At 68.0% G+C, this 56895-nt stretch carries 53 protein-coding genes and 1 tRNA gene (2 of these 54 only partly in view); 30 read left to right on the top strand and 24 right to left on the bottom strand.

The window, feature by feature from the left end; translation table 11 throughout:
• Positions 1-3, bottom strand: partial view of a phosphoglucosamine mutase gene (gene glmM, locus ASG37_RS01545; protein ID WP_055755507.1) — the 5' portion only. Its footprint begins 1338 nt before the window's first position; only the first 3 of its 1341 coding nucleotides appear in the window; the start codon lies at positions 1-3; its stop codon lies off the left edge, out of view.
• 71 nt (positions 4-74) lie between these two features.
• Between glmM and ASG37_RS01540 the strand changes: the two genes are divergently transcribed.
• The gene (locus tag ASG37_RS01540) at positions 75-1340 is read left to right on the top strand and encodes a dicarboxylate/amino acid:cation symporter (RefSeq protein ID WP_055755506.1); all 1266 of its coding nucleotides are present in this window, start codon (positions 75-77) and stop codon (positions 1338-1340) included.
• Positions 1341-1497: 157 nt separating this feature from the next.
• Here ASG37_RS01540 and gorA read toward each other — a convergent pair whose 3' ends face one another.
• Together gorA and pgi are read right to left on the bottom strand one after the other, a co-directional pair.
• Positions 1498-2847 carry a glutathione-disulfide reductase gene (gene gorA, locus ASG37_RS01535; protein WP_055755505.1) on the bottom strand — a complete coding sequence of 450 codons (1350 nt, stop codon included), beginning with the start codon at positions 2845-2847 and terminating at the stop codon, positions 1498-1500.
• Positions 2844-4334 (bottom strand): glucose-6-phosphate isomerase, encoded by a 1491-nt coding sequence (gene pgi / locus ASG37_RS01530; RefSeq protein WP_055757185.1) that lies wholly within the window; start codon positions 4332-4334, stop codon positions 2844-2846. Before pgi ends, gorA begins: the two co-directional genes overlap by 4 nt.
• Before the next feature lie 126 nt (positions 4335-4460).
• Between pgi and lepB the strand changes: the two genes are divergently transcribed.
• Positions 4461-5297: a signal peptidase I gene (gene lepB, locus ASG37_RS01525; RefSeq protein WP_156349009.1), complete on the top strand. Its 837-nt coding sequence runs from the start codon at positions 4461-4463 to the stop codon at positions 5295-5297.
• Entirely contained in the window at positions 5252-5962 is a 711-nt protein-coding gene (gene rnc, locus ASG37_RS01520; RefSeq protein ID WP_200909687.1) for a ribonuclease III, read from the top strand. The genes lepB and rnc overlap by 46 nt, the downstream gene beginning before the upstream one ends.
• A 21-nt stretch (positions 5963-5983) precedes the next feature.
• Here rnc and ASG37_RS01515 read toward each other — a convergent pair whose 3' ends face one another.
• The 5 genes from ASG37_RS01515 to folK all read right to left on the bottom strand — a co-directional run bounded on the left by ASG37_RS01515 (position 5984) and on the right by folK (position 9388).
• Positions 5984-7189 (bottom strand): hypothetical protein, encoded by a 1206-nt coding sequence (locus tag ASG37_RS01515; RefSeq protein ID WP_156349008.1) that lies wholly within the window; start codon positions 7187-7189, stop codon positions 5984-5986.
• Between the two features lie 63 nt (positions 7190-7252).
• The gene (locus ASG37_RS01510) at positions 7253-7927 is read right to left on the bottom strand and encodes a phosphatase PAP2 family protein (protein ID WP_055755503.1); all 675 of its coding nucleotides are present in this window, start codon (positions 7925-7927) and stop codon (positions 7253-7255) included.
• Positions 7928-7968: 41 nt separating this feature from the next.
• Complete coding sequence (locus ASG37_RS01505; protein WP_156349007.1) at positions 7969-8775, bottom strand: helix-turn-helix domain-containing protein; 807 nt, start codon at positions 8773-8775, stop codon at positions 7969-7971.
• 41 nt (positions 8776-8816) lie between these two features.
• A tRNA-Lys gene (locus tag ASG37_RS01500) sits at positions 8817-8892 on the bottom strand.
• 19 nt (positions 8893-8911) lie between these two features.
• Entirely contained in the window at positions 8912-9388 is a 477-nt protein-coding gene (gene folK / locus ASG37_RS01495; RefSeq protein WP_055755501.1) for a 2-amino-4-hydroxy-6-hydroxymethyldihydropteridine diphosphokinase, read from the bottom strand.
• Positions 9389-9410: 22 nt separating this feature from the next.
• On the opposite strand from folK, the gene ASG37_RS01490 reads away from it, so the two are divergent.
• Positions 9411-10085 carry a uracil-DNA glycosylase gene (locus ASG37_RS01490; protein WP_082447923.1) on the top strand — a complete coding sequence of 225 codons (675 nt, stop codon included), beginning with the start codon at positions 9411-9413 and terminating at the stop codon, positions 10083-10085.
• A gap of 61 nt (positions 10086-10146) precedes the next feature.
• Complete coding sequence (locus ASG37_RS01485) at positions 10147-11916, top strand: DUF885 domain-containing protein (protein ID WP_055755500.1); 1770 nt, start codon at positions 10147-10149, stop codon at positions 11914-11916.
• A gap of 320 nt (positions 11917-12236) precedes the next feature.
• Here the strand turns inward: ASG37_RS01485 and ASG37_RS01480 are convergent, their stop codons facing one another.
• Genes ASG37_RS01480 through ASG37_RS01465 form a run of 4 tightly spaced genes read right to left on the bottom strand, consistent with a single transcriptional unit; the run spans position 12237 to position 16576 of the window.
• Complete coding sequence (locus ASG37_RS01480; RefSeq protein WP_235525119.1) at positions 12237-12953, bottom strand: DUF4163 domain-containing protein; 717 nt, start codon at positions 12951-12953, stop codon at positions 12237-12239.
• A gap of 43 nt (positions 12954-12996) precedes the next feature.
• Positions 12997-14265, bottom strand: a complete 1269-nt coding sequence (locus tag ASG37_RS01475; RefSeq protein ID WP_055755499.1) for a dihydrolipoamide acetyltransferase family protein — start codon at positions 14263-14265, stop codon at positions 12997-12999.
• 6 nt (positions 14266-14271) lie between these two features.
• The gene (locus tag ASG37_RS01470; RefSeq protein ID WP_055757176.1) at positions 14272-15276 is read right to left on the bottom strand and encodes an alpha-ketoacid dehydrogenase subunit beta; all 1005 of its coding nucleotides are present in this window, start codon (positions 15274-15276) and stop codon (positions 14272-14274) included.
• 10 nt (positions 15277-15286) lie between these two features.
• On the bottom strand, positions 15287-16576 hold the full coding sequence (locus ASG37_RS01465; RefSeq protein ID WP_055755498.1) for a thiamine pyrophosphate-dependent enzyme: 1290 nt from the start codon (positions 16574-16576) through the stop codon (positions 15287-15289).
• A gap of 176 nt (positions 16577-16752) precedes the next feature.
• Here ASG37_RS01465 and ASG37_RS01460 point away from each other — a divergent pair, with 176 nt between their 5' ends.
• Positions 16753-17322, top strand: a complete 570-nt coding sequence (locus ASG37_RS01460) for a PRC-barrel domain containing protein (protein WP_321163599.1) — start codon at positions 16753-16755, stop codon at positions 17320-17322.
• A 68-nt stretch (positions 17323-17390) separates the two neighbouring features.
• On the opposite strand, the gene ASG37_RS01455 is transcribed toward ASG37_RS01460, so the two are convergent.
• Together ASG37_RS01455 and ASG37_RS01450 are read right to left on the bottom strand one after the other, a co-directional pair.
• Entirely contained in the window at positions 17391-17864 is a 474-nt protein-coding gene (locus ASG37_RS01455) for a DUF6985 domain-containing protein (RefSeq protein WP_156349006.1), read from the bottom strand.
• Positions 17865-17962: 98 nt separating this feature from the next.
• Entirely contained in the window at positions 17963-20083 is a 2121-nt protein-coding gene (locus ASG37_RS01450; protein WP_055755497.1) for a M3 family metallopeptidase, read from the bottom strand.
• A gap of 105 nt (positions 20084-20188) precedes the next feature.
• On the opposite strand from ASG37_RS01450, the gene ASG37_RS01445 reads away from it, so the two are divergent.
• Positions 20189-20650, top strand: a complete 462-nt coding sequence (locus ASG37_RS01445) for a hypothetical protein (RefSeq protein ID WP_055757172.1) — start codon at positions 20189-20191, stop codon at positions 20648-20650.
• 177 nt (positions 20651-20827) lie between these two features.
• On the opposite strand, the gene ASG37_RS01440 is transcribed toward ASG37_RS01445, so the two are convergent.
• Positions 20828-22684: an ABC-F family ATP-binding cassette domain-containing protein gene (locus ASG37_RS01440; RefSeq protein ID WP_055755496.1), complete on the bottom strand. Its 1857-nt coding sequence runs from the start codon at positions 22682-22684 to the stop codon at positions 20828-20830.
• Between the two features lie 273 nt (positions 22685-22957).
• Positions 22958-24634 carry a class I adenylate-forming enzyme family protein gene (locus ASG37_RS01435; RefSeq protein WP_055757170.1) on the bottom strand — a complete coding sequence of 559 codons (1677 nt, stop codon included), beginning with the start codon at positions 24632-24634 and terminating at the stop codon, positions 22958-22960.
• Between the two features lie 194 nt (positions 24635-24828).
• On the opposite strand from ASG37_RS01435, the gene ASG37_RS01430 reads away from it, so the two are divergent.
• Together ASG37_RS01430 and ASG37_RS01425 are read left to right on the top strand one after the other, a co-directional pair.
• Positions 24829-26850 (top strand): 3-hydroxyacyl-CoA dehydrogenase NAD-binding domain-containing protein, encoded by a 2022-nt coding sequence (locus ASG37_RS01430; protein WP_156349005.1) that lies wholly within the window; start codon positions 24829-24831, stop codon positions 26848-26850.
• 31 nt (positions 26851-26881) lie between these two features.
• Positions 26882-27751 (top strand): acyl-CoA thioesterase, encoded by an 870-nt coding sequence (locus ASG37_RS01425; RefSeq protein ID WP_055755494.1) that lies wholly within the window; start codon positions 26882-26884, stop codon positions 27749-27751.
• Between the two features lie 128 nt (positions 27752-27879).
• Here ASG37_RS01425 and ASG37_RS01420 read toward each other — a convergent pair whose 3' ends face one another.
• On the bottom strand, positions 27880-30837 hold the full coding sequence (locus tag ASG37_RS01420) for a TonB-dependent receptor (protein WP_055755493.1): 2958 nt from the start codon (positions 30835-30837) through the stop codon (positions 27880-27882).
• A 285-nt stretch (positions 30838-31122) separates the two neighbouring features.
• Between ASG37_RS01420 and ASG37_RS01415 the strand changes: the two genes are divergently transcribed.
• The 3 genes from ASG37_RS01415 to ASG37_RS01405 are packed head-to-tail and all read left to right on the top strand — an operon-like array spanning position 31123 to position 33872.
• The gene (locus ASG37_RS01415) at positions 31123-31788 is read left to right on the top strand and encodes a hypothetical protein (RefSeq protein WP_055755492.1); all 666 of its coding nucleotides are present in this window, start codon (positions 31123-31125) and stop codon (positions 31786-31788) included.
• A gap of 29 nt (positions 31789-31817) precedes the next feature.
• Entirely contained in the window at positions 31818-32228 is a 411-nt protein-coding gene (locus ASG37_RS01410; RefSeq protein WP_162233443.1) for a TadE/TadG family type IV pilus assembly protein, read from the top strand.
• Entirely contained in the window at positions 32229-33872 is a 1644-nt protein-coding gene (locus ASG37_RS01405) for a pilus assembly protein TadG-related protein (RefSeq protein WP_055755490.1), read from the top strand.
• On the opposite strand, the gene ASG37_RS01400 is transcribed toward ASG37_RS01405, so the two are convergent.
• Entirely contained in the window at positions 33873-34787 is a 915-nt protein-coding gene (locus ASG37_RS01400; protein ID WP_156349004.1) for a PAS domain-containing protein, read from the bottom strand. It abuts the gene before it with no gap.
• A gap of 208 nt (positions 34788-34995) precedes the next feature.
• Here ASG37_RS01400 and ASG37_RS01395 point away from each other — a divergent pair, with 208 nt between their 5' ends.
• The 10 genes from ASG37_RS01395 (at position 34996) to pyrF (ending at position 44649) form a co-directional block, all read left to right on the top strand.
• Entirely contained in the window at positions 34996-36213 is a 1218-nt protein-coding gene (locus tag ASG37_RS01395; RefSeq protein ID WP_055757168.1) for an SGNH/GDSL hydrolase family protein, read from the top strand.
• Positions 36210-36875 (top strand): phytanoyl-CoA dioxygenase family protein, encoded by a 666-nt coding sequence (locus ASG37_RS01390; RefSeq protein WP_055755488.1) that lies wholly within the window; start codon positions 36210-36212, stop codon positions 36873-36875. Before ASG37_RS01395 ends, ASG37_RS01390 begins: the two co-directional genes overlap by 4 nt.
• Positions 36876-36938: 63 nt before the next feature.
• Positions 36939-37631, top strand: coding sequence for a glutathione binding-like protein (locus ASG37_RS01385; RefSeq protein ID WP_055755487.1), 693 nt, complete (start codon positions 36939-36941; stop codon positions 37629-37631).
• A 124-nt stretch (positions 37632-37755) separates the two neighbouring features.
• Positions 37756-38223, top strand: coding sequence for a hypothetical protein (locus tag ASG37_RS17225; RefSeq protein WP_162233442.1), 468 nt, complete (start codon positions 37756-37758; stop codon positions 38221-38223).
• 85 nt (positions 38224-38308) lie between these two features.
• Positions 38309-39028, top strand: coding sequence for a response regulator (locus tag ASG37_RS01375; RefSeq protein WP_055755485.1), 720 nt, complete (start codon positions 38309-38311; stop codon positions 39026-39028).
• On the top strand, positions 39025-40383 hold the full coding sequence (locus ASG37_RS01370) for a sensor histidine kinase (protein WP_082447917.1): 1359 nt from the start codon (positions 39025-39027) through the stop codon (positions 40381-40383). Before ASG37_RS01375 ends, ASG37_RS01370 begins: the two co-directional genes overlap by 4 nt.
• Positions 40384-40613: 230 nt before the next feature.
• Positions 40614-41309: an endonuclease/exonuclease/phosphatase family protein gene (locus ASG37_RS01365; protein ID WP_055755483.1), complete on the top strand. Its 696-nt coding sequence runs from the start codon at positions 40614-40616 to the stop codon at positions 41307-41309.
• Positions 41306-43600: a patatin-like protein gene (locus tag ASG37_RS01360; protein ID WP_055755482.1), complete on the top strand. Its 2295-nt coding sequence runs from the start codon at positions 41306-41308 to the stop codon at positions 43598-43600. Before ASG37_RS01365 ends, ASG37_RS01360 begins: the two co-directional genes overlap by 4 nt.
• A gap of 78 nt (positions 43601-43678) precedes the next feature.
• On the top strand, positions 43679-43975 hold the full coding sequence (locus tag ASG37_RS01355; protein ID WP_055755481.1) for a lipopolysaccharide assembly protein LapA domain-containing protein: 297 nt from the start codon (positions 43679-43681) through the stop codon (positions 43973-43975).
• Positions 43972-44649 carry an orotidine-5'-phosphate decarboxylase gene (gene pyrF, locus ASG37_RS01350; RefSeq protein ID WP_055755480.1) on the top strand — a complete coding sequence of 226 codons (678 nt, stop codon included), beginning with the start codon at positions 43972-43974 and terminating at the stop codon, positions 44647-44649. Before ASG37_RS01355 ends, pyrF begins: the two co-directional genes overlap by 4 nt.
• A gap of 293 nt (positions 44650-44942) precedes the next feature.
• Here pyrF and ASG37_RS01345 read toward each other — a convergent pair whose 3' ends face one another.
• From ASG37_RS01345 to ASG37_RS01335, 3 genes are read right to left on the bottom strand one after another with little or no spacing between them, the layout of a single operon-like run.
• Complete coding sequence (locus ASG37_RS01345; protein WP_055755479.1) at positions 44943-45221, bottom strand: hypothetical protein; 279 nt, start codon at positions 45219-45221, stop codon at positions 44943-44945.
• Positions 45218-45625, bottom strand: coding sequence for an SAM-dependent methyltransferase (locus ASG37_RS01340; protein ID WP_235525096.1), 408 nt, complete (start codon positions 45623-45625; stop codon positions 45218-45220). The genes ASG37_RS01345 and ASG37_RS01340 overlap by 4 nt, the downstream gene beginning before the upstream one ends.
• The gene (locus ASG37_RS01335; protein ID WP_055757166.1) at positions 45615-45875 is read right to left on the bottom strand and encodes a hypothetical protein; all 261 of its coding nucleotides are present in this window, start codon (positions 45873-45875) and stop codon (positions 45615-45617) included. The genes ASG37_RS01340 and ASG37_RS01335 overlap by 11 nt, the downstream gene beginning before the upstream one ends.
• Positions 45876-46193: 318 nt before the next feature.
• Between ASG37_RS01335 and ASG37_RS01330 the strand changes: the two genes are divergently transcribed.
• The 7 genes from ASG37_RS01330 to ASG37_RS01305 all read left to right on the top strand — a co-directional run bounded on the left by ASG37_RS01330 (position 46194) and on the right by ASG37_RS01305 (position 51618).
• The gene (locus tag ASG37_RS01330) at positions 46194-46829 is read left to right on the top strand and encodes a phosphoribosylanthranilate isomerase (RefSeq protein WP_055755477.1); all 636 of its coding nucleotides are present in this window, start codon (positions 46194-46196) and stop codon (positions 46827-46829) included.
• Between the two features lie 180 nt (positions 46830-47009).
• Entirely contained in the window at positions 47010-48239 is a 1230-nt protein-coding gene (gene trpB / locus ASG37_RS01325; protein ID WP_055755476.1) for a tryptophan synthase subunit beta, read from the top strand.
• Between the two features lie 40 nt (positions 48240-48279).
• Entirely contained in the window at positions 48280-48405 is a 126-nt protein-coding gene (locus tag ASG37_RS17965; protein ID WP_235525095.1) for a DUF559 domain-containing protein, read from the top strand.
• A gap of 1 nt (position 48406) precedes the next feature.
• Entirely contained in the window at positions 48407-48661 is a 255-nt protein-coding gene (locus ASG37_RS01320; protein ID WP_235525094.1) for an endonuclease domain-containing protein, read from the top strand.
• Positions 48658-49458 (top strand): tryptophan synthase subunit alpha, encoded by an 801-nt coding sequence (gene trpA / locus ASG37_RS01315; RefSeq protein ID WP_055755475.1) that lies wholly within the window; start codon positions 48658-48660, stop codon positions 49456-49458. Before ASG37_RS01320 ends, trpA begins: the two co-directional genes overlap by 4 nt.
• The gene (gene accD / locus ASG37_RS01310) at positions 49455-50306 is read left to right on the top strand and encodes an acetyl-CoA carboxylase, carboxyltransferase subunit beta (protein ID WP_055755474.1); all 852 of its coding nucleotides are present in this window, start codon (positions 49455-49457) and stop codon (positions 50304-50306) included. Before trpA ends, accD begins: the two co-directional genes overlap by 4 nt.
• A 7-nt stretch (positions 50307-50313) precedes the next feature.
• Positions 50314-51618 carry a bifunctional folylpolyglutamate synthase/dihydrofolate synthase gene (locus ASG37_RS01305; protein WP_055755473.1) on the top strand — a complete coding sequence of 435 codons (1305 nt, stop codon included), beginning with the start codon at positions 50314-50316 and terminating at the stop codon, positions 51616-51618.
• Positions 51619-51922: 304 nt separating this feature from the next.
• Here the strand turns inward: ASG37_RS01305 and ASG37_RS01300 are convergent, their stop codons facing one another.
• Positions 51923-53527: an AmpG family muropeptide MFS transporter gene (locus tag ASG37_RS01300; RefSeq protein WP_055755472.1), complete on the bottom strand. Its 1605-nt coding sequence runs from the start codon at positions 53525-53527 to the stop codon at positions 51923-51925.
• A gap of 316 nt (positions 53528-53843) precedes the next feature.
• Between ASG37_RS01300 and ASG37_RS01295 the strand changes: the two genes are divergently transcribed.
• Positions 53844-55106, top strand: coding sequence for an MFS transporter (locus ASG37_RS01295; protein ID WP_156349003.1), 1263 nt, complete (start codon positions 53844-53846; stop codon positions 55104-55106).
• On the opposite strand, the gene ASG37_RS01290 is transcribed toward ASG37_RS01295, so the two are convergent.
• The gene (locus ASG37_RS01290; protein WP_055755470.1) at positions 55090-56268 is read right to left on the bottom strand and encodes a GGDEF domain-containing protein; all 1179 of its coding nucleotides are present in this window, start codon (positions 56266-56268) and stop codon (positions 55090-55092) included. The two genes, ASG37_RS01295 and ASG37_RS01290, sit on opposite strands and share 17 nt — an antisense overlap.
• 139 nt (positions 56269-56407) lie before the next feature.
• Positions 56408-56895, bottom strand: partial view of a 16S rRNA (guanine(966)-N(2))-methyltransferase RsmD gene (gene rsmD, locus ASG37_RS01285; RefSeq protein ID WP_055755469.1) — the 3' portion only. The gene runs 52 nt beyond the window's last position; the window shows 488 of its 540 coding nt (coding positions 53-540); its start codon lies off the right edge, out of view; its stop codon occupies positions 56408-56410.

Below are 56895 nucleotides of genomic sequence, written 5' to 3'. Positions count from 1 at the left end.
CATCGTGCCATACGCCTTCAGGTTGAGCCTTTGCGTGGCGACGCTACTACCGCCACTTTGTTAAAAGGGCGAGCATGTCGCAGGCGACACGAATTTTGGGCGGACTGGGCGCGGGGCTGGCGCTGGGCATCGTGCTGGCGGCGCAGGCGCCGGACACGGCGGTATCGGGCATCGCCGTCGCCGAACCGGTCGGCACCGCATGGCTCAATGCCCTCAGGATGACGATCGTCCCGCTGGTGGTGGCGCTGCTCGTCACCGGCGTGGCACAGACGGCGGAGGCGGCGCGCGCCGGGCGGATCGCCACGCGCTCGCTGCTGCTGTTCGTCGTCATCCTGTGGACCTCGTCGGCGCTGGGCGCGCTCGTCACCCTGTCGCTGCTCGACCTGTTTCCGCTGGGCGATACCGCCGCGCAGGCGCTGCGCGCGACCTTCGGCAGCGCCGCGCCGGTCGACAAGGTGCCGCCGTTCACCGACTTCCTCGTCGCGATCGTGCCGACCAATCCGGTATCGGCGGCGGCGAACGACCAGTTCCTGCCGCTGATCCTGTTCACCCTCGTCTTCGCCTTCGCGCTCACCCGCTTGCCGCAGGACCATCGCGGCGTGCTGGTGCGGCTGTTTCAGGCGATCGCCGACACGATGCTGATCGTCATCAACTGGGTCTTGTGGCTGGGGCCGATCGGCGTGTTCGCGCTCGGCTATGTCGTCGGCGCGCGCGCCGGCACAGCAGCGTTCGGCGCGCTGATCCATTACGTCCTGATCCTGATGAGCGTGGGGCTGACGATCTGGCTGCTCGCCTATCCTCTGGCGCGATTCGGCGGCCGGATCTCGATCGCGCGCTTCCTGAAGGGCACGACCCCGGCACAGGCGGTCGCGATCTCGACCCAGTCGTCGCTCGCCTCGCTGCCGGCGATGCTCAAGGGCGCGGGCGACCTCGGCGTGCCGGTGGCAACGTCGGGCGTGGTGCTGCCGATGGCGGTGGCGCTGTTCCGCGCGACGGGTCCGGCGATGAACGTCGGCGTCGCGCTCTATGTCGCGCATGTGTTCGGCGTGCCGCTGGGCGCGGGGCAGATCGCGGCGGGGATCGCGGCGGGCGCGATCACCACGATGGGCGCGGCCAGCCTGCCAGGCCAGATCAGCTTCGTCTCCTCGATCGCGCCGATCGCCGTGGCGATGGGCGTACCGGTCGAACCGCTGGCGCTGCTCGTCGCGGTGGAAACGCTGCCCGACATCGTGCGCACGCTCGGCAACGTGACGATGAACGTCGCGGTGACGGCAACGATCGGCGAGCGCGTCGGCGGCGATCGGATGAGCGAGGCCGATGCGATTCTGGCGGAAGGGTGACGGGCGCACGCCTTCCTCCCTCCCTGACAAGGGAGGGGTCGGGGGTGGGTCGGCCCGCGAGGGAACGACAGCGTCCGCCCCAGACCTACCCACCCCCAGCCCCTCCCTTCTCAGGGAGGGGAGCAGGTTACGAAGACCGGGATGACGTTTCCCGCCCCTAGTTCATCAACACCAGTTCTTCCGCCATCGTCGGGTGCAGCGCGACCGTTTCGTCGAAGGCATCCTTGGTCAGCCCGGCCTTCACCGCGATCGCCGCCGCCTGCAATATCTCGGGCGCATCCGGCCCGATCATGTGCAGCCCGACGATCTTGCCCGACACGTCGTCGCAGATCATCTTGTACAGCGCGCGTTCGTTGCGACCCGCCAGCACGTTCTTCATCGGGCGGAAGTCGGAGAGGTACACCTTGACCGACCCGAGCTTCGACTTGGCCTCGCCCTCGGTCATGCCGACGCCTGCCATCGGCGGATGGCTGAACACCGCCGAGGGGATGTTGACGTAATCGACGGTCACGTCCTTGCCGCCATAGGTGCGGTCGGCGAACGCCTGCCCCTCGCGGATCGCGACCGGGGTGAGTTGCACCCGGTTGGTGACGTCGCCGACCGCATAGATCGACGGGCACGCCGTCTGCGCCTTGTCGTCGACCTGCACCGCGCCCTTGTCGTCCAGCACGACGCCGGCGGATTCCAGCCCCAGCCCGTCGGTATTGGGCACGCGGCCGGTGGCGAACATTACCATGTCGACGGTAACGGGTTCGTGGTTCGACATCCTGACGGTCAGGCAACCGTCGTCACCCTTCTCGATCCCCTCGAACTCGGCATGGAAGCGGAACTCGATGCCCTTGGTCATCGAAATCTGGAGCAACCGGTCGCGGATCGATTCGTCATAGCCGCGCAGGATCACGTCGCTGCGGTTGATGAGGACCACATGCGCGCCAAGCTGGTGAAACACCCCGGCGAACTCGTTGGCGATATAGCCCGCGCCGGCGATCAGGATACGCTTGGGGATCGCATCCAGATGGAACGCCTCGTTCGAGGTGATGCCGTGTTCGGCACCGGGGCACGACGGCACCGCCGGCGTCGCCCCCGTGGCGATCAGGATGCGCTCGGCGGTGATCTCGCGCCCGCCCGCCAGCTTCACCGAATGCGGACCGGTGACGGTCGCGCGTTCGTGCAGGATGTCGACGCCGTGGTTCTCCAGCGTCGCGGTGTACGCGCCGTTGATCCGGTCGACCTCGGCCAGCACATTGTCGCGCAGCCGCTCCCAACTGAAATGGCACTGCGCCGGCACGTCCCAGCCGAACGCATTGGCATCGCGCAGATCCTCGGCGAAATGCGCGCCGTACACCAGCAGCTTTTTGGGCACGCAGCCCCGGATCACGCAGGTGCCGCCGACGCGATATTCCTCGGCCACCGCGACCTTCGCGCCATAGGCGGCGGAGACGCGCGCGGCACGGGTGCCGCCCGATCCCGCCCCGATGACGAACAGGTCGTAGTCATAGTCGCTCATGCAAGTCCCGCCCGTGCCAGAAGATCGTTGGTCGACGCATCGAACGTCTGGCCGCCGCGATCGGCTGCCTTGGCCATTTCTTTTCCAAGCTCGACGCCGAACTGGTCGAACGGGTTGATCCCGATCAGCGCCGCGTTCACGAACGTCCGCGCTTCGTAGAACGCGATCAGCGCGCCCAGCGTCCGCGCATCGAGGTCCTGCAACAGCAGTGTCGACGACGGCCGGTCGCCGGCATAGGCGCGCGCCGGATCGTCGTTCGCCTTGCCCGCCATCAACGCCGCGCCCTGCGCAAAGGCATTGAGCAGCAACTGCCGGTGATGCGCCGGGTCGAGCGTGTCGCCCGCCTCCACCACCGCGACGAATTCCAGCGGCACGATCCGCGTTCCCTGGTGCAGCAACTGGAACACCGCATGCTGGGCGTCGGTGCCCACGCCACCCCAGGTGATCGCCGCCGAATGGCGCCCCAGCGGCTCGCCCGCCGCCGTCACCGACTTGCCATTCGATTCCATCTCAAGCTGCTGGAGATACGACGGCAGCAGGCGCAACCGCTCGTCATAGGCGAAGGTCGCCCGCGTCTCGCACCCGACGACCTGCGCATAATACAGGTCGGCGAAGGCGGCGAGCACCGGCGCGTTTTCCTTCAGGTCGGCGAGCCGGAAATGCCGGTCCATTTCGGCCGCGCCCTCCAGCAATTCCTCATAGGCCGAAAAGCCCAGCGCCAGCGCGAACGGAAAGCCGATCGACGACCACAGCGAATAGCGCCCGCCGACGCTCTCGGCGAACGGCAGCACGCGCGTCTCGTCGACGCCCCATTCCACCGCCTTGTCGGGCGCGGCGGTCAGCGCGATGACGCGGCCGTACGGGTCCTCGACCCCGCCCTCGCTCATCCACGCCAGCGCCGACGTGGCGTTCAATATCGTCTCGGTCGTGGTGAACGTCTTGGAGGCGATGACGAGCAGCGTCGCGGCGGGATCGAAGCCTTTCAGCGCCTCCTCCATCGCCACGCCGTCGACGTTCGACACGATCGCTACGTCATAGCGGTCCTCGTCACGGCCCAGCGCGTCAAAGATCAGGTCCGGCCCCAGCGCCGATCCGCCGATGCCGACGTGCAGGATGTGGCGCACCGGGCCGAACGCCTCGGCCTCGATCGCGTCGATCACCTGCCGCATCCGCGTCTGGAAGCCACGCGCCTGCGCCACGTCCTCGGCCGATCCCTCGCCACGCTCGGCGGTGTGGGTCGCCGCGCGCCCCTCGGTCACGTTGATGACCTGCCCCGAAAACAACGCCTCGCGCTTGGCGGCCAGTTCCATCGTCGCGGCTAGCCCGGTGAAGGCGTCCACCGCGGCATCGTCGAGATGCGTCTTGGCGAAATCGAAATGGATGCCGCCGACGTCGACGCTCAGCTTGGCGAGCCGGTCGGGATCGTTCGCGAACAGATCGGTCAGCCGGGTTTGCGGAAGATTCTCGATCGCGGACCAGTCCTGCATCGCCATGTCGTGCCTCGTTCGTCGCTTGGGAATAGGATGCCGCAGCCCTAGGATGCGTGTCCGTACAGGTCCAGTGCCGATGCGATCCGCTTGACGCCCCGCCCCCGCCCTAGCATGGCACGCTCCATGGCTCTCGATCCCGCCCCCGCGACTCCCGCGCCCGCCGCATCCCCCGCGCCCAAGCCGAAACGGTCGGAAACGGCGGATCTGCTGCTGTTCCTGCTGAAGCTCGCGATCGTGGTGTTCGTGATCCGCTCGTTCCTGTTCTCGCCCTTCTCGATCCCGTCGGGGTCGATGCAGCCGCGCCTGCTGATCGGCGACTATCTGTTCATCACCAAATGGAACTACGGCTATTCGCGCCATTCGCTACCGTGGAGCCTGCCGCTGATCCCCGGGCGGATCATGGCCAGCACGCCCGCGCGCGGCGACGTGGTGGTGTTCAAGGCACCGCCGACCGCGAAACAGGATTATATCAAGCGCGTCATCGGCCTGCCCGGCGACACGGTGCAGATGCGCGGCGGCCAGTTGTTCCTGAACGGCACCGCCGTCCCCAAGCAGCGGATCGCCGACTTCGTCGTGCCCGTCTCGCCCAACACCGGCTGCGGCTATGAATTCCAGCGCGTGGTCGCGCAGGCACCCGCCTGCGCCTATCCGCAGTTCCGCGAGACGCTGCCCGGCGGTAAGAGCTACAACGTCCTCGATCTCGGCACGACCGAGGCCGACGATACCGGCGTGTTCACCGTGCCCGCCGGCCACGCCTTCCTGATGGGCGACAACCGCGACGACAGCGCCGACAGCCGCTTCCCGGCGCGCGAAGGCGGCGGCATCGGCATCGTGCCCCTCGAGAATATCGAGGGCAAGGCAGTGGTGAACTTCTTCTCGACCGACGGATCGGCCAACTGGCTGCTGCCATGGACATGGGTGAGCGCCGCGCGCTGGAGCCGGATCGGGGAAGGCTTCTGAGCGAGCCGCTGGCAGACTGGGTGGCCCGCGCGCTCGGCCGCGCGCCCAACCGGATCGACGACTATGCCCGCGCGCTGACCCATGGCAGCACCGCGCACGCGACCTATGAGCGGCTCGAATTTCTCGGCGACCGTGTACTCGGCCTCGCCGTCGCCGAATGGCTCTACGAGCGGTTTCCCGGCGAGAGCGAGGGCGCGTTGTCCAAGCGGTTCAACGCGCTCGTCACCGGTGCGGTGTGCGCCGACATCGCGCGCGCGATCGGCGTCGTGCCCCATCTGAAACTCGGCAAGCAGGCGCGCGACGATGGCGCGGGCGACAGCGACAATGTGCTGGGCGACGTGATGGAGGCGCTGATCGGTGCCTTCTACCTCGACCACGGCCATGACGCGGCGCGCGGCTTGGTGCGCGCGCTGTGGGGTGCGCGCATCGACGCGCAATTGCGGGTCCCCCGCCACCCCAAATCGGCGCTCCAGGAATGGGCGGCGGCGCACAACCGCAAGCCCCCCGAATATGCCATCGTCGACAAGTCCGGCCCGGGCCACGCGCCGCGCTTCACGGTGCGCGTCACGATCGGCAAGCTGGCGGCGACGGAGGCCACCGGTACGTCGAAACAGGAAGCGGAGACGGCGGCGGCCAAGGCGCTGCTGCGGGAGCTGGGCGACTAGCCCACTTCCGCAGCGCCCGGCCTATGCGCTCCCACCGATCACCGCCCCGGCCAGCGCGATCAATGCGGTCGGCTGGTGAATCGCCGGATCGATCGCAAAGTCGGTCCAGCCTGGTTTTTCGACCGGATCGGCGAACCCCAGCGCCTGCACCACGCCGGCACCGGTTCGCGCATATCCCCGCAAAACACCTCGGCTGGTGGCGGTAATCTTGACAAGGACGGCATGTCCCGGCTCGCGATAGAGACGCGCCTGCGGGATGCCGACGTAATCGAGTTCGATACCCGCCGGAGCGATGAGATCGAGCTCGTCGAGGAACGCCTCGCCCGGCGGGTCCAGTCTCGCACGGAACGCGATTTCGCCCGGTGCGCAGCTATCGTCCGTATCGACGGGTTCGGCGATATGCTCCGCTGCGACGGTCGGTGCTTCCGTCGATGCCAGATCGGCAGACACGCTGGCATCCTTGGACGAATAGGGCGGCAACGGTTCCTTCAGCGCCTCGATCAGTTCGCGCCGGAAGTCGTCGAGCGTCGCCTGCTGCTCGGTGCCGACAGCAGTCTCCTTGTTGCATATCGGCTTGAGCGCATCGATGAGATGGCGCTCGCACCGTTCGAGCCACTTGTATTTGATCCATTGCCGGTGCGCCCGGTCCATCGGCACCCCCACGGGCAGCGCCGCCGGATCCAGCCGGGCATAGACGAAGCTGATCCGCGCGAACATCTCGTCCTCGCGGCCCGGACGAAGCAGGTCCCAGTTGCGGGCGGCGAAGCGCGCCTTGCGATAGGTACAACTGGCCCCGGTCGTTTCGATCAGCGGATGCCCCTGCGCGGCGAGCGCGCCACGATCGACCTCGCGTCCGCCCAGCGCCCCGGCGATCGCATCGAACGGCGCATTCGGCGCATCGTCGAGAATGCGGGCGACGTCGGCGGCGGTGAAGCAGACGTTGGGCGAACGCAGCGTCTGATAGGTCAAATGCAGCCGCCATCGCGTCAGCACGCTGCCGGCCATGCTGTCGGTCTTGGCACCCGAATAGATGCCGACGTAGAACAGCGCTCCGTCTAGGAACAGGCCGTACACGCCCGCTCCGCGCAGCGACGCCATGTCGATCGCGCGGCCGGGGCGGCGATGCGCGCTCAGGTTCATGTGATCGGGACGGTCGCTCTTCGGACCGTGCGGTGCCGGGCGGAACAGTTCGTCGGCCTGATAGGGCCGGGACAACACAAGGGACATCGACGCTCCGTGATGACAGGTACGACGATGAAGCATTGCCCCGCTTAGCAATCGGTTAAGCGATCACCGCCCCAACACCCGAATCTCCACCCGCCACCACGCCACCGCCCACAACGCCCCGAACGTCCACCCGGCCAGCACGTCGCTCGGCCAATGCACGCCCAGATACACCCGGCTCGCACCGATCGCCGCGACCAGCAGCGCCGCCGTGCCCACGATCACCCCCCGCGTCGCCCGGCCGCGCACGATCGGGAACGCCAGCGTCGCCAGCGTCAGATAGACGATCGCCGAATGCGCGGCATGGCCGCTCGGGAAACTGCTCGACGTTTCCTGCATCAGATGCGGGACCAGATCGGGGCGGGTCCGCGCCACCAGATGCTTGAGCCCGCTGTTGGCCGCGCAGCCAAGCCCGGTCCCGACCATCACCAGCGCGGCGCTGCGCCACCGGCGCAGGCTGGCCAGCAGCGCGGCGGCGAACATCACCACCATCGTCAGCACCGTCGCCCCGCCGAGCGCGGTCACGTCGCGCACCGCCGAGGCGAACTTCGCCGACCCGACCGGCGTGCCGTCCGGCCGCCGCAGCGCCAGCAGGATGCGGCCGTCAAAGGCGAACGCATCCCCCGCCACCACCCGCGACGCGAGGAAGAACAGCATCAGCAGCGCCGCCACGCCCCCGGCAATGCCGATCATGCTCCACGGGATACGGCGCGACGGGCGGGGTTCGGCGGCAAGCGACATGCCGCCGCTTGTCGACGCTCGCCCGCCCCCGCGCAACCGGCTTATCCGGCTATCGCCTGCTCGACATAGCGGCGCGGCGTCATGCCGAGGAACAGGTGCGCATCGCGCAGCAGATGCGGCACGCTGCGATACCCGCCCTCGCGCGCCGCCGCGGTCAGCCCCGCCTCGCGGAACCGGTCGAGCGCGCGCAGGAAGCGGCGGCGCATCAGCAGCGACTTGGTCGAAAAACCGAAATGGCGCAGCGCCGTCCGCCCCAGCGCCTCGCGCGACAGGCCGAGGGTTTCGGCGATCCGTCCGGCGTTGGCGGCCTCGTCGCGGTCGATCGCCGCCTGCAACCGGGGAACCAGCGGATCGCCCGGCGCCGCAGCGGCGTCGCACCGCCGGATCAGGACGGCGCGGGCATGGCGCGCGATCTCGGCGGCGGGCATCGCCGGGCGGATGGCGGCGGAAAGGTCGCGCGCCAGCGCACCGGCGCGCAGCGGATCGAACGGGCTGATGCGGTTGGCGACGGCGGCGGCGGACAGCGGCAGGACCTGCGCCCATTCGGCGGGGCCGAGCGGCACGACCACCACGTCCTGCGCGCTGTCGGCCATGATCCGCAGCGGCTTGCTGGTCGGCCCGACCAGCGCCAGCGTGGGCAGCAGTGCCGGCGGCAACGCGCCGACCTGCGCCCATGCCCGCGCGTCGCCCACGCGGATCAGGATGCGCGCATCGCCCGGCAGGTGCCACCGCTCGCCCACCGGCGGCCGGACCGTCGCGCCGCAATGCTCGTCGAGGTACATGGTGCGATCGACCCCCGCCCGTGAAACAGGGTGCGGGTCATGCGCCGGAGATCGGGGGAACGCCATGCCGTCACGGCTCAAACACCGGACAATGCGTCGCATTTCGCTGGTGAGCCCGTCGGGATTCGAACCCGAGACCTACAGATTAAAAGTCCGTTGCTCTACCAACTGAGCTACGGGCCCATCAACGAAGCGCCAGCCCCTAGGCGCGGCGACGGCCGTGGTCAACCATCTGCTGCAACTGTCGCACGCTCCGCCCGCTCACCGGATCACGCCAGCCCGCCGCAATCGCCGCCAGCGGCCGCAGCACGAACGTGCGTTCGCGAAACGCCAGATGCGGCACGACCAGTCCGGGCGAGCGCCAGCACCCGCCCGACCACAGGATGATGTCGAGGTCGATCACCCGCGATCCCCACCGCCGCCCGCGGCGCCGCCCGAACCTGCGCTCGATCGCCTTGAGTTCGCCGAGCAACGCCGCCGGCCCCAGCGCGCTGTCGATGATCGCGACGGTATTCGCGTACCGCCGCAGCGACGGCCCGAGCGGCGCGCTGGCCATGACCGGCGCGACCGCCCGCACCCCGTCCAGCGCCGCCACCGCCGCGCGGACTTCCGCCACCGGCCCGCCATGGCGGCCCCACCGGTTCGATCCGATCGCGATGGCATAGGTTGAGCTCGACATCCCCCGCGACTATCGCCTGCCGATGGACATCACCACCCCTGCCGAACCCATGATCGCGGCCCCGATCGCCCCTCCAGTCGACTGCCCGCGCTGCCCGCGCCTCGTGGCGACCCGCGACGCGCTGCGCACCGAACACCCCGACTGGTGGAACGCACCGGTGCCGCGCTTCGGCGATGCCGACCCGTGGCTGGCGATCGTCGGCCTCGCGCCGGGATTGCAGGGCGCGAACCGCACCGGGCGGCCGTTCACCGGCGACCGGTCGGGGCCACTGTTCTGGGACACGCTGATCGGTGCCGGGCTGGCCGAAGGCAGCTATACCGGCAAGGTCGCCGATGCGCCCGAGTTGCGCGGCGTCGCGATCGTCAACGCCGTCCGCTGCCTGCCGCCCGAGAACAAGCCGACGCCGGAGGAAATCCGCACCTGCCGCCCGTTCCTCGACGCCGATCTGGCGGCGATGCCGTCGCTGAAGGTCGTGGTGGCGCTGGGCGCGATCGCGCACCAGTCGGCGGTGAAGGTGCTGGGCGGGCGGCTGCCCAAGGCACCGTTCGCGCATCTCGCCGAACATCGCATGCCCGGCGGGGTGATGCTGCTCGATAGCTATCACTGCTCGCGCTACAATCAGAACACCGGGCGACTGACCCCGGAGATGTTCGCCGCCGTGTTCGCCCGCGCGATCCACTTGCGCGACGGCGCATGATTCCGCTTGTGCGCATGGTGTCGCAAGGTAGCGTATGCCGATCAGTCTGAGGGGAAATCCGATGTACCGCCGCCATTTCGTCGCGCTGATGGCGCTCGCGCCGCTCGCCCGCGCGCTGCCCGCCGTGGCGCAGGGCGGGGCGGCGGGGGATTTCGCCCGGCTCTCGGCGGCCTATCTGGCCGGGATGGCGCGGCTGCATCCGGGCTATGCCACCGCGCTCGGCAACCATGCGCATGACGGCGAGGTCGAGGATTTGTCCGCCGCCGGTCGCGCCCGCGACGCCGCCTTCCTGCGCGCGACGCTGGACGAGCTCGGCCGGATCGATCGCGCCACGCTGTCGCGCGACGATCAGGTCGATGCGGCGCTGCTCGACAACGACCTGCGCTATCAACTGTGGACGCTGGAAGTGCTGCAACCCTTCGCGTGGGACCCGCAGGGGGCCAATGGCACCATTTCGGGCGGCCTCTATGCGCTGGCGGCGCGCGACTTCGCGCCATGGCCGCAGCGGCTGCGCTCCGCCACGCGGCGGATGGAGCAGGTGCCGGCGATGTACGCGCAGATGCGCGAGACCATCGTCCCCGCGCGCGTCCCCGCGATCTTCGCGACGACCGTCGCCAAGCAGAACGGCGGCATCCTCCAGATCGTCGACACGATGCTCGCCCCCCACAAGGACACGCTGCCGCGCAGTGACCGGGCGCGGTTCGACCGGGCGGTGGCGACGCTGCGCGGCGCGGTCGCCGAACAGCAGCGCTGGCTCGACACTGTGCTGGTCCCCGCCGCGAAGGGCGATTTCCGTTTAGGGACGGCGCTGTACGACCAGAAGCTGAAATTCGCGCTCGTCTCGCCGCTGTCGCGTGGTGAGATCAAGACGCGCGCCACCCGCGCCGCCGCCGACACGCGGGCCGAAATGTATGCGCTGGCCCGCACCGTCCTGCACGGTCGCCCCACCGCGCCGCCCACCCCTGCCCGCCCGACCCCGGCGCAGCAGCAGAAGGCGATCGAGGCGGCGCTGGAAATGACCTATGCCCGCCGCCCGAACCGGAACCAGGTGATGGCGAAGGCGCGCGCGACACTGGCCACCGCCACCGCCTTCGTCCGCGAAAAGAAGCTGGTGCGCGTGCCGGCCACCCCGGTCGAGATCATCGAGATGCCCAAGTTCCAGCAGGGCGTGGCCGTCGCCTATTGCGACAGCCCAGGGCCGCTCGAAAAGCATCTCGGCACCTTCTACGCCGTCTCGCCGATCCCGGCCGACTGGTCCGACGCGCAGGCCACCTCGTTCCTGCGCGAATATAACGACTATATGCTCCACGACCTGTCGATCCACGAGGCGATGCCGGGCCACTACCTCCAGATCGCGCACAGCAACGAGAACAAGTCGATCCTGCGCGCGGTCCTGTCGTCGGGGCCGTTCGTCGAAGGCTGGGCGGTCTATGCCGAGGGCATGATGGCCGACGCCGACTATCTCGACGGCGATCCGCTGTTCAAGCTGACCGTCCTCAAGATGCGGATGCGTTCGATCACCAACGCGCTGCTCGACATCGGCATCCATACCGAGGGCCTCACCGAAGCGACCGCAATGGACATGATGATGCGCGGCGCGTTCCAGCAGGAGCGCGAGGCCGCCGGCAAATGGACCCGCGCCCGGCTGGGCTCGACGCAGTTGCCGAGCTATTTCGTCGGCTACAGCGAACACATCGACCTGCGCCGCGACGCCGAACGCCGCGACGGCACGAAGTTCGACCTGATGCGCTACAACGACGCGGTCATCTCGCACGGCTCGCCGCCGGTGCGCTATGTGCGGGCGCTGATGTTCGGGGAGCCTATCGCGTAGGGGGTTCGGGAAGAAGGAAGGTCGGTTCCCGCGAAGGCGCGAAGAAGGTTTTGTTCGCGCGGAGGCGCGGAGGCGCGGAGAAGTAGCGCCTGCCGCGGCCCCCATCGTCATTCCCGCGAAGGCGGGAATCCATACACGCCGACGTTCCTGAAAGAGACGAAACGGTAGCGTCTATGGATTCCCGCCTTCGCGGGAATGACAAAGAGGAGAGCGCCGCGAAACCCGACGTAGCTGGCTACCGCAGGACATCGCCAGAAGCGAAACCCCTCCGCGCCTCCGCGCGAACCAACCTTCCTTTTTCTTCGCAGCGCATCGCCCGCCTACCGAACCGCAAACGCCCCGCGATACTCGGGCTTCACCGCGCGCAGCACCGCCGTGCTCACCGGCACCGTCGTCTCATATTGGCCTTCGGCATAGGAGCCGACGACATATTGGTCGGCGATCACCCCGATCCGGTCGAACGCGCGACCGTTCGATGATCCCAGTAGCACCGTCACGTCCTTGACCGCCGGGCATTTGCCGAAAATGCCGTCGGACGGCATCGGCCCACCTGCGCGACGATCGCGCTCGGCGCGCATCCATTTGCACCACGCCGGCATCACCACCGCCTGCAACGCCGCGTTCGACACGAACACCGTTTTCGGATCGAGCCGCTTCCCCACGCTCTTGTCCCAGACCATGCTCCCCGACGCGGTCGAGCCATGCGCGCCGCCGGTATAGCCGTAACTCACCGACGACAGGCTGAGGAACCGCGGCGTATCGGTCACGACCTGCCATTCGCGCGAGGCGTCATGCTTGCGGAACGGGAAGCCACCGCGCTTCGATTCGCGCCGATCCCCGGCGGCGTCGCGCGCGGTACTCGTCCGCAGCTTCGCCTTGTCCGCCTCCAGCCATGCCTTCAGCGGCGCGATTCTCCCCGCCTGCGCCGGATAGCTATATTTGAAGTCATAGTCCGCCGTTCCCTGTGCCACCGCCGGAACCGCGACCGCCGCCAACACCAACGCCGTCATCACCCGCATCGCCCGATCCTCCTGCATCACGGCTATTCCGGGGCGGCTGTACGGGCGATGACCGGACGGGTCAGTCGGCGAACAGCAGCACCGGCGTTTCGATCAGCCGCTTCAACGCCTGAACGTAACTCGCGGCGTCATGGCCATCGACGACGCGGTGGTCGCAACTGATCGACAGGTTCATGAGCTTCGCCTTGACGATCTCCTCGCCGCCGCCGGCGCGCGCACGGAACACCGGCCGCTCGACGATGCGGTTCGGGCCGATGATCGCGACCTCGGGCCGGTTGATGACTGGCGTCGTCGCGATGCCGCCCAAGGGCCCCAGCGAGGTGATGGTGATCGTGCCGCCCGACAGTTCGGCGGACGTCGCCTTGCCGGTCCGCGCGGCCTCAGCCAGCCGGACGATCTCGCCCGCCAGACCCCAAGGGTTCATGTCCTGCGCGTCGCGGATCACCGGCACCATCAACCCGGCATCGGTCTGCGTCGCCATGCCCAGATGCACCCGGCCCGACCGTGTCACCACCCCGGCCTCGTCGTCATAGCGCGCGTTCAGCATGGGGAAGTCGGGCAATGTCCGACAGATCGCGACGATCAGCAACGGCAGCAGCGTCAGCTTGGGCCGCGACCCCCGTCCCGCATTCAGGTCGGCGCGCATCGCCTCCAGCGCGGTGACGTCGATCTCCTCGACATAAGTGAAGTGCGGGATGTGCCGCTTCGCCGCCGCCATATTCTCAGCGATGCGCCGCCGCATGCCGATGACCTTGACCACCTCGTCCGCCCGCGCGCGGCTGGCGTTCGGCGCGTGATAGCCCTGCGCCGATCCATAGCGCAGATAGGCGTCGAGGTCGGCATGGCGGATATGCGGCCCCTCGTGGCGCACCGACGCCAGATCGACGCCAAGCTCTTTGGCCCGCTGCCGCACCGCCGGCGACGCCAGCGTCGTCGCCCGCTCGCGCGACGGCGCAGGGGCGGGTTCGGGTGCCGGCTCCGGCGCACGTTCCTCGATCGGTACGGCCGGCGCAGGTTCGGACGCGACTTCCTCCACCCCCGGATTCTCCGCCTCGACCCGTTCGGGTTCGGCGGGCTGCACCACCTCCGCTTCGGTTTCGATCACCACCAGCGTCGCGCCGATCGCCACCTGGTCGCCCGGCTCGCCCGCCAGTTCGACGACGGTGCCCGCGACCGGGCTCTCCATCTCGACCGTGGCCTTGTCGGTCATCATGTCGGCAAGGCGACCGTCCTCCTCGACACGGTCGCCGACCGCGACATGCCATGCCACGATTTCGGCTTCGGAAATGCCTTCGCCGATGTCGGGCAGACGAAAGGAAAAACGTGCCATGGCTCTCTAGTCCTGCATGATCTTTTTCAGCGCCTGTCCGATGCGGACCGGCCCGGGGAAATACGCCCATTCGAGGCTGTGCGGGTACGGCGTGTCGAACCCGGTCACGCGCTCGACCGGCGCTTCGAGGTGGTGGAAGCAGCGTTCCTGCACCAGCGCCGACAGTTCGGCGCCGAAGCCGCCGGTGCGCGTCGCCTCATGCACGATCATGCAGCGCCCGGTCTTCCTCACCGACGCCTCGATCGCGTCGATGTCGAGCGGCACCAGCGTGCGCAGGTCGAGAATCTCGGCATCCACCCCCGCCGCCTCGACGGTCGCGGTCACGACATGGACCATCGTGCCATAGGCGAGGATCGTCAGGTCGCCGCCTTCGCGCACCACCTTCGCCTTGCCCAGCTCGATCCGGTAATAGTCCTCGGGCACCTCGCCGCCCGCATGCTTCGACCAGTTCTGTGCCGGCTTGTCCCAATTGCCATCGAACGGGCCGTTGTAGATGCGCTTGGGCTCGAAGAAGAGCACCGGGTCATTATCCTCGATCGCGGCGATCAACAGCCCCTTGGCGTCATAGGGCGTCGAGGGGATCACCGTCTTGATGCCCGACACATGGGTGAAAATGCCCTCGGGCGACTGCGAATGCGTCTGCCCGCCGAAGATGCCGCCGCCGAACGGCGATCGCACGGTGATCGGCGCGATGAACTCCCCGCCCGAGCGATAGCGCAGCCGTGCCGCCTCGCTCACCAACTGGTCGAGCGCCGGATAGATGTAATCGGCGAACTGGATTTCGGGCACCGGACGCAGGCCATAGGCCCCCATCCCCACCGCGACGCCGATGATGCCGCATTCGGTGATCGGCGTGTCGAACACGCGGGTCTTGCCGTATTTCGACTGGAGCCCCGCCGTCGCGCGGAACACGCCGCCGAAATAGCCGACATCCTCGCCCATCACGATTACGCCCGCGTCACGCGCCATCATCACGTCCATCGCGGAATTGATCGCCTGGATCATGTTCATCCGCGCCATGTCAAACCTCCTTGCGCGCCCAGGGGCGGCCGGAGGCCTGCTCCTCGGCCATCATCTGCGCCTGCTGTTCGCGCAAATGCCACGGCATCTCCTCGAACACCCCGTCGAACAGCGTGTCGAGCGGCTGGTGCAGCCCGTGGCCGAGGATGCCGTTGGCCTCCGCCGCCTTCTGCGCCGCGCGCACCTGCTCGGCGACCTCGCGGTCCATCCCGGCGTGGCGGTCGTCGTCCCACTCGCCGATGGTGACGAGATGCGCCTTCAGCCGCGCGACCGGATCGCCCAGCGGCCATGCGGTCGGCTCGCCCGCCGACCGATACTGGCTGGGGTCGTCCGAGGTCGAATGCCCCTCGGCGCGATAGGTGAAATGCTCGATCAGCGTGGGGCCCGCGTTCAGCCGCGCCCGCTCGGCCGCCCATGCGGTGGCGGCATAGACCGCCAGCGCGTCGTTGCCATCGACGCGCAGCCCGGCGATGCCATAGCCGATCGCGCGCGCGGCAAAGGTCGTCGCCTCCGCGCCGGCAAACCCCGAAAAGCTGCTGATCGCCCACTGGTTGTTGACCACATTGAAGATCACCGGCGCGCGGTAGACGGTGGCGAAGGTCAGCGCGGAGTGGAAATCGCCTTCCGCCGTGCTGCCCTCGCCGCACCATGTCGCCGCGATCCGCGTATCGCCCTTCGACGCCGAGGCCATCGCCCAGCCCACCGCCTGCGGATATTGCGTGGTCAGGTTGCCCGAGATCGAGAAGAACCCATGGTCCTTCGCCGAGTACATGATCGGCAACTGCTTGCCCTGCAGCTTGTCGCCCCGGTTCGAATAGATCTGGTTCATCATCTCGACCAGCGGATAGTCGCGCGCGATCAGAATGCCCTGCTGGCGATAGCTGGGAAAGGTCATGTCGTCGCGGTCGAGCGCCATCGTGCCCGCAACGGCGATCGCCTCCTCGCCGGTGCATTTCATGTAGAAGCTGGTCTTACCCTGCCGCTGCGCGCGGAACATCCGCTCGTCGAACGCGCGGACCATCGCCATGTGGCGCAGCATCCGCCGCAGCATGTCGGGGTCGAGGCGCGGGTTCCACGGTCCCACCGCCTGTCCCGCCTCGTCGAGCACACGGACCAGCGTATAGGCCAGATCGTGGAACCGGTCGGCGGCGGCCGCCGGATCGGGGCGGGGCTGCGCGCCGGCGGCCGGCACCGTCACATCGGCGAAGTCCACCGCATCGCCGGGGCGGAACTTCGGCTCGGGTACGTGCAGCGCCAGGCGCGGCAGGTTGGGGCGATGGTCGCCGGTCATGCACTCTCCATGTCGCTTCCGCGTCGCCGCTTCAGCGGTCGCGCAGACTCGTTACAAACGCTTGTTATATAATTTCAACGAACTTAGCGAGGGGGTGGTTGCGTCGGTCGCCCAAGTTTCGTCGGAACTGTCGCGCGCTTCACCCGTATCGCATTGAAACCATTGGGAGACGATGCTTGAGCGGACTCGCGGGCTGGATCGCGCCGGCCGCCACGATGATCGCGGCGATGATGACGGCGGCCAATCTCGGCGCGCGGGTGACGGGCTGGGGCTTCGTCGTCTTCTCGGTCGGATCGGTCGCGTGGACGATCGTCGGTCTGTCGAGCGGGCAGACCAACCTCGTCCTCTCCAACGGCTTCCTGACGGTGGTGAACCTCGTCGGCATCTGGCGCTGGCTCGGCCGGCAGGCGAGCTACGACAAAGGCAGCAGCGCGGCGGCGGACGCCAGCGCCCGTGCCCCGGTCCCCTCGCTCTACGCGGCGGGCGGCGTGGTCGGCGCGACGCTGACCGGCCCCGATGGGGAGGGCGTGGGCACCATCGTCGACGCGATGTTAGGGTGCGGCGACAACGCCATCGCCTATGTCGTGGTCAGCACCGGCGGGGTCGGCGGCGTGGGCGAGACGCTGCATGCGCTGCGGCCGGACGAACTGATGTTCGGGTCAGACGGGATACGGACGGAGCTTGACAGTAACGCGATCCGGTCGAAACCGACCGTCCAGTCCGACCATTGGCCAGAGGCATTATAAGTCCTTGGCGGCTACGGCATCATGAACGGGCAACGCGATCTGATGGAAAGCGGCCATTGACCAACCTCCTAAAGAACGATGTCCTGAGTACCCACACCGCACAAACGCTCGTCCACGAACTTCGCCGCAAAACCTAAACTTGGTTCCCAAACGCAGTCGAATAGCAGACCGACAACCCGCTCGGACGGCGAGCCGAAGGACTCTTGAATTATCAACTCAGACGGCGTCAACACACGGGTTAGGTCTTCCGCACTTGCCATCTCCGGTGACCACTGATCGGCGAATTGCCCACCGAAGCGTGCGCGCAAGTCCGGCAGGTTTTTGCGATATTGTGAAAAGATCGCATCTTCGGCGGCTTTGCACATTTTAGCTTTGTGCTGCTTGAAAGCCGCGTAAGCCTCCCTCTGAACCGCGCTTATCTCAGCACCTTCGTCGCACGGGATTACCAGGCGAGTAACAGACACGGCGCCGAGGAAAGGCCATGCGCATTGGCCGACCCATCCAAATTCATATTCGACTTCTCCGAACAGCGCGTCTCTCACAAGCTTGCTTCCGATGCAACGTCTAGCGTTTACGTGTAATCGGGGAACTTATGCTAGTGGGGCGACAGCGGCTACTCCGCTACCGGCGCCCACTCTCATCACTCCACCGGAAACCCCCGCCGCCGGAACAGCGCAGTTACATCCGGGTCGCGCCCGCGAAACGCGCGATACGCTTCCTTGCGATCGGTCTCGTTCCCCGTCGCCAGCAACGTCTTGCGGAACCGGTCGGCGGTCGCCTTGTCCCACACGTTGCCGGTCGCGACGAACGTGGCCCAGGTATCGGCATCCATCGTCTCCGACCACAGATAGGAATAATAGCCCGCCGAATAGGCATCCGACGAGAAGAGGTGATTGAACTGCGGCAGGCGGTGCCGCATCACGATCTCCCTGGGCATCCCCAGCTTGGCCAACGTATCGCGTTCGAACGCCGCGACATCGCTCACCGGCTCCGCACGGTCGTGCAACTCCATGTCGACGATCGCCGAGGAGAGATATTCGACCGTGTCGAATCCCTGATTAAACGTCGACGACTTCTCGATTTTGTCGACCAGCGCCTGCGGCATCGCCTGCCCGGTCTGGTAATGCCTGGCATAACGATCGAGCACGTCGCGGGTCAGCAGCCAGTTCTCGTTCACCTGGCTCGGATATTCCACGAAGTCGCGCGGCGTCCCCGAAAGGCCGGGATAGGTCACGTCCTGCACCAGCGAATGGATCGCATGGCCGAATTCGTGGAACAGCGTCGTCGCATCGTCGAGGCTGATGAGCGTCGGCTGTCCCCCCGCCCCCTTCACGAAGTTGTTGTTGTTCGACGCCAGCACGTTCGTTTCGCCGCCGAGCTTCTGCTGCCCGCGATAGCGCGTCGCCCATGCGCCCGACCGCTTGCCGCTACGCGCGAAATTGTCGAGGTAGAAGACGCCGACGTTGGCCCCGTCGCGCGCATCGGTGACGGCGAAGGTCCGCACGTTCTTCTCGAACACCGGGATTTGCCCGGTATTTTCGGTGAACTTCAGATCGTACAGCCGCCCCGCCGCATAGAAGGCGGCCTGCACGATATTGTCGAGCTGGAGATACGGCTTCACCTCGCTCTCATCGAGGTCGTATTTCGCCTTGCGCACCTTTTCGGCGTAGAAGCGATAATCCCATGGCTCGATCGTGATCGCCGCCCCGCCCTGCGTGGCCAGCGCCTGCATGTCGGTCACTTCCTGCCGCACCCGTGCTACGGCGGCGGGCCACACGCGCATCATCAGCGCGCGGGCGTTGGCCGGCGTCTCCGCCATCGTATCGTCCATCCGCAGCCAGGCATGGTTGCGGAAGCCGAGCAGCTTCGCGCGCTCCTGCCGCAGTTTCAGGATGGTCGCGATCGTCGCCTTGGTGTCGTTGCCGTCGCCATTGTCGCCGCGCTTGACGAACTTGCTCCACACCGCCTCGCGCAAGGAACGATCGGTGGCATAGGTCAGCACCGGCGCCACCGACGAGCGCGTGTTGACGATCGCCCATTTGCCGGCAAGGCCCCGCTCGTCCGCCGCCGCCTTCAACGACGCGACGAAACTGTCGGGCAGGCCGGCCAGCCGCTTCGCGTCATCGACGACGATCCACGTCTCCTCATCGGCCAGCACCTTGCGGCTGAACTCGTTATAGGCGACCGACAATTGCTGGTTAAGCCCGCTCACCTGCGCGCGCTGCGCATCGGTCAACAGGCTGCCGCGCCGCACGAAGCCGCGATAGGTCCGCTCCAGCAACCGCAGTTGCTGCGCGTTCAGCCGCTGGCTCGAGCGCGTATCATACGCCGTTTTCACCCGCGCGAAGAGCTTGGGGTCGAGGAACAGTTCGTCGTTGAACGCCGACAGTTTCGGCGACCACTCGCGGTCGATCGCCTGCACCTCCTTGGTCGCGAGATTGCCGGTATAGACGCCCCACATCGCGCCCACCCGATCCATCGTCTTGCCGGCCAGTTGCAGCGGCACGATCACCGTGTCGAACGTCGCCGGGCGCGTGTCGTCGCGGACCTTGTGGATGTCGCGCCGCATCTCGGCCATCGCCACCGGGAACGCGACCGGGAACATCGCCGGTGTAACCTTGTCCCACGGCGGCACCCCTTCATAGGGTCCGCCCCATGGCGCGGTCAGCGGCGTCGCGTCGAGCGTCGCGGCACTGGTCTGCGCGCCGCCTGTCGTCGGCAGCGCGGTGGAGGCAAGCAGCAGGCTCAAGGCGATTTTCATCCAGTCGTCCGTATGCAATATCGAATTACGACGAACCTAGGCATTGGGAGCCGCTTGGCAAGCTCGCGCGTTATGCGCGGCAACGAAACGGAACCGGGGGTATCCATGCAGATCACGTCGCTCGCCGAACTCGACCGCGTGGCCGACGAGGCGCGCAAGCTGGTGACGAAACGCGCGCTCGTCTCGGCCGGCGCGGCGGTGGTGCCGGTGCCCGGCGCCGACCTGCTCGTCGACGCCAATATCCTGACCAAGCTGCTGCCCGACATCAACCAGCGTTTCGGGTTGAGCAAGCATCAGGTCGAACAGCTCGAACCCGATCGCGCGAAGCAGATTTTCCTGATCGCCGCCAATCTCGGCAACGGCGTCATCGGCCGATCGATCACCCGCCGCATCGTCACCGCGCTCGTCCGCCGCGTCGCGGCGCGCTACGCGACGAAATCGGTGCTACGCTTCGTCCCCTTCGCCGGACAGGTCGCCGCCGCCGGCATCAGCTTCGGCGCGATGAAGCTGGTCGGCAACAGCCATATCGACGACTGTTATGAGACGGTGAAACGTACGCTGGTTTGAGGGAAGGTACTGGCGACAAGAACAACCATCCTTCCCCCCCTGCCAACGCATCGTCCGCCGCGTGCCCTCCCCCTCGTCGTCCCCGCGAAGGCGGGGACCCATAAACGCTGGCGTCGCGCTTCCAGCCGATCCGTCAGCGTCTATGGATTCCCGCCTTCGCGGGAATGACGAAATGCCCTACGCCGCCAGTCCCTCCAGCGCCTCGTTCGCCTCCATCCACTTGGCCTCCGCCGCCTCGATCTCGGTGTCGAGGCTGGCGCGGCGCTTCATCAACTGCGCCATCGTCAGCCGGGCGAGCGCGGGCGACGCCTGCCCCGCCATCGCCGCGTCCAGCGCGTCGCGCTGCTCGGTCAGCTTGGCCAGATCGCGCTCGATCGCCTGCGCACCCTTGCGCAACACCTGCGCCTTCTCGCGCGCTTCGGCCGCCGCCTTGCGGTCGTCCTTCTTGTTGGCCTTCTTCGCCTTTTCCTTGGCCGAATTGCCGAGGATCAGCGCGATATAGTCGTCGATCGTCCCGTCGAATTCCTTCGCCGTCCCCTCGTCGACCAGCACCAGCCGGTCGGCGGTCGCCTCCAGCATGTGGCGGTCGTGGCTGACGAGCAGCACGCAGCCGGTATAGGCGTTCAACGCCTGCACCAGCGCCTCGCGCGCATCGACGTCCAGATGGTTGGTCGGCTCGTCGAGGATCAGCATATGCGGTGCCTCGCGCGTGATGAGCGCCAGCGCCAACCGCGCCCGCTCGCCGCCCGACAGCTTGCCGACCAGCGTGATCGCCTTGTCGCCCGAAAAGCCGAACCGGCCGAGCTGTGCGCGCACCGCGGCGGGCGACGCGCCCTTCATCTGCCGCGTCATATGTTCGAGCGGGGTGTCGTCGGTGCTGAGTTCCTCCACCTGATACTGGGTGAAATAGCCGACCTTCATCTTGCCCGCCGCGTTCATGTCGCCGTCCATCGGCGTCAATTGCGCCGCGAGCAACCGCGCCAGCGTCGTCTTGCCGTTGCCGTTGCGGCCCAGCAGCGCGATACGGTCCTCGGGGTCGATCCGCAGGTTCAGCCGCTTGAGGATCGGCGTGTCGCCATAGCCGACGCTCGCCATGTCGAGCGTGATGAGCGGCGGGCGCAGTTCGTCGGGATCGGGAAAGTCGAACGTCAGGCTGGGATCCTCGGCCATCGCCGCGATCGGCTTCATCTTGGCGAGGATCTTGAGCCGCGACTGCGCCTGTTTCGCGGTCGAGGCGCGGGCGGAGTTCTTCGCCACATATTCCTGCAGCTTGGCGCGCTGCGACGCCTGATTGGCGCGCGCCGCCTCGATCTGCGCCAGCCGCTCGGCGCGCTGCTTCTCGAAAGCGTCATAGCCGCCGGGATACAGGGTGATCTTGCCCTGATGCAGATGCAGGATATGGTCGACGACGTTGTTCAGGAAATCGCGCTCGTGGCTGACGACGACGATCGTCGCCTTGTAGCCTTTGAGAAAATCCTCCAGCCACATCACCGCTTCGAGGTCGAGGTGGTTCGACGGTTCGTCGAGCAGCAGCACGTCGGGCTGGCTGAACAGCAACGCCGCCAGCGCGACGCGCATCCGCCAGCCGCCCGAATAGCTCTCCAGCGCGCGGCCCTGCATCTCCTCGTCGAAGCCCAGCCCGACGAGGATGCGCGCCGCGCGCGCCGGCGCGCCATAGGCGTCGATCGCCAGCAGCCGTTCGTGAATGTCGCCCAGCCGGTCGGGATCGGTCACGGTTTCGGCATCGTGCATCAACCGCGCACGTTCGACATCGGCCTCCAGCACCATCTCGAACGGCGTCGCCTGTCCCGCCGGCGCTTCCTGCGCGACATAGCCGAGGCGTGACCCGCGCGGCATCTCGGCGGTGCCGGTGTCGGGTTCGAGCTGGCCGGCGATCACCCGCACCAGCGTCGACTTGCCCGCGCCATTGCGCCCGATCAGCCCGACCCGGCTGCCCGGCGGCAGCGCCGCACTGGCATTGTCGAGGATCGTCCGCCCGCCAAGGCGCACCGTGATACCGTTCAGATTGAGCATGGGGCGGGCGCGTAGCAGTTTTCGCCGCGTTTGCGAAGGGGACGCCGCACTGGCGTCATGGTGGCTGCCGGCGGGTCGCCGACACACGCCTCGACCCGTTCAGACCGACTGACGGCAAATGTCGCACAGGTGCAACCTGCCACCCGAACCGATCGAAAACTCCTCCCCTCCCTGACAAGGGAGGGGCCGGGGGTGGGTAGGCTTCGAGGACACCGATACATTCCCTCGCAGGCCAACCCACCCCCAACCCCTCCCTTGTCAGGGAGGGGAGCCTCAAGCCGCCAAAACCATCGCCCGCAACTCGCCCTTCAATATCTTGCCATTGGCGTTCCGCGGCAGCACCGTGTCCGAAAACCGTACCTCCACCGGCACCTTGAAGCCGGCGAGCCGCTCGCCGACGAACGCCTGCAACTCGGCCGCCTCGACTTGGCACCCCGGCGACAGATGCACCACCGCCACCGGCTCCTCGCCCAGCACGCGGTGCGGCCGGCCGATCACCGCCGCGTCGCTCACGGCGGGATGGGCGTACAGCACGTCCTCGACCTCGATCGAATAGATGTTCTCGCCGCCGCGGATGATGATGTCCTTCGCCCGGTCGACGATGTAGCAGAAGCCTTCGTCGTCCAGCCGCGCCAGGTCGCCGGTACGGACCCAGCCGTCGATGAAGGTCGCCGCCGTTTCCTCGGGCCGCTGCCAGTATCCCGCCACGATCATCGGGCCGCGCACCCATAGTTCACCGACCTCACCGACCGGCAATTCGCCGGCGCCATCCACGGCCATGACCTTCAGGTCGGCGACCGGCACCGGCGGCCCGCAACTGGTTGGCCTTGCCAGATAATCCTCGGCGCTGTGCTGGGTCACGGTCGCCATCGTCTCGGTCATGCCCCAGCCGTTGCCGGGCATCACCCCGAAGCTCTCGTGCAGCCGTCGCACCAGATCGGGGGCCGACGGCGCGCCGCCATAGCTGATCGTCTCCAGCGAGGAGAGGTCGTAGCGCGCCCGGTCGGGATGGTCGAGCAACTGCCACGCGATCGTCGGCACGCCACCGGTCGCCTGCACCCGTTCGCGCTCGATCAGCGCCAGTGCCTCGCCCGCGTCCCATTTGCGCATCAGCACCATCGTGCCGCCGCTGGCCATCATCCCCATCAGCACCGCGCTGCACGCGGTGACATGGAAGAACGGAATGACCAGCAGGCCCGTCTTGGGTTCGGGGGCGGGCGGCGGCATCTCCCCCCGGCGCAGCATCGTCCGGGTGGTGTTATACGCCGACGACAGGATATTGGTCGCCAGATTGCGATGCGTGCCAAGCGCACCCTTGGGGCGTCCGGTCGTCCCGCTGGTATAGAAGATCGCCGCCGGATCGTCGGGCAGGATCGCCACCTCCGGCAACGGTACTCCGGGCAGCCCGGCCCAATCAGCGCACGCCCCGATCACCGCCTCCAGCGGCTGCGCCGGCGCGGCCACCGGCCCGGTCGGCCGCGCGACCAGCATCGGCACCGCGCTCTCGCCGATCCGGGCATGGCGCTCGCCGTCGACGATCGCCAGCCGTGCGCCCGAATCCGCGATCCCGAACGCCAGCTCGGCCGGGCTCCACCATGCGTTCAGCGGCACGCAGATCGCCCCGATGCCGACGATCGCGAAGAAGGCGACCGGCCATTCGGGCAGGTTGCGCATCGCCAGCGCCACCCGGTCGCCCTTGCCGATACCAAGCGTCCGCAGATGCGCCGCCAGTGCCGTGATCGCCCGGTACTGCGCGGCATAGCTTACCCGGTCGTCGCCATAGACGATCGCCAGCCGGTCGCCATGCACCGCCGACGCCCGCGCCAGCAGCGCAAGATCGGCCGGCGCATTGCGCCAGATGCGGGTGGGAACGGCGCCGATCACCGCCTCGCCCATCTCGAACGGGGCACCCGGCGCGGTCAGCAGCGCGCGGATCCGTGCATCCGACATCGCCGGCCACGCCGTATCGTCCGCTCCTGTCACCGCCCGTTCGATCACCGCCTCCTAGAATATCGGGTTTGCCGGAAATTCCACATCCGTTGCGACGGACTATTGATTACGCGGGAGCCAAAGGCAATAGAAGGCCCCGATACCACCGGGGATTTAGAATTCCCGGTATGACAACCGATGGAGAGATGCCCGCAATGTCCGTCAAGACCGAACGCCATGGCGACGTGCTGGTCGCGATCGCCGACCACCCGCCGGTCAACGCGCTCGCCGCCCCGGTACGGCTCGGCCTGAAGGCCGCGATCGAGGAAGCCGCCGGTGACGATTCCATCCGCGCGGTCGTCATCGCCTGCGCCGGCAAGACGTTCTTCGCCGGGGCCGACATCACCGAATTCACCAAGCCGCCGGTGATGCCGCTGCTCCCCGAACTGGTCGACATGATCGAGGCGTCGGACAAGCCGGTCGTGGCGGCAATCCACGGCACCGCGCTCGGCGGCGGCTGCGAGGTCGCGATTGCCAGCCATTACCGGATCGCGGTGCCCAGCGCGAAGCTCGGCACGCCCGAAGTGAAGCTCGGCCTGCTGCCCGGCGCCGGCGGCACCCAGCGTCTGCCGCGCTTGGGCGGCGTCGCGGTGGCGCTGGAACTGGTGGCGAAGGGTGATCCGATTTCCGCGACGAAAGCGAAGGACGCCGGCCTGATCGACCGGCTGGCCGGCGAGGACAGCCTGCTCGTCGACGCCATCGCCTTCGCGACCGAGGTGGCGGACGTCCGCCCCCTGCCCCGCACCTCCGAAAAGCCGGTCCAGCCCGACCCCGAAGCCGTGGCCGCCTTCGAGAAGGCCAACGCCCGCCGCTTCCGGGGCTATGAAGCGCCGGCCGCCAACATCGCCTGCGTGGTCAAGGCCAGCGAAACCCCCTTCGCGCAAGGGGTGCAGTTCGAGCGCGAGCAGTTCATGAAACTGATGTTCAGCGTGCAGTCGGCGGCGCAGCGGCATATCTTCTTTTCCGAACGCAAGGCGTCGCGGATCGACGGCATTGCCAAGGACATCGCGCTGCGCCCGGTGAACCGCGTCGGCGTGATCGGCGCGGGCACGATGGGCGGCGGAATCGCGATGAACTTCCTGTCGGCCGGGGTTCCTGTCACCATCGTCGAGATGCAGCAGGACGCGCTCGATCGCGGCGTTGCCACCATCCGCAAGAATTACGAGGCGACCGCCGCCAAGGGCCGGATGAAGCCGCAAGCGGTCGAGGCGGCGATGGGGCTGCTCACCGCCACGCTGGGGCTGGACGCGCTCGCCGACTGCGATCTGGTGATCGAGGCGGTGTATGAGGAAATGGCGGTCAAGCAGGACATCTTCGCCAAGCTCGACACCATCGCCAAGCCGGGTGCGATCCTCGCGACCAACACCAGCTTCCTCGACATCGACGTCATCGCTGCCGCGACCAACCGGCCGCAGGACGTGCTGGGCATGCACTTCTTCTCGCCGGCCAATGTCATGAAGCTGCTGGAGGTCGTCCGCGCCGAAAAGACCGCCGACGATGCGCTGGCGACCGTGATGGCCATCGCCAAGAAGATCCGCAAGGTCGCGGTAGTTGCCGGCGTCTGCCACGGCTTTATCGGCAACCGCATGCTGATCCCGCGTCAGGAGGAAGCGACCAAGCTACTGCTCGAAGGCGCGACCCCCGAACAGGTCGACCGGGTGCATGTCGATTTCGGCTTCCCGATGGGTCCGTTCCAGATGAGCGATCTGGCCGGCGTCGACATCGGCTGGCACCGCGACCCGACCCGGATCGAGAATATCCGCGACGCGCTCGCCGCCGAGGATCGCTGGGGCCAGAAGAAGGGCGCGGGCTTCTACGACTATGACGACAGGCGCAACCCGTCGCCCAGCCCCCGCGTCGCCGAGATCATCACCGATTTCCGCGAAAAGACCGGCACGCCGCAGCATGACGTGACCGAACAGGAAATCATCGAACGCACGCTTTATCCGATGGTCAACGAAGGCGCGAAGATCCTCGCCGAGGGCAAGGCGCAGCGCGCATCGGACATCGATGTCGTCTGGGTCTATGGCTATGGCTGGCCGCCGTATCGCGGTGGTCCGATGTTCTGGGCCGATATGGAAGGGCTGAAGAAGATCGTCGCCGGCCTAGAAAAGCACGGCTTCGAGGTCGCGCCGCTGCTGCGCGAAAAGGCCGAGAGCGGCGGGCGGTTCAACTGAACCGCCGCGTCCGCCGACCGTTGGAGCAGCCATGACCGATAGCACGACCCTGGTCGCGAACCTCACCGCGCTGCTCGACGTCGAGACGATCGATACCGACCTCTACCGGGGCGCGCGCAACCCCGGCGGGGTCGGCCGGGTGTTCGGCGGTCAGGTGATCGGACAGGCGTTGCAGGCGGCGCAGCGCTCGATCGGCGGCGACAAGATCGCCCATTCGCTCCACGCCTATTTCCTGCGGCCGGGCGACGAGGCGCATCCGATCGTCTACCGGGTGGAGCGCGACTTCGCCGGGCGCAGCTTCGCCAACGCGCGGGTGATCGCGATGCAGCGCGGACAGGCGATTCTCAACATGGCCGCCTCGTTCCACCTGCCCGAAGAGGGCATGCACCATCAGGACGCGATGCCCGACGTGCCCCCGCCCGAGGACCTGCCGACCGAGGCCGATCTGATCGAGGCGATGCGCGACCGGATTCCCGAACGCCTCACCCCGCTGCTCGCCAAGGCACGACCGCTCGAATTTCGCCCCGCCTCGGGCCGCCACTGGCTCGACCCGACGCCGCGTGCCCCCGAACAGGCGAGCTGGTTCCGCATCTGCGGCCCGGTCGGCGAGGATATGGAACTGCACCGCGCGATGCTCGCCTATGCCAGCGACGCGATGCTGCTCGGCACGTCGATGCTGCCGCACGGCGTCAACTGGCTGATGGAGCGGATACAGGTCGCCAGCCTCGACCATGCGCTGTGGCTGCACGAGCCGTTCCGGGTCGACGACTGGCTGCTCTATGCCACCGACAGCCCATGGGCCGGTCACGCACGCGGCCACAATCGCGGCCGCATCTTCACCCGCGACGGGCGGCTGGTCGCCAGCGTCGCGCAGGAAGGGCTGATCCGGGCGCGGGGTTGAGGCTCCCACCCCCAGCCCCTCCCTGACCAGGGAGGAGCTGGGGGTGGGTCGGTCTGGGGCGGGTGCTACCGTTCCCTCGCAACCCGACCCACCCCCGCCCCCCCCTTTCCAGGGGGGGAGACGTAATCTCAGAACCGCACGTTAACGCCCGCCGTCACCGTCCGGCCGATCCGCGTCTCGAACAGCGTGTCCTGCCGGACGCTGTCGGTATAGAGGACGTTCCGCTCGTCGGTCAGGTTGGTCGCCTCGACGATCAGCTTGATGGTGTCGGTGATGCCATAGGATGCCGAGGCATCGACATAGAGCGTCGGCTTGTTCCCCTGAAGATCGCTGCCGGGCGATGCCGGAATGCCGCGGATGAAGCGGTCGCGATAATTGGCGGTCGAGCGGATGCTGAACCGATCGTCCTCATAGAACAGCGTGCCCGACGCGGTGTTCTTCGACAGGCCGACCAGATCGTTGGGCGTCGTCACGGTCGGCACCCCGCCCACGCTGGCGAGGACATATTCGATCTCCGACGTCACGCGGGTGTAATTGGCCAGCACGCCCAGATTGCCGAGGAACCCGGGCAGGAAGTCGAGCCGCAACTGCGCGTTGACCTCGACACCCTGCAGCGGACCGCCCGGCGTGTTGAACGGCTGCGACACGGTGAACAGCTCGTCGGGCGAGGTCTGGCTGTTCTCCAGCAGCGCGTTGGGCAGCCCCAACTGGTTGAACGGGATCTGGCTGTTGACGTTCTGGATATAGCTTTTGATGTCCTTGTAGAAATAGGCGACCGACAGCAGCGAGCCCGGCTTGAAATACCATTCGAGCGCGGCGTCGAAGGTGTTGGCGCGGATCGGTTCGAGAAACGGGTTGTTGACGTTGCCGACACGCGTCACCGGATTGACCCCGCTGGTCGGCGTCAGGATGCCGAGTTCGGGCCGGGTCATCACCTTGGCCCCCGACAGGCGGATCAACAGGTCGCGCACCGGTTCGATCACGACATTGGCCGAAGGGAGCCAGTCGTCATAGCCGCGCCGCGCCTGCGCATATTGCCCGACGAGGTTGGTGGGCGAGGTCTGCCCGGCGGGCGGTGCGACCGCGATATAGCCCGAGGTGAACAGGTCGGTCTTGATATAGCGCACGCCCACGTCGCCGCGTACGCCGATGCCGAGCGTGTCGGTCAGATCGAAGTTGCCCATCACATAGGCGCCCTTGATCTCCTCCTTCACCCGGCTGCGCCCGCCGCCGCATTCGACGCCGCAATAGCGCACCGCATCGAAGCCGAAGGTCGAGGCCCATTTGTCGGGATCGATCGCCGCCCAGCTATTGGGCGCACCCGATCCGAACAGGTCGCCGACACCGTCGATCTGCCGGGTGATGCTGGCGAGGCTGGTCCCGGCGGGCAGCGCGCGGACGACGGTGTCGGCGTTGTACGGCCGCAGGAACGACGAGACGAAATCGCTCTCGCGATACTGGCCGCCGGTCTTGACCGTGAAGCCTTCGGCGACGGTCCAGCCGAGATTGACCTCGCCGGTGAAATTGTCGGTCGTGTTCTTGGACGGCTTGCCCTGATAGCTGAACCCGCCAAGCACGGTGCCGTCCGACAGGCCGGGGGCGTAGGTGAAGTTCGCCGGGTTCGCGACATCGAAGCCGAAACCGATCGTCGGCGTGCTGCCCTTGCCGCGGAAATCGATCGAGAAATTGTCGCTGTCGATGACGTCCATGAACGTCTGCAACCGCTTGCGCCCGTCCCACACCGACTGGTTGCGCCCGACCAGCATCGTCAGTTCGAGCGCGTCGTTGAACCGGTGCTTCAGGTTGAAATTGGCCTGTTTGAAGGTCGAGACGAAGTGGTCGACCAACCCTTCGGAGCGCACGTCGACCCCGTCGAACAGGCCATAAAGCAGCGAGCCGTTCTCGCTGAATTGCGCATCGCGGACCGACACCATCGGCTGCCCATTGTTGGCGATCGACCGACCGAACGAGATGCCGGCGATGTAATTGTCGCGACGCTCCACGTCGAAGCGCGAATAGAGCAGGTCGACCGAGATGTCGGTATTGTCGTCGGGCTTGAACTGCACGGTGAAGGTGCCGCCGATGCGTTCCTGATCCTGTTCGGAATTCAGGTAGCGCGGCAGGCGCGGGAAGAACGCCCCGCTGCCCGGCGTGTTGGGCAGGTCGGCGCGGCGCAGCCCGAGGATGGTGTTGTAGGCCGCGACCGATCCGGTGCGCGGATTGCCGGTCGAACAGTCGCCGATCGTCGCGCCCTTGGTTCCGAAGGCGGGATAAAGCGGATTGACGCCGACCGGCGAACAGAACAGTCCGTTGGTATTGGCCGACAGAATATCGACCGCCGAATAGCCGACCTCGCGCAGATGCCGCTTCTGATAGGCGACCGAGGCAAGGACGCCGAACGTGCCGTCGGCGAACTTCTTCGACACCAGCAACGAAGCGCGCGGGTCGACCTGTTTCGACAATTCGTTCCAGATACCACGCGCGGTCGCGGTCAGCACGAAATCCCCGCGCGCGTCGAGCGGCTTGGGCGCGGTCAGGTCGACCGTGGCGCCGAGCGAGCCCTCCTCGACATCGGCCGAGGGGGTCTTGCGCACCGACAGGGCCGAAAAGATTTCGGTCGGGAAGATGTTGAAATCGAAGCTGCGGCCGTTGTTGCCCGCGCCATAGATGTCGGACGAACCGGTCTGCGCGGTGCCCTCCATGCCGTTGATGCGGACGCGGGTGAAGCCCGCTCCCAGACCCCGGACCGAGATGTTGCGCCCTTCCCCGCCGTCGCCGCGCGCCAGTGCCACGCCGGGCACGCGCTGCATCGATTCGGCGAGGTTCGCGTCGGGAAACTTGCCGATGTCCTCGGCGACGATGCTGTCGACGGCCGCCGTCTCACGGCGCTTCTGGCCCAGCGCACTGTCGAGCGAGGCGCGGAAGCCGGTGACGATGATCTCGCCTTCGTCGGCGGTCTGCGGCGTGGCGGTATCGCCGCCGGTGTCGGCCGGGGTCGTCTGCGCGGCGGCAGGCACGGCGGCAAGCAGCGCGACCGACAGCGCCGCGAACGAGGCACCACGGCGCGCATGGATACGGAACTTCATGTTCTTCCTCTCCCTGTATCGGGATCACGAAATCTGTGACTCGTGTCCCATATTTTGATACTTATATGCACATAGTAGATCATGCTGGCACGGCTGTCACCTGTCCCGATGCCCTCATGCGATCAAAAATTGCGCCGACGCCGCCGTGGCTGGCCGGAGCGTCGCGACTGTTCGCGGTCGCCGCAGGTTTCGGGAGATTGCCGTAAATTACGCAAATCATTGGGAACCTGTCCGGCAACTTCGCTTGAACAATCGTGGCTATGCTCGTTCCCGAAAGGTGGTTCGATGCTGGTGCGATTTTCGGAAAGGTCGTGGGAATGGTCGCCCGGCACCGTCGCCGCGCTGGCGCTGGCCGGGGTTCAGATCGCGCTGGCGCTGGCGGGCATGGCCCATCCGACGCTGCTGACGCTCCCGTTCCTGCTGCTGCTCGCCGCGCTGACGATCGCCGATGCGGTGCTGATCGCCTATGCCAGCCTGCCGGTCGAGGCGAAGGTCATGGCGGTCGCCGCGATCGGGCTGGCGCTGACCGGGGCGGCGATGATCCACGGCACGGTACGACCGGCAGCGGTGACGATCCCGGCGCTGGCCTCGCCGGACGTCATGGCTGGGCCCGGCGCGATACCGCCGGTTTCCCGAACCGCCGGCCTGACGATCGCTCCGGGTGACGATGCCGTCGCGGCAGGGTTCGGCACCGATGTCACCCGTCTGGTTGCCGAAGCCGGGGGCGACGTGGTCGATCCGCCCGAGATCGCCGCGACGATCAGCGTCGATACCGACGCGCTCGGCACCGCCTATCGGCTCGTCTGGTCGATCCGGCGCGGCGCGGACCGGCGGTGGTGCGGACAGAGCATGGTCCGCCATGCCTCACGCGAGGCGGCGGCGCGCGCCGTCGCCGCGCTGATCGTGGCGGCACGATCGATCCCGGCAACGGAAGGGCTGCGATGCGACTGATTCGGCGAACTATTCCGGGTATCCGCACTTTGCGTGAATTGGCACTGGCGCACGACCGGCGCGGGGCGGCGGTGGTCGAACTCGCGCTGGCCTTGCCGGTCCTGCTGACGCTGCTGTTCGGTATCCTGACCGGGGGGACGTGGCTCGCCATGTCGCACGCGGTCCAGCAGAGCGCGAACGAAGCCGGACGCGCCGCGCTGGCCGGATTGACGCAGGGCGAACGCGCGACGCTGGCCACCAACGCGGCGCGTACCACGCTGGCGCAGACCTATGGCGTCGCCGCGAGCGCGGTGACGGTGACGGTGCAGGACGACGGCCAGCGGCTGACCGTCACCACCCGCTACGACGGCACCGCCAACCCGCTGCTATCGCTGCCGATCGTGCCGGCGCAGAGCAAGACGATCGAGCGCCGCGCGACGATGTTGCTGACGGGGCTGTAGATGCGACGGCCGGCGCCTCTGTCGGGACTGGTCGATCGCCGCGACGGCAATGTCACGATGCTGATGGCCGGCGGGTTGGCGATGCTGCTCGGATCGGCGGTGCTGGGGGTCGATACCGCCTCGCTGTTCCTCGAAAAGCGGCGGTTGCAGGGCGTGGCCGACGCCGCCGCGCTCGCCGCCGCCGCGCAGGTCGAGGATGGCACCAACCGTGCGCAGGCGGCGGTCGCCACCGCCCCGGCCAACCAGACCCGCCTGACCGCGATGACGATCGGCCGGTTCGATCCCAACCCGGCGATCGCGCCCGGCGCACGGTTCACCGCCGGGGCGCTGCCGTCCAATGCGGCGCGCGTGTCGCTCGAAAGCCGGATGCAGCCGATCTTCGCCCAGGTGTTCGGGCGACAGGCCACGCCGATCGCCGCGCGCGCCACCGCCGCGCGGATCGATCTTGCCGCCTTTTCGATCGGGTCGCGGCTGGCGGCGGTGCGCGGCGGCCTGCCCAATGCGCTGCTGTCGCAACTGGCCGGCACCGAACTGCACCTGACCGTCATGGACTATACTGCGCTGGCCGGGGCGCAGGTCGACCTGTTGCGGATGAGCGAGTTGCTGCGCAGCGACATCGGGTTGCAGGCGGTGACGTTCGGCGAGGTGCTCGGCACGCGGATCGCGCTGCCCAAACTGGTGACGGCGATGGCCGGCGCGACCGCCAATGCTGCGGCGGCGCAGGCGCTGCGGACATTGGCCGGGCGGCTGCCCAACCGCAACGTGCGGCTCGACACGATCATCGATCTGGGACCGCTGACCGGCGCGGTGCGCAGCGATCCGACACGGCCGGTGGCGAGCGATGCCTTCACCCTGCTGCGCGAATCACTGCTCATCTCGGGCGGGACGCGGCAGGTGCAGACCAGCGTCGACCTCGGTATTCCCGGCATCGGCGAAATCCGGATGTGGCTGGAAATCGGCGAACACGCCGCGAACAGTCCATGGCTGTCGATCGGCGCCAGCGGCGAGCGGGTGGTCCGTACCGCGCAGACGCGGCTGTGGCTCGACGTTGCGCTGGTCAACGTGCCGCTCGGCCTCGCCGCCGTTCGTACCCCGATCTATGTCGAACTGGCCGAGGCGGAGGCGAAACTGGCCTCGGTCGGCTGCAACGGCGGGCGGGCCAGGGCGAGCGCGGCGCTCGACGTGACGCCGGCGGTCAGTCGGGTCGCCATCGCCGACCTCGATCCGGCGGCGCTCGGCAATTTCCAGCGGGCGATGGAGTTGCGCCCGGCGCGCGTCGTCGCGCTGCCGCTCGCGTCCGTCTCGGCGTTCGCCGACATCCGGCTGGGCGGCACGCAGGCGCAGCGCGTCACCTTCAACGCCGGCGAGATCGACGGCGGCACGGTCAAGACCGTCGCGACCAACGACGTCGCGCGGGGCGTCGCCTCCAGCCTGATCCGCAATGTCGACCTCGACGCGCGGGTGCTGGGCCTCGGATTATCGGCCGGTCCATTGGTGTCGAGCGTCGGCAACGTTCTCGCACTCGCCGCGCCCGCGCTCGACATGGTGGTCGATCAGGTCACGGGCCTCGCCGGCGTCCGTATCGGCGAGGCCGACGTCCGGGTGAACGGCGTACGCTGCGGCACGCCGATGCTGGTGGGATAGTCAGGACCGGGTCAGCAACAGCACCGCGCCTTCGCTGCCATAGCTGCCGTGCATTTCCGACATCGCCACGCTCACCGGCACCCCCTGCCCTTCGTTGTTGAGCATCACCGTATCGATCGTCCCGATCCCCCCTTCACTGAGAACGGTATCGAGCGCCTTGCGAAAGGCGACCCGGTGCGCCACCGGCACGAGATCGGCGACGGCGACGTGGCGCAGCCGCTCGGCGGGCAACTGGATCAGCCCCGAAAAGCTCGCATCGACCTGTTCGATATGGCCGCGGGTGTTGACGCAGGCATAGCCGACGCCGTCATGCCCCTCCACCGCCGCGCGGATCGCCTCGCGCCGGTCGCCCATCCGGTGGCGCTGCACATCGTCGGTAATATCCTGGAACAAGATGGTCACATGCCGGGCATAGGGATGGACGTCGACGCGGATCCAGTTGCCCGGCCGGAACAGCGACGGCAATTCGGCGGTACACGGCTCCTTGCTCGCCACGGCGCGGCGGACATAGGTGCCGACGAGCGAGCGGCGCAGCGTCGGCACCGCCTCGAAGATCTTCTGCCCGACCAGCGAGCGGTCGGCGTGATCGACCATCACATGCGCGACCTGGTTCGCGACCAGCACGGTCATCTCGTAATCGATCTGGAGCACGCCGTTGCGCAGGCAATCGGCGAAGCGCTGGACCGCGTCGATCACCGGTTGCGACGATCCGTCCCCCGACGGAACCTGCCGCAGACTGTCGTAATGCGACACGGTGGTCAGTATATGGGTCGGCCGGCCGTGATGGGTTACGACGATCGCATCATCGGGGTGCATCTGGCGCAACTGACCAAAGCGGCGCGCAAGATCGGCGGAAGATACCGACAGTGATTTCGGCACCGGTACGGTCGGAACAGTCTCGTCGAATGGGAGCACCGCCAACCTCCAATATAAGTAAACTTACATCAATTAACTAATTAATATCGTACTTTAGCGACCGACCTGACAAAAAATCAATAGATGCAGCGTGATTGCGCGCGAACTGACCTGCAATTTGGCGAAGTATATTTTCGCCGATTTCGGCGGCGATTGTGATAGCGATACCAGTTCGTTAGTCCGGGTCGAAAAAAAGAGGGGGGATGCCATGCGCTGGAACGTGATCGTGTTGCTGGCCGCGATGATCGGATCGCCGGCGGCTGCCGGGCCGTGGGTAGCGGGGTGGACGACGTCACCGTTGAAAACCAATGCCGAACAGATGCTGACGCCGCAGCAGGCGACCGGTACGACCATCCGTCAGATCGTGCGGCTGTCGCTCGGCGGGCGGGCGGTGCGGGTGCGGTTCACCAACGCCTTCGGCGCGACGCCGCTGCGGATTGCCGGCGCGCATGTCGCGCTGGCCACCGGTCCGGCAGCGGCCACGACCAAGCAGGCAAGCGACCGGGCGCTGACCTTCGCCGGGCGGGGCGACGTGACGATCCCGGCGGGGGCGGACTGGTGGTCGGATCCGGTCACGCTGCCGGTCGCGGCGTTCGACGATCTGGCGATCAGCATCCGCTTCGCCGAACTGCCGCAGCAACAGACCGGCCATCCCGGCGCGCGCACGCGAAGCTGGATCGCGCCGGGCGATGCGCTGGCCGACCCCGCCTTTGCCGGTGCCGCGCCGGTCGAACGCTGGTTCCAGATCGCGGGCGTCGAGGTCGACGCCGTCCCGACCGCGCGGGCGATCGTCGCGTTCGGTGATTCGATCACCGACGGATACGGGACCAGGGACGGGGTAAATGCGCGCTGGACCGACGGACTCGCCCGCCGGCTTGCCGCGCATCGTACGACGCGCAGCGTGGCGGTGGTCAACCACGGCATCGGCGGCAATTGCGTGCTGATCGAATGTAGCGGCCCCAATGCGCTGTCGCGGTTCGATCGCGACGTGCTGAGCCAGCCGGGCGCGCGCTATCTGATCCTGCTCGAAGGGATCAACGATCTGGGCGGCCTCGCCCGCGAACGGCCCGTCAGCGCCGAAGCGCGCGACGCGCATACCGCGCGGCTGATCGCCGGCTATGCGCAGATCGTCGCCCGCGCGCGATCCCGCGGGTTGTGCGTGATCGGCGGCACAGTGATGCCGTTCGTCGGCAACGACTATTATCACGCCGATGCGCAGGCCGAAGCGGCGCGGCAGGCGGTCAACCGGTGGATTCGCACCCCCGGCAATTTCGACGCGGTGATCGATTTCGACCGGGCGGTCCGCGATCCCGCGCATCCCGACCGGTTGCTGCCCGCCTATGATTCAGGCGACCATCTCCACCCATCGGCGGTCGGATACAAGGCGATGGCCGATGCCGTGCCGCTGACGCTGTTCGAGCGGTGACGCCCGACCTCGATCGCGATGGCGCACGGCACCTGCCTGGTGCCGCCGCCACCGCGGTCACCGCGATCGAGGCGGCACTGGCGCACGTTCCGCCCGAACGGGCCGGCGTGCGGTTGCACGGTATCGGCGCCTTGAGCGACCTGTTGTCGGGCACCGGTGCGATCGGGCGACTGGCGGCGGCGGTGCTGGGCCACCGGACCAGGCCGGTGCGGGCGTTGTTGTTCGACAAGACGGCGGACACCAACTGGGCGCTCGGCTGGCATCAGGACCGGACGATCGTCGTCGCACGACGGCATGACATTCCCGGCTACGGGCCATGGACGGTCAAGCAGGGGTTGCAGCATGTCGCGCCGCCGCCCGATTTGCTCGCCGCAATGGTGACGATGCGCGTACACCTCGACCCCGTGCCCGGCACCAACGCGCCGTTGCTGGTGGCCGGCGGATCGCATCGGCTGGGGCGGATTGCGGAAGGCGATATTCCCGCCATCGTCGCGGCATCGCCCCGCTTCGTCTGTACCGCCGATCGCGGCGACGTATGGCTCTATTCGACACCGATCCTGCATGCGTCGGACGCGGCGGCACACCCGTCGCGGCGGCGGGTGTTGCAGGTCGATTATGCCGCCTGCGACCTGCCCGGCGGGCTGCGCTGGGCGGGAGTGTAGCTCTTGGCAGGGGATCGGGGTGGCACCATTTACGACTGTGACCGCGTGTCGAAAGGACCATCCATGATCGATCTGCATTTCTGGCCGACGCCCAATGGGCACAAGGTGACGCTGTTCCTCGAGGAAGCGGCAGTGCCTTACACCATCGTGCCCGTGGACATCGCCAATGGCGAACAATTCCGTCCCGAATTTCTCGCCATCTCGCCCAACAACCGGATGCCCGCGATCGTCGATCACGAACCGGCGGGCGGCGGCGAGCCGATCGCGCTCTTCGAATCGGGGGCGATCTTGCTGTACCTCGCGGAAAAGACCGGGCGCTTCCTGTCCGCCGATCCGCGTGGGCGGTATGACGCGATCCAGTGGCTGATGTGGCAGATGGGCGGGCTGGGGCCGATGTCGGGCCAGAACTTCCACTTCAACGTCTATGCCCCCGAAAAACTTCCCTATGCGCAAGACCGGTATCGGCGCGAGACGGCGCGGCTGTACGGCGTGCTCGACAAGCAACTGGGGACCCATGAGTATCTGGCCGGCGATTATTCGATCGCCGACATGGCGTCTTATCCGTGGCTCGTCCCGCACGAGAAGCTGGGGCAGGATCTGAACGACTTCCCCAACCTTAAACGCTGGTTCGACGCGATCGCCGCGCGGCCCGCGACCAAGGCGGCGTATGACAAGGGCGAGGCGATCGGTCGGGGCGACACGCCGATGACCGATGAACAGCGCCGCATCCTGTTCGGCACGCCCAAGGCGGATTGACGCGACGGGTTGCGACAAACTGCGACAATCGGAACCGCGAGGCGACATAGCGCGGCGACAAGTCGCGGGCATATGGGGTGCATCCTCCACCGGGGATGTGCCCCGTTCCACCGAAAGGTCCTTCATGCGCCCATTGCTTCTTGCCGCCTCGCTTGTCGCCTTTGCCGTACCGGGCATCGCGATGGCGCAACAGTCCGTTCCCCAGCCGCCCCGCCCGATGGCGGACGGCGTGCTGACCCGCACCGATGCACTGGCGCGGGCCGACCTGCGTTTCGACGCGATCGATACCGATCGCGACGGCCGGATCGGCGCCGCCGAACGCACCGCCCTGCCCCCGCGCGGTCCGCGTCCGGCGGGTGATGCCGGTTCCCCGCCCCCGCCCGGTGGTCCGCGCGGCTTTGGTGGCGGACGGATGCTGGAACGTGCCGATACCAACCGCGACGGCGTCATCACCCGCGAGGAATATCGCGCACAGGCCGCCGCCGCGTTCGACCGGCAGGATATGAACAAGGATGGCCGGATCGATGCCGCCGAACGCCAGCAATGGCGCGAACAGCGGATGGAGCGTCGCGCCGAACGCGCCGACGACTGATCGCGCATCCTTGACCCCGGACGGTGCCATTCCCGGCACCGTCCGGCGGTTCCCTTGACCTACAGGCTCGCCTAGCATGTCCGACATGGCCGATATTCCGCACCTGTTGCTCGTCGACGACGAGCGATCGATCCGCGAACCGCTCGCGCAATATCTCACCAAACAGGGGTTCCGCGTGACCCAGGCGGGCGATGCCGAGGGGGCGCGCGCGCGGCTCAACGCCTATGCGATCGATCTCGCGATCCTCGACATCATGATGCCGGGCGAGGACGGGCTGTCGCTGTGCCGCCACATCCGCGAGACGGGCGACACGCCGGTGATCCTGCTGACCGCGCGGGCCGAGGAAACCGACCGGATCGTCGGGCTGGAGATGGGTGCCGACGATTATGTCGTGAAGCCGTTTTCCCCGCGCGAACTGGCCGCGCGGGTGAAGGTGGTGCTGCGCCGGACCGCCAGCGGTGCGGTGCGCCAGCATGCGCCGGAGGCGGGATCGTTCGCCTTTTCGGGCTGGGTGCTGAAGACCGGCGAGCGTGCGCTGGTCGATCGCGAGGGCGTGTCGGTGCCGCTGTCGACCGGCGAATATAATCTGCTGCACGCGCTGGTGACGCGGCCGCGCCAAGTGCTGACCCGCGACCAGTTGCTCGACCTGACGCAAGGGCGCGAGGCGGCGGCGTTCGACCGGGCGATCGACAATCAGGTCAGCCGGCTGCGCAAGAAGATCGAGGCCGATGTGCGCAACCCGGAGATCATCAAGACGGTCTGGGGCGGCGGCTATACGCTGGCCTCCGAAGTGACCCGGCTGTGAAACGCCTGTGGCCAGCCAGCCTGCCGGGGCAGATCGCGCTGCTGGTCGCGATCGCGCTGTTCGTGGCGCAGGCGATCAATTTCGGCCTGTTGCTGCGCGAACGCCGCGCGTTCCGCTTCGCCGAGGTGACGTTGCCCGCCGTCACCCGGCTGGTCGATGCCGCCGAACGGGTGAATTCGCCCCGCCCCGTCGTCCCCGATCCGCGTCGTGCCGACCGGTTGCGCGGGGTCCGGCTGGTCACTCGTGCCCCCGCCGTGCCCGGTGGCGAGCATGAAACCGATGTCGAGGCAGCGATCCGGCGCGGCTTCGCGGATGCCGGGATTACCGTCGGCCGCATCGAGGCGCGGGTGCGTGCGGTCGAGGAAGCCGACATCCGCGCCCGGCAGATGGACCGGCGCCGGGTCGAACGGTTGCGGCGGATGGGTGCCATGATCGGGGTCGTGGTGGAACTGCCGGGGCGTGGCTGGCTGGTCGCGAACAATCCGTGGCCGATCGCCGAGCGCGGGTTGCTCTGGCAATTGCTGGCGCAGACGCTGATCCTCTACGTGATCGTGCTGGTGCCGGTGCTGTGGGTCGGGCGCGGCATCGCCAAGCCGCTGCGCGGGCTGGCCGGGGCGGCGCGCGCGTTCCAGCCGGGGCGGCCGCTGCCCGAGATCGAGCCGTCGGGGCCGCAGGACGTGCGGCTGCTGATCGCCGCCTTCGCCGACCTTGCCCGACGGGTTAACGCAATGATCGAGGAAAAGGACCGGATGCTCGGCGCGATCGGCCATGACCTGCGCACCCCGCTGGCTGCGCTGCGCGTCCGCATCGAATCGGTCGAGGACGATACCGATCGCCAGCGCATGGCCGAGACGATCGACGAGATGAACGCGACGCTGGAGGACATCCTGTCGCTCGCCCGGCTGGGGCGTCCGAGCGAACCGCCGACCGACGTCGACGTGGCGGCGCTGGTCGATGCGGTGGTCGAGGATTTCCGCGATTTGGGCGCGGCGGTCGATTTCGTCGAGGCGGCGCGGGTGCCGCTCAGGATGCGGCCCAATCTGATGCGCCGCGCGGTGCGCAACCTGATCGAGAACGCGGTCAAATATGCCGGCACGGCCGAAGTGCGGGTCGAAACGGGCGCGCAGGCGGTGACGATCATTGTGTGCGATCGTGGTCCCGGCATTCCGCCCGACCGGCTGGACGCGGTGTTCGATCCGTTCACCCGGATCGAGACGTCGCGCAACCGCGGCACCGGCGGCATCGGCCTCGGCCTCGCGCTGGCCCGCGCGATCGTGGGCGATGCGGGGGGTGAGATCACGCTGGCCAACCGCGACGGCGGCGGGCTGGACGCGACGATCCGGCTACCGCGGTAGGGTGGATGGCCGTCAATGAGGCGTTCGGCTTCCCCCCTCCCTGGAAGGGAGGGGTCGGGGGTGGGTCGGTCCGCGAGGAACCGGTGCGCCTGCCACGACCGTACCCACCCCCAGCCCCTCCCTTGTCAGGGAGGGGAGCAATTTCGCTGACGTTGCCGCCAAATGTCGATCGGTCCCGGTTCGCTGCGGCCACGAAACGAAACCGTGCAAGCGACGTTGGATCGGCTACGATGATAAAGGTGGCCAGCTACAACATGCGCAAGGCGATCGGCACCGATCGCCGCCGGATGCCGGAACGCACGCTGGAGGTGCTGCGCGAGATCGACGCGGACATCATCGCGCTTCAGGAATGCGACCGGCGGCTGGGCGAACGGGCCGGCGTCATCCCGCTCAACATGCTCGACGAACATAGTCCGTGGGCTGCGGTGCCGGTGGCGATGCGGGCGCAGTCGATGGGGTGGCACGGCAATGCGCTGCTGGTGCGGAAAGGTGCGATCATCGCCGAGCCGCACCGGATCGAGATCCCGGCGCTGGAACCGCGCGGCGCGGTGCGCGCCGATGTGACGATCGGCAGCGTGACGATCCGGGTGGTCGGCATGCACCTCGATCTGTCCGGGCTGTGGCGGCGCAAACAGGCGAACGCGATCCTGCGTGAACTGGACGGATGCGCGCCGCATCTGCCCTGCGTGCTGATGGGCGACCTGAACGAATGGACGCCGCAGTCCGGCTGCCTGCGCGACTTCGCGCGCGATCACCGCTTCGCCGATACCGGTCCCAGCTTTCATGCCAGACGGCCGATCGGGCGGCTCGACCGGATCATGGTGTCGCCGGCGCTGCGCATCGTCGAGGCGGGCGTCCACCATAGCGCGGCGGCACGCAAGGCGTCGGACCATCTGCCGATCTGGGCGGTGCTGGACGCTTCGTGAGCGCCGACCGCCCGCCGCAGGAACGCGAACTGCGCCTCGCGCTGATCTGCTACGGCGGGATCAGCCTCGCGGTCTACATGCACGGGCTGGTCAAGGAGATCTGGCACATCGCCCGCGCCAGCCGCGCGGCGCAGGACGGTGCCGAGCCGCTGACCGGCAGCGCCGGCGTGTATCAGGAGATGCTCGCCGATCTGGCGGCGCGGACCGGCATCCGGCTGCGCGTGCTGGTCGACATCGTCGCCGGGGCGAGTGCCGGCGGGATCAATGGCGTGTTTCTGGCGCAGGCGATCGCCACCGGCCAGTCGCTCGACCCGCTGACCGCGCTGTGGCTCGACAAGGCCGACATCGAGGCGCTGATCGATCCGGTGCAGGCCCCGGCGAGCGCGCTGTCGCGGCCATGGGCGCGGCCGATCGCGTGGATGGCGCTGGGCCGTGAGGGCGAAGAGGTGTCGAGCGTCGACCGGGCCGCACGCGACGAACTGCGTGCCAAGCTCGACCATTTCTTTCGCGCGCGCTGGTTCGAGCCGCCGTTCGGCGGGCGGGTGATGGTCGACATGCTGCTCGATGCCTTTGCCGCGATGGCAGCGGCCCCGGCAGGGCCAAGGCTGTTGCCCGATGGCCAGCCGCTCGACCTGTTCGTCACCGTGACCGACTTCACCGGCCACCCCGAACTGCTGCGGCTCAATTCGCCGGCCGAGGTCGTCGAAACCGAACACCGGCTGGTGATCGGGTTCAGCGATCATGCCGGGGGGACGCTGGCCGATGCGGCCGAGCTGGTGTTCGCGGCGCGGGCGACGTCGAGCTTTCCCGGTGCCTTTCCGCCGTTCCGCGTCGGCGAGCTGGACGCCGCGCTTACCGAGCGGGATATGGCGTGGGACGGGCGCGAGGCGTTCCTGCGGCGCGTGCTGCCGCGCCAGTCGGCGGTCGGCATGGCGGAGGCGGCGACGCTGATCGACGGATCGGTGCTGGCCAATGCCCCGTTCCAGCCGGCGATCGATGCGCTGCGCAACCGCCCGGCCAAGCGGCAGATCGACCGGCGCTTCGTCTATCTCGACCCGGCACCGGGGCATAAATTCGGTCTCGCCCCGGCGAGCGAAGGGCCGCCGGGGTTCCTCCAGACGATTTTGGGCGCATTGTCCGAACTGCCGCGCAAACAGCCAATCCGCGACAATCTGGATGCGATCCAGCGGCGCTCGGAACAGATCGAGCGGATGCTGGCGATCGTCGAGCAGGTGCGCGGACCGGTGGAGGAACAGGTCGAGGCACTGTTCGGCTATACGCTGTTCCTCGACTGGCCGACGCCGGCGCGGCTGGCGGGATGGCGCGCCAAGGCGCAGGTGCGCGCCGCGCAACAGGCCGGGATCGGCCATGCCGCCTATGGCCTGCTCAAGATCGGGCAGTTGCTCGACCGGCTGGCGGCGCAGGCCGGGGCGATCGCCGGCGACGCCTCGCCCGAATGGGTGCGGCGGACGCGGGTGCGCTTCGCCGGTGCCGTGCGGGCGGCGGGGGCGGATTGCTTCGGCCCGGAGGGCGCGAGCGACGCGACGATCGATTTCCTGCGCAGCCACGACCTGCCGTTCCGCATCCGCCGGTTGCGGTTGCTGGTGCGCACGCTGACCACGATGGAAGGTGCCCATGGCAGCGCGCCGCTGGCGGCGGTGCGGGAAGCGGTGTTCGCGAGCCTCGCCCCCTATCTGGCATGCGAGCGGGCCGACCGGTTCGCCGGGCTGAAATCGCTGGCCGGCGATGCGCGGGCCGATCCGGCGGAAGTACTGGCGGCGATGGGCGACGCGATGGACCTGCCGACGCTGGATGCCGATACCGATGCCCGGCTGTCGGCGGCATTGTCCGCGATGCCGCGCGAAATCCGGCGGCCGCTGCTGCTTGCCTATCTCGGCTTTCCGTTCTTCGACGTCGCCACGCTGCCGCTGCTGGGGGGCGAGGGGCTGGACGAGTTCGATCCGGTGCGGGTCGACCGGATCGCGCCCGACGATGCCCCCTCGATCCGGGGTGGCGGGGCGGAGGCCACGTTGAAGGGCATCCGCTTCCATAATTTCGGGGCGTTTTTCAGCCGGTCGTACCGCGAGAACGACTATCTGTGGGGGCGGCTGCATGGTGCCGAGCGGATGATCGACATCGCGCTGTCGACGCTGCCGGCCGATGTCCACCTGCCACCGGGTTATGTCGCGACGCTGAAACGCCGTGCGTTCGTGGCGATCCTCGACGAAGAGGAACCACGGCTGGCGGCGATCGGCGACCTGTTCGCCGAGCTGCGCGCCGAGATCGGCTGACACCACCACTATTGGAAAAAGCGGGCGGGCGGGCGTAAGGAAAGGACGATACCCCGGCGACACGAGAGGCAAGGCCCCATGCAGTTCCTGAAAACCCTGTTCTGGGCGTTGCTGGTGGGGGTGATCGTCGCCTTTGCGCTCAACAACATGACGATGGTTCCCCTGAAGCTGTGGGGGACGTTGTATGCCGATGTGAACCTGCCGCTGTTGCTGCTCGTCACGTTCCTCGCGGGGTTCCTGCCGACGTTCGTCGCGCTCAGGCTGACGCGGTGGCGGATGCGCCAGCGGCTGTTCGCCGCCGACCGGACGGTGCCGCTGGCCAAGCCGGTCGAGCCGGTGGTGGTGCCGCAGCCCGTGACGGGAGTGGTCGCATGAGCCGCTCGCCGATCTATGTCGCGATCGACACCCCCGATCTGGAGCGGGCCAAGGCGCTGGCGCACAAGGTGCGGGGCCATGTCGGCGGGCTGAAACTGGGGCTGGAGTTCTTCATGGCCAATGGCCGGGCGGGGGTGCGGACGATGGCCGATCTTGGCCTGCCGATCTTCCTCGACCTGAAATTCCACGATATTCCCAATACCGTCGCCAAGGCGATCCAGGCGCTGGGGCCGCTCGATCCGGCGATCCTGACCGTCCATGCCAGCGGCGGGCGGGCGATGCTGGAGGATGCCAAGGCCGCCGCGCCGGTCGGCACGAAAGTGGTGGCGGTGACGATGCTGACCAGCCTCGACGGCCACGACCTGTCGTCGATCGGCCTTGCCCCCGACCCGCACAAGCAGGTGGTGCGGCTGACCGAACTGGCGAAGAGCGCCGGGATCGACGGGGTGGTGTGTTCGGGTGCCGAGGTCGCGGCGGCCAAGAAGGTGTGGCCGCAAGGGTTCTTCGTGGTGCCCGGCGTCCGTCCGGCGAACGCCGGTGTCGGCGACCAGAAGCGGGTGGTGACACCACGCGCCGCGCTGGACGCCGGGGCATCGGTGCTAGTGATCGGCCGACCGATCACGCAGGCCGAGGACCCCGACCAGGCAGCTAGGGCGATCGAGGCAACGCTCTGACGCGCCGGGCAAGGTGCAGCGAAGCTGCACCGAGCCGCACAAGGCGCGTTCGGCCGGCGGCGCGAGGAGCGCCGACCGACGCCATGGGCTTTGCCCATGGCGCGTGAAAGATGACGAAGTTTACACGCAACGCCCTCCCACACGGCCGGGCCATTGTAGCAAATTATTGCAATATAGTCCTTTTGTCCGACCGACATATCAATTTCCGGCGCCGAAGTTTGCACATCGCGCATTCGCGAGCGGCAGCAAGCACCAGTTAGCACTGAGGCGCGACTCGGCCGTTTATTCCGCCGTCATGGCATCGATCGGTCCGTGCGGGACGGCCCGGCGGGTCGCCATAGCCGCCGCCGGTGCGCGGCGTGGACGATCGCGGCAGTGGTAGCATGGCCGTGACGACAGGCGCGGATCGCCTGCGCCACGCGCTTGCCGTGGAGGGCGAGCGGCAGGCCGAGCAGCGCGGCGGGAAGCGCGACGAGCGTCGCCGTCGCACCGTAGCCCACGACCGCGACGGTGCCGGCGATGGCCAGCAACACGACGCCGGCGGCCCGCCAGCGCAGGTTGCGGCGGCTCATTGGATGGCATCGGCATGGCGGTCGGCGATCACCACCCGCCCCGCCGCCATACCGCAGGCGGGCACGGCGCGGCACAGCAGGATGTCGGCAGGTGCCTCCGCCTCTTCGCCGAGCGCGGTCGCCACGTCGGTCGCGTCGAACGCCACACCGATCGCCGGATCGTGCAGCGCGGCCGCCGCGCGTCGCGCCCGGCCGAGGCAGGCCGGCGAGCGATCGAGGCCGCGCCCCTCGATCGCGGTGAAGCCAAGGCTGCGGGCATGGGCGAGCGCGGCGATCAGCAGCGTGCCGCAGCCGCAATCGGTATCGACGATGCGCACGGCATGGCGACGACGATCGCGCAACGCCACGAGCGTCGCGGCGACATCCGCCCAGCGTGGGTCGGACCGGGCGCGCTCACGCGGCACGGGGCAGCGCCCGGACATCGGCCGCGACCGGGCCGAACGGGATCACCGGGACCAGCGGCATCGTCGCCAGCCGCACGCTGGCATGGTACATCTGCCGCTCGGCCTCGGCGAAGCGGAGCGCGGCGGTGAGCGACACGAAACGCCCTTCGAGCAGACGGGCGGCGTCCTGCACCAGCCAGTGGCCGGCGACATCCTGACCGACATAGAGCACGACGAGGTCGGCGGGGTCCGGTTGGGGGGTAGGCGACATGATCGGGAAACCTTCGGTGGCGCGGGCGTGCATGTGCCCGCCCCGATCAGCTACGCCCCGCGCCATAGCGATTCGAGATCGATTCCGGGAAAGTGCGTAGTGGCGGCATAGGGTTCGCGGGTGACGGGTGGTGGCGGACCGGCGGTCTCCGGTTGTGTGGCGGCTCCCTCCCTGACAAGGGAGGGAGCGGGGGCGGGTCGGCGAGGCTGTGTCGGCCCCTGCCCCGTACCCCCGGCCCCTCGCCTGTCAGGGAGAGGAAAGGATGTGGGGCCGTACCTCGCGGGGCGGGTATGTTTTCTCTTGTGTGGTGAGCGACCGATGACCCGTTTCAAGATTTGCGGCCTGTCGACGCCCGAGACGCTGGCGGCGGCGCTGTCCGCCGGGGCGAGCCATGTCGGCTTCGTGTTCTTCCCCCCCTCCCCCCGGCATCTGGAGTTCGACAAGGCGCCAGGGCTGGCGACGCAGGTGCCGGGCGGAGTCGCGAAGGTGGGCGTGTTCGTCGATCCCGACGATGCGCTGCTCGACGCGGCGGTGACGGCGGGGCGGCTGGACGCGATCCAGTTGCACAAGACCGCGCCGACGCGGATCGCGGCGATCCGGGCGCGGTTCGGGCGCGAGACATGGGGGACGGTGGCGGTCAAGACGCGCGCCGATCTGGACGGGGCGCGGGCGCTCGGCGGCGCGGCGGACCGCGTGCTGTACGATGCCAAGACGCCCGAGGGTGCGGCATTGCCCGGCGGCATGGGGGTGCGGTTCGACTGGACGCTGCTAGCCGGCTTCGCGCATCCGTTGCCATGGGCGTTGTCGGGCGGGCTGGACGCGGGCAATGTCGCGCAGGCCATCCGGGTGACGCGCGCGCCGCTGGTCGATGTGTCGTCGGGCGTGGAAAGCGCGCCCGGCGTGAAGGATATTCAGCGGATCGTGGCGTTCGGACGGGCGGTGGCGGACGCCTAGGGCGGATCGACGTTCAGCGATCCGGGATGCTTTCAGGCCCGATCCGTTACCCCGGAACAGGTCCGGGGTAACGTTTGCGAGTGGAATGGACTGAACTGCCGAAACGGGCGCTTCCGCGCATGTCCCGGTCAGTCCCCGATCCCCTCGACAGCGGGCACGCGCGGGCGTAACGGACGGCCCATGAACGCCCCCAACAGCTACCGCGCCCAGCCCGACGACCGCGGGCATTTCGGCGACTTCGGCGGCCGCTATGTCGCGGAAACGCTGATGCCGCTGATCCTCGACCTCGATCGCGAATATACGGCGGCCAAGGCCGATCCGGCGTTCGCGGCACAGTTCGACGACCTGATGACGCATTATGTCGGGCGGCCCAGCCCGCTGTATCATGCCGAACGGTTGAGCGAGACGCTGCGCGCGTCGGCCGCGCCGGGCATGGGAGCGCAGGTGTGGTTCAAGCGCGACGAGCTGAACCATACCGGCGCGCACAAGATCAACAACTGCATCGGGCAGATCCTGCTAGCGATCCGCATGGGCAAGACGCGGATCATCGCCGAGACGGGTGCTGGCCAGCATGGCGTGGCGACCGCCGCCGTGTGCGCGCGCTTCGGCCTGCCCTGCGTCATCTACATGGGTGCGCGCGATATTGAGCGGCAGCAGCCCAATGTGTTCCGCATGAAGCTGCTGGGTGCCGAGGTGCGGCCGGTGACGAGCGGCGCGGCCACGCTGTCCGATGCGATGAACGAAGGCCTGCGTGACTGGGTCGCGAACGTCCACGACACCTTCTACATCATCGGCACGGCGGCGGGGCCGCATCCCTACCCGGAGATGGTGCGCGATTTCCAGAGCATCATCGGCCGCGAGGCGCGCGCGCAGATGCTGGAGCGCACCGGGCGCCTGCCCGACCTGCTGGTCGCGGCGATCGGTGGCGGGTCGAACGCGATCGGGCTGTTCCATCCGTTCCTCGACGATCCCGAGGTCGCGATGCTGGGCGTCGAGGCGGCGGGCCACGGGCTGGACAAGGATCATGCCGCGTCGCTGGCGGGCGGCTTCCCCGGCATCCTGCACGGCAACAAGACGTATCTGTTGCAGGACGAGGACGGGCAGATCGCGGAGGGGCATTCGATCTCGGCGGGACTGGACTATCCGGGGATCGGGCCGGAACATGCGTGGCTGCGTGACATCGGCCGGGTGGAGTATGACAGCGCGACCGATGTCGACGCGCTCGACGCGTTCCAGATGCTGTGTCGGAGCGAAGGGATCATCCCCGCGCTGGAGCCGGCGCACGCGATTGCGGCGGTGGCGCGGCGGGCGAGGACCATGCGCAGCGACCAGATCATCCTGGCGAACCTGTGCGGGCGGGGAGACAAGGATATTTTCACCGTGGCAAGCGCGCTGGGGGTAGAAATCTAAAGCCCTCTCCCCTTCAGGGGAGAGGGTTGGGAGAGGGGCAGTGCGCGACGCTGGTTTGACCGAACGGGCGAAGGCAGCGCGCAAAGCCCCTACCCCTGCCGAGCAGAAGCTGTGGTTCGCGTTGCGCACCGAGCGGTTTGCGGGGGTCAAGTTTCGGCGGCAATAAGGTGATCGGGTCGTATATTGCCGACTTTGCTTGCAACTCGCCCAAGCTGATCATCGAACTCCACGGGCATTTGCATGGCGAGACGGCTGCGTATGATCAAGCTCGTTCCGCGTATTTAACCGCGCAAGGCTATCGGGTAGTGCGGTTCACTAACTCTGACGTGATGTTTAATCTGGAAGGCGTGTTGCGCTTGTTGGACGGTTTCTTGACCCACCCCCTCTCCCAACCCTCTCCCCTGAAGGGGAGAGGGCTTTGACCCGGCTTGCTTCGGCGTTTTCGCAAGGGCGCGCAGCGTTGGTGTGTTTCGTCACCGCCGGCGATCCGACGTCCGACGCGACGCCCGCCATCCTCGACGCACTGGTCGCGGGCGGGGCGGATGTGATCGAACTGGGCATGCCGTTCACCGATCCGATGGCCGACGGGCCGGCGATCCAGTCGGCGAACATCCGCAGCCTCGCGGCGGGCACGCGGACCGCCGACGTGCTGCGGATCGCGGGCGAGTTTCGCGTGCGCCACCCCGACGTGCCGCTGGTGCTGATGGGCTATGCCAATCCGATGGTGCGGCGCGGGGCGGACTGGTTCGCGCAGGCCTGCGCCGCCGCCGGCGTCGACGGGGTGATCTGCGTCGACATTCCCCCCGAGGAGGACGACAGCCTCGGCGTGCAGTTGCGCGCCCATGGCATCGCCGCGATCCGGCTGGCGACGCCGACGACCGATGCCGCGCGGCTGCCCGCCGTGCTGGAGGGGGCCGGCGGGTTCCTCTATTACGTCTCGGTCGCCGGGATCACCGGCAAGCAACAGGCGGTGCAGGCGTCGATCGACGATGCGGTCGCGCGGTTGAAGGCAGCGACCACTCTGCCGATCGCGGTCGGCTTTGGCGTGCGGACTCCCGAACAGGCGGCGAGCATCGCGCGCGTGGCGGACGGGGTCGTCGTCGGATCGGCGATCGTCGAGATCGTCGCCGCGCACGGGGCCGATGCCGCCGGGCCGGTGCGCGCCTATATCGAAACGCTTGCCAGCGCGGTGCGCCACGCGGCAAAGGACCCGGCATGAGCTGGCTGAACCGCGTCCGCAACGCCCTCCCCTTCGTCGCGCGCAAGGAAACGCCCGACCATCTCTGGCACAAGTGCAAGGGGTGCGGGCAGATGATCTTCACCCGCGAATGGGAAGAGAATCTGCACGTCTGTCCGAAGTGCGACCATCATGGCCGCATCGGGCCAAAGGAGCGGTTCGGACAGTTGTTCGATGACGGCAGCGTCCAGATATTGCCCAATCCGAAAGTCGCCGAGGACCCGCTGAAGTTCCGCGACAGCAAGCGCTATGTCGACCGGCTCAAGACCGCGCGGACCGACACCGGCGAGCAGGATGCGTTTCAGAACGCCTATGGTATGATTCAGGGGCATGGCTGCGTGATCGGCGTGCAGAACTTCGCGTTCATGGGCGGATCGATGGGGCAGTTCGTCGGCGAGGCGTTCATCGCCGGCGTCGAGGCGGCGATCGCGCGCGGCGTGCCCTATGTGGTGTTCACCGCCAGCGGCGGCGCGCGGATGCAGGAGGGCATCCTCAGCCTGATGCAGATGCCGCGCACCACGGTGGCGATCGAGATGCTGCACGATGCGGGCCTGCCCTATCTGGTGGTGCTGACCGATCCGACGTCGGGGGGCGTGATGGCCGCCTATGCGATGCTGGGCGACGTGCAGATCGCCGAGCCGAAGGCGACGCTGGCGTTCACCGGGCGGCGGGTGATCGAGAGCACGATCCGCGAGAAGCTGCCCGACGATTTCCAGACCAGCGAATATTATCGCGATCACGGCCTGATCGACCGGGTGACGCATCGCCGCGACCTGCCCGGCGAACTGGCGCAGTTGATCGAGTTTCTGGGACAGAAGGCGGCGGCCTGAGCCGGGCATGCCCGATTTCGCGATTTCGGCCGACCCGGCGGTGCAGGCGCAGCTCGACCGGTTGACCCTGTTGTCGCCCGGCGCCGATGTGCTGGGGCTCGATCGGATCACGCGGCTGCTGGCGCGGCTGGGCGATCCGCATCTGGCGCTACCGCCGGTGTTCCATGTCGCGGGGACGAATGGCAAGGGATCGACCTGCGCCTATCTGCGCGCCGCGATCGAAGCGGCGGGGTTGCGCGCCCATGTCTATGCCAGTCCGCATCTGGTGCGGTTCAACGAGCGTATCCGGTTGGGCGGCACGCTGATCGACGACGGCGCATTGGCGGCGCTGCTGGCGCAAGTGCTGGACGTGGCCGACGGGATCGGCGCGAGCTTCTTCGAGATCACGACGGCGGCGGCGTTCCTCGCCTTTGCGCGGACGCCGGCGGAGGCGTGCGTGATCGAGGTGGGTCTGGGCGGACGGCTGGATGCGACCAACGTTCTGCCGGCACCGGCGGTGTGCGGCATCGCGGCGCTGGGGATCGATCACGAGGCGTTTCTGGGGAACTCGCTGATCGGCATCGCGGGCGAGAAGGCGGGGATCGCCAAGCCGGGCGTGCCATTGGTGGTGCAGCGCTATGCGCCCGAGGTTATGACGCGGGTACGCAAGGTCGCCACGGCGGTCGGGGCGACGCTCTATTGTCGGGACAGTGACTGGCGGGCTGATGATGGTTGCTACACCGATTACTGGGGCGAACTGACGCTGCCGATGCCAATGATGGCGGGGGCGCATCAGCGCGACAATCTGGCGCTCGCCGCAGCGATGCTGCGGCATCAGACGGCGGTCGACGTGCCCGATGCGGCGATCGTCGCGGCGGCAGGGGCGGCGCGCTGGCCGGCGCGGATGCAGCGGTTGCGCGAGCGCGGGCCGCTGACCGGACGGGTCGTGTCCCGGCACGGCGTGTGGCTCGACGGGGCGCACAATGAATCGGCGGCGATCGAGGTGGCAGCTTGGTGGCCACGGATCGCTCGGGGCGAGCCATCGGCGCTGGTGCTGGGGATGCTCGCCAACAAGGATGGGCGCAGCGTGCTGGGCCATCTGGCGCAGGTCGTCGATCATGTGGTGGCGGTGCCGGTTCCGGGGCATGCGTGTCATGCGCCCGAGGCGTTGGCGGCGATGGCGCGGGCGTTGGGAGTACGTGCCGAGGTGGCGGACGATCCCGCTTCGGCGCTCGATCGGGTGGCGCTGGTCGGGGCGGAGTCGGTGTTGATCGCGGGGTCGCTGTATCTGGCTGGCACCGTGCTGGCGGCGAATGATGAGGTGCCGGCTTAGGAAGAAGATTTTGTTCGCGCAGAGACGCGGAGGCGCAGAGGAGGTTGCGTTCGAGGCTGTCTTTCCCGCGATAGCGGGCCTGTTGCCGGCCTCCCGATCGCACGGGACATTGCGTCCCGAACCACCTCCTCCGCGCCTCTGCGCCTCTGCGCGAACCAACCTTCTTCGCGCCTTCGCGTGAACTACCCACTTCTTACCCTAGGAATCGTCGCCCCAGCGAAGGCTGGGGCCTCGTGCGGCTCCTGTCGCGCGCTGTCAGCGGGAGATCCCCGCCTTCGCTGAGATGACGTTTGTGTCAGGGGAATCAGGCCCGCTTCGTCTCGCGGCTCCAGCGGACCCATTCGAGCAGGACGAACACCACCGCGACCAGCCCCAGCGCGGCGGTGAAGCGGAAGACGGGGGCATAGCCCATTTGTTCGACCGCTTCGCCCAGTCCCGCGCGGCCGAGCGAGCCGACCAGCAGGGTGAGCGAGGAGAGCAGCGCATATTGCACCGCGCTGTGTTCCTTGCTGGCGATCGAGGAGAGATAGGCGACGAACGCCGCGCCGGCGAGGCCACCGGCGATATTCTCCCCCGAGATCGCGACCATCAGCCGGACCATCCGCGCATCGACGCCAAGGTTCAGCAGCCCGGTCGCGCCCGCCACCGCATCGATCACCGGCGCGCCGGCCGCCAGATCGGCATAGAGCAGGTTGCTTAAGGCCGCGACGATCGCGCCGAGCAGCAATGTCGGCATCCGTCCGGCCGTCGCGAACAGGATGCCGCCCAGCGAAATGCCGAGGATGGTCATGCCGACGCCGAAGATCTTGGAGGCGAAGGCGACCTCGTCGTTCGTGTAGTGCAGTTCCGTGAGATAAAAGGGATAGGCGAACGGCCCCCAGATCGAATCACACAGCCGGTAGCTGAGGATCAGCCCAAGGACGATCACCACGCCGTAGCCCAGCCGCCCGACCAGTTCGGCCATCGGCAGGATGAGCGCGCGATAGCCGTGTTCGACGATGCCGGTTGCCGGGTCGGTCCCCGCCCCGCTCCGCCGGGTCAGCCATGCCGCGACGAGCGCGGGGACGACGACGGTCGCGACGACGATCCACGGGCCGGTAAGGCGGGTGAAATCGCCGACGCTCGGTGGCGTTTCGCCCGGGCCGACGGCGAGCGCACGGGCCATGAAGGCGGCGATGGTCACGATCGCCCAGCCCCAGCAAAGGCCGACGATGATGAGCCCGGTGCGCTTGTCGGCACGCGACGGGCCGATGGCGGCCTCGCCCGGTGTCAGCGCGGCCGGGCGCGGCGTGTCGGGCGCGAAAAGGGTGACGATCAGCAGCAATGCCATCAGGGCACCCATGATCGCATAGACCAGTGGCCAGCCGATCCGTGCCGCCATCACCAGCGCCAGCGCGCCGCCGACGAGGCTGGCGGTGCGATAGCCGAGCTGATAGGTCGACGACAGCAGGCCCAGCGTCGCGCGTTCATCCGCCACGTCGATCCGCCATGCGTCGATCACCACGTCCTGCGTCGCGGCGGCGAACGCGCCGATCACCGCCAGCAGCGCGAACCAGCCGAGCCCCAGCACCGGGTCGGTCGCCGACAGCGCGACGAAGGTGGCGGCGAGCACCCCCTGACACAGCAGCAGCCACGACTTACGCCGCCCGAACCGTTCGAGCAGCGGCAGGCGGAGGCGATCGACCAGCGGCGACCACAGGAATTTGAAGGCGTAGAGCAACCCGATCCACGACAGCAGCCCGATGGTGGCGAGGTTCACCTTCGCCTCCCCCAGCCATGCGTTGAGCGTGCCGAGCAGCAGCGTGAACGGCAGCCCGGCGGCAAAGCCGAACGCCAGCATCGTGGCCGTCTTGCGATTGCCCAGCCCGGTACGGATCAGCGCCAGTCCGGTCGGCGCGGCGTCGGTCATGCCTGTCCCCTTGTGCAGCGCGGGACCGTAGGCGGGGGGTGCGGTTGGAGCAAGGTGGTTGGAATTCGGAGCGATATGGGGGACAAACACCAACAGCGTTCGTCACTCCCGCGCAGGCGGGAGTCCATATACGCGGACGCTTCGGGTCTATCGTGACGTCAGCGTCTATGGATTCCCGCCTTCGCGGGAATGACGAACAGGCTGGCGCGGAACAGCACCCTTACCTTCGAACAGCGGCGCACTCCGATAGTTGCGCCTGAACCCCGCCAACCGAAAGCTTCTTGCCCTGCCCGGCCGATCGGGTAGGCGCACCGGCATGACTGTTCCCCATCCGATGGCCACGCATCGTCGCATCCTGATCGCCAGCCTGATCGGTACGTCGGTCGAGTTCTACGACTTCTATATCTATGCGACCGCCGCGACACTGGTGTTCGGGCCGCTGTTCTTTCCGTCGGACAGCAGTTCGGCGCAGTTGATGGCGAGTTACCTGTCGATCGGCCTCGCGTTCATCGCGCGGCCGCTGGGCGCGGTGGTGTTCGGACATTTCGGCGACCGGCTGGGGCGGAAATCGACGCTGGTCGCCTCGCTGATGCTGATGGGCGGGTCGACGCTGCTGATCGCGTTCCTGCCGACCTATGCCCAGGTCGGCTGGGTCGCGCCGCTGCTGCTGTGTACGTTGCGGTTCGCGCAAGGGCTGGGGCTGGGCGGCGAATGGGGCGGCGCGGCGCTGCTCGCGGTGGAGAATGCGCCGCCGGGGTGGCGCGGGCGATTCGGCATGGTGCCGCAGCTCGGCGCGCCGGTGGGGTTCATCGCCGCCAACGGGCTGTTCCTGATCCTCGGCCTGAGCTTGAGCGATGCCGATTTCGTGGCGTGGGGCTGGCGGTTGCCGTTCCTGTTCAGCGTCGCGCTGGTGGGCCTGGGCCTGTGGGTGCGGCTCAAGCTGACCGAGACGCCGGCGTTCCGGGCCGCGCTGGAGCAGGAGGCGCCCGCCGGGGTGCCGATCGCCGAACTGGCGGCCGGGCATCTGCGCGCGACCGTGGCCGGGACGTTCGGGGTCGTCGCCTGTTTCGCGCTTTATTACATCGCGACGACGTTCGTGCTGGGATATGGCACCACGACGCTCGGCTATCCGCGCGGCGCGTTCCTCCAGACGCAGTTGGTCGCGATCCTGTTCATGGCAGTCGGCATCGGGTGGGCGGGATGGTGGTCGGACCGGGCGACGCCGGGGCGGGTGCTTGCCGGAGGCTGCGTCGGCGTGGTCGCGGCGGGCGCGTTGCTGGCGCCGATGGTCGGTGCGGGCAGCCTGTTCGCGATCGGGGCGTGGCTGTCGTTCGCGCTGTTGATGATGGGGTTAGTCTATGGGCCGCTTGGCGCTTGGCTGCCCTCGCTGTTCCCGGCGCGGGTGCGTTATACCGGCGCGTCGATGGCGTTCAACGTCGGCGGGGTGATCGGTGGCGGGCTGACCCCGAGCATCGCGCAGGCGCTGTCGGTCGGACATGGCCTGAGCGCGGTCGGCATGATCCTTGGCGCGGCGGGGGTGGCGAGCCTGATCGGCCTCGCCATCACGCCGAGGCGCTGAACGGCGGCGTCGCCCCGACCGGTTCGGGCATCGGGCAGACGCGGTTGCGCCCCGCCCGCTTGGCGGCATAGGTCCAGCCGTCGGCGCGTTCCAGCAGGCGTTCGAGCGTATCGCCGCCCTCACGCTCGGCAAGCCCCGCGCTGACCGTGACGGCCGGGAGGTGCGCGCCCATTGCCGGCATAGCGCCGCGCACCGCCTGCGCCGAAAGCCATGCGCCGCGCAGCGTCGTCCGGTCGAGCAGCGCGACGAATTCCTCACCACCCAGCCGGGCGACCAGCGCGTCGGGCGGCAGCGCGGTACGCAGGACATGCGCGAAGGCACGCAGCACCGCATCGCCAGTGGCATGGCCATAACCGTCGTTGATCCGCTTGAAATGATCGAGGTCGAACACGATCGCCGCGACCGGCGAGCGGGCGGCAGGATCGAACAGCCGCGCGGCGCGGCGTTCCAGCCCGCGGCGGTTGGCGAGGCCGGTCAACGGATCGGTTTCGGATTCGGCGATGGTGTGGCCCATCACCTTCTGCATCACCAGCAACAGCACCATCAGCCCGGCGGTAACGATCAGGATGCCGCCGGTCGCCTGCGAGAACAGCGCATAGGCGCTGGCGGCATAGTCGCGCGCGGTGGCGCCCGAGCCATAGGCGGCGGCGAAGAACGGCTTGACGAGGAAGTGGACGCCGAGCAGCCCCGAGACGAAGGTCAGCCCCCACCATAGCCGGCCGCCGCCGGTACGCGCCATTCGCTGCGCGACGACCGCCGACAACGCGCTGGCGGTCGCGAACGGCGCCTGGAAACAGAGTTCGTACCACAGCGTATTGCGTGGCCCACCCCAGATGCCGGCGCGGATGACGACACCGAGCAGCAGGATCGCACCGGCCGCCGCCCATGGCTTGCGCAGGCCGCCCAGCGCGGCGAAGCCCAGCGGCATCAGCACGATGCACAGCAGGAACGACGCATAGCTGGTCGCGGTGAACGTACCCGTCCACTGGGTCAGCCGGACACCCAGTTCACTCAAGGGGGTCAGCATGCCGATCGCATAGACCGCGAAGAACCACATCACCTCGCGCTGGCCCGAATAGGACAGGCGGATGGTCGCGAACGCCACCGCGAACAACGCCGCGACGCACATATTCCCGATCAACGCATAGATCGCACCGTCCACCTGGCCTGTTCCGTCCGATACCGTACTGGATCGCCGACCTAGCACGGCGTCCCCACCAAGGCGTTAACGCGCCTGGAAGTCCGCTGCTTTTGCTCGGACCCGTCGCCGGCATGACGTCGATCGATCAGGCCCGGGCAGTTCAGGCGAGGCGAAGCAGAGTGATCTTCGCCTTGCCATAGACACGTTCGACATCGATCGTGAATTGCGGCAGGTCGATCGTCTCGGGCTTCGCGGTTTCGACGCTGACCCAGGTGGCGGGGCCGATCCAGCCAAGCCGGGCGAGCTTGTCCGCCGCGACCGCACCCGCGCCGCTGTCATAGGGCGGGTCCATCATCACCAGGTCGAGCGGACGCGGTGCTGGCCCGAGCGACAGGACCGAGGTAGCGCGGACATCGGTGCCCCCCGCCCCCAGCTTGGTGATGTTGGCCCGCAGCGCGTCGAGCGCCGCGCGGTCCTGTTCGACGAACAGGCAGGTGGCGGCACCGCGCGACAAGGCCTCCAGCCCCAGCGCCCCCGATCCGGCGAACAGATCGGCGACCGCCAGTTCGTCGAAGCTGCCGATGCGGCTGGCCAGCATCGAGAACAACGCCTCGCGCGTACGATCGGCGGTGGGCCGGGTGGCATCTC

The organism is Sphingomonas sp. Leaf407 (genome assembly GCF_001425385.1).
Classification (GTDB): Bacteria; Pseudomonadota; Alphaproteobacteria; order Sphingomonadales; family Sphingomonadaceae; genus Sphingomonas.
Note: the sequence above shows the minus strand (reverse complement) of the source record. Positions and strands in the feature narration are given on the sequence as shown.

Coding starts and splice junctions, on each gene's coding strand:
- ASG37_RS01540 (WP_055755506.1), top strand. CDS start 75: ATGTCGCAGGCGACACGAATTTTGGGCGGACTGGGCGCGGGGCTGGCG.
- gorA (WP_055755505.1), bottom strand. CDS start 2,847: ATGAGCGACTATGACTACGACCTGTTCGTCATCGGGGCGGGATCGGGC.
- pgi (WP_055757185.1), bottom strand. CDS start 4,334: ATGCAGGACTGGTCCGCGATCGAGAATCTTCCGCAAACCCGGCTGACC.
- lepB (WP_156349009.1), top strand. CDS start 4,461: ATGGCTCTCGATCCCGCCCCCGCGACTCCCGCGCCCGCCGCATCCCCC.
- rnc (WP_200909687.1), top strand. CDS start 5,252: ATGGGTGAGCGCCGCGCGCTGGAGCCGGATCGGGGAAGGCTTCTGAGC.
- ASG37_RS01515 (WP_156349008.1), bottom strand. CDS start 7,189: ATGTCCCTTGTGTTGTCCCGGCCCTATCAGGCCGACGAACTGTTCCGC.
- ASG37_RS01510 (WP_055755503.1), bottom strand. CDS start 7,927: ATGTCGCTTGCCGCCGAACCCCGCCCGTCGCGCCGTATCCCGTGGAGC.
- ASG37_RS01505 (WP_156349007.1), bottom strand. CDS start 8,775: ATGGCGTTCCCCCGATCTCCGGCGCATGACCCGCACCCTGTTTCACGG.
- folK (WP_055755501.1), bottom strand. CDS start 9,388: ATGTCGAGCTCAACCTATGCCATCGCGATCGGATCGAACCGGTGGGGC.
- ASG37_RS01490 (WP_082447923.1), top strand. CDS start 9,411: ATGGACATCACCACCCCTGCCGAACCCATGATCGCGGCCCCGATCGCC.
- ASG37_RS01485 (WP_055755500.1), top strand. CDS start 10,147: ATGTACCGCCGCCATTTCGTCGCGCTGATGGCGCTCGCGCCGCTCGCC.
- ASG37_RS01480 (WP_235525119.1), bottom strand. CDS start 12,953: ATGCAGGAGGATCGGGCGATGCGGGTGATGACGGCGTTGGTGTTGGCG.
- ASG37_RS01475 (WP_055755499.1), bottom strand. CDS start 14,265: ATGGCACGTTTTTCCTTTCGTCTGCCCGACATCGGCGAAGGCATTTCC.
- ASG37_RS01470 (WP_055757176.1), bottom strand. CDS start 15,276: ATGAACATGATCCAGGCGATCAATTCCGCGATGGACGTGATGATGGCG.
- ASG37_RS01465 (WP_055755498.1), bottom strand. CDS start 16,576: ATGACCGGCGACCATCGCCCCAACCTGCCGCGCCTGGCGCTGCACGTA.
- ASG37_RS01450 (WP_055755497.1), bottom strand. CDS start 20,083: ATGAAAATCGCCTTGAGCCTGCTGCTTGCCTCCACCGCGCTGCCGACG.
- ASG37_RS01445 (WP_055757172.1), top strand. CDS start 20,189: ATGCAGATCACGTCGCTCGCCGAACTCGACCGCGTGGCCGACGAGGCG.
- ASG37_RS01440 (WP_055755496.1), bottom strand. CDS start 22,684: ATGCTCAATCTGAACGGTATCACGGTGCGCCTTGGCGGGCGGACGATC.
- ASG37_RS01435 (WP_055757170.1), bottom strand. CDS start 24,634: ATGTCGGATGCACGGATCCGCGCGCTGCTGACCGCGCCGGGTGCCCCG.
- ASG37_RS01430 (WP_156349005.1), top strand. CDS start 24,829: ATGTCCGTCAAGACCGAACGCCATGGCGACGTGCTGGTCGCGATCGCC.
- ASG37_RS01425 (WP_055755494.1), top strand. CDS start 26,882: ATGACCGATAGCACGACCCTGGTCGCGAACCTCACCGCGCTGCTCGAC.
- ASG37_RS01420 (WP_055755493.1), bottom strand. CDS start 30,837: ATGAAGTTCCGTATCCATGCGCGCCGTGGTGCCTCGTTCGCGGCGCTG.
- ASG37_RS01415 (WP_055755492.1), top strand. CDS start 31,123: ATGCTGGTGCGATTTTCGGAAAGGTCGTGGGAATGGTCGCCCGGCACC.
- ASG37_RS01405 (WP_055755490.1), top strand. CDS start 32,229: ATGCGACGGCCGGCGCCTCTGTCGGGACTGGTCGATCGCCGCGACGGC.
- ASG37_RS01395 (WP_055757168.1), top strand. CDS start 34,996: ATGCGCTGGAACGTGATCGTGTTGCTGGCCGCGATGATCGGATCGCCG.
- ASG37_RS01385 (WP_055755487.1), top strand. CDS start 36,939: ATGATCGATCTGCATTTCTGGCCGACGCCCAATGGGCACAAGGTGACG.
- ASG37_RS17225 (WP_162233442.1), top strand. CDS start 37,756: ATGCGCCCATTGCTTCTTGCCGCCTCGCTTGTCGCCTTTGCCGTACCG.
- ASG37_RS01375 (WP_055755485.1), top strand. CDS start 38,309: ATGGCCGATATTCCGCACCTGTTGCTCGTCGACGACGAGCGATCGATC.
- ASG37_RS01365 (WP_055755483.1), top strand. CDS start 40,614: ATGATAAAGGTGGCCAGCTACAACATGCGCAAGGCGATCGGCACCGAT.
- ASG37_RS01355 (WP_055755481.1), top strand. CDS start 43,679: ATGCAGTTCCTGAAAACCCTGTTCTGGGCGTTGCTGGTGGGGGTGATC.
- pyrF (WP_055755480.1), top strand. CDS start 43,972: ATGAGCCGCTCGCCGATCTATGTCGCGATCGACACCCCCGATCTGGAG.
- ASG37_RS01345 (WP_055755479.1), bottom strand. CDS start 45,221: ATGAGCCGCCGCAACCTGCGCTGGCGGGCCGCCGGCGTCGTGTTGCTG.
- ASG37_RS01335 (WP_055757166.1), bottom strand. CDS start 45,875: ATGTCGCCTACCCCCCAACCGGACCCCGCCGACCTCGTCGTGCTCTAT.
- ASG37_RS01330 (WP_055755477.1), top strand. CDS start 46,194: ATGACCCGTTTCAAGATTTGCGGCCTGTCGACGCCCGAGACGCTGGCG.
- trpB (WP_055755476.1), top strand. CDS start 47,010: ATGAACGCCCCCAACAGCTACCGCGCCCAGCCCGACGACCGCGGGCAT.
- accD (WP_055755474.1), top strand. CDS start 49,455: ATGAGCTGGCTGAACCGCGTCCGCAACGCCCTCCCCTTCGTCGCGCGC.
- ASG37_RS01305 (WP_055755473.1), top strand. CDS start 50,314: ATGCCCGATTTCGCGATTTCGGCCGACCCGGCGGTGCAGGCGCAGCTC.
- ASG37_RS01300 (WP_055755472.1), bottom strand. CDS start 53,527: ATGACCGACGCCGCGCCGACCGGACTGGCGCTGATCCGTACCGGGCTG.
- ASG37_RS01295 (WP_156349003.1), top strand. CDS start 53,844: ATGACTGTTCCCCATCCGATGGCCACGCATCGTCGCATCCTGATCGCC.